Annotated in this window: 53 protein-coding genes (2 of these 53 cut by a window edge); 21 read left to right on the top strand and 32 right to left on the bottom strand. The window is 56.2% G+C overall.

Annotated features, from left to right (window positions below; all coding sequences use genetic code 11):
* The 5 genes from L463_RS16800 to L463_RS16820 form a co-directional block, all read left to right on the top strand.
* Positions 1-802: the 3' portion of an ABC transporter permease subunit gene (locus L463_RS16800; RefSeq protein ID WP_015570206.1), read on the top strand. 194 nt of this gene lie to the left of the window's left edge; only the last 802 of its 996 coding nucleotides appear in the window; its start codon lies off the left edge, out of view; its stop codon occupies positions 800-802.
* A 28-nt stretch (positions 803-830) separates the two neighbouring features.
* A complete protein-coding gene (locus tag L463_RS16805; RefSeq protein ID WP_003860240.1) occupies positions 831-1,772 on the top strand; it encodes an ABC transporter substrate-binding protein in 942 nt (313 codons plus the stop codon).
* Between the two features lie 98 nt (positions 1,773-1,870).
* Positions 1,871-2,557, top strand: a complete 687-nt coding sequence (locus L463_RS16810; RefSeq protein WP_017382640.1) for a D-lyxose/D-mannose isomerase — start codon at positions 1,871-1,873, stop codon at positions 2,555-2,557.
* Positions 2,558-2,567: 10 nt separating this feature from the next.
* Positions 2,568-3,428, top strand: coding sequence for a ketose 1,6-bisphosphate aldolase (locus L463_RS16815; protein WP_032104461.1), 861 nt, complete (start codon positions 2,568-2,570; stop codon positions 3,426-3,428).
* Positions 3,428-4,447, top strand: a complete 1,020-nt coding sequence (locus L463_RS16820; RefSeq protein WP_032104459.1) for a carbohydrate kinase family protein — start codon at positions 3,428-3,430, stop codon at positions 4,445-4,447. The genes L463_RS16815 and L463_RS16820 overlap by 1 nt, the downstream gene beginning before the upstream one ends.
* On the opposite strand, the gene L463_RS16825 is transcribed toward L463_RS16820, so the two are convergent.
* On the bottom strand, positions 4,429-5,160 hold the full coding sequence (locus L463_RS16825; RefSeq protein WP_032673094.1) for a response regulator: 732 nt from the start codon (positions 5,158-5,160) through the stop codon (positions 4,429-4,431). The genes L463_RS16820 and L463_RS16825 overlap by 19 nt on opposite strands.
* A 256-nt stretch (positions 5,161-5,416) precedes the next feature.
* Between L463_RS16825 and fdhF the strand changes: the two genes are divergently transcribed.
* The 3 genes from fdhF (at position 5,417) to L463_RS16845 (ending at position 8,834) form a co-directional block, all read left to right on the top strand.
* Positions 5,417-7,564 carry a formate dehydrogenase subunit alpha gene (gene fdhF, locus L463_RS16835; protein ID WP_080024796.1) on the top strand — a complete coding sequence of 716 codons (2,148 nt, stop codon included), beginning with the start codon at positions 5,417-5,419 and terminating at the stop codon, positions 7,562-7,564.
* Between the two features lie 321 nt (positions 7,565-7,885).
* Positions 7,886-8,038, top strand: a complete 153-nt coding sequence (locus L463_RS16840; protein WP_023295770.1) for a Hok/Gef family protein — start codon at positions 7,886-7,888, stop codon at positions 8,036-8,038.
* A gap of 121 nt (positions 8,039-8,159) precedes the next feature.
* Entirely contained in the window at positions 8,160-8,834 is a 675-nt protein-coding gene (locus tag L463_RS16845) for a tetratricopeptide repeat protein (protein ID WP_015570200.1), read from the top strand.
* 80 nt (positions 8,835-8,914) lie between these two features.
* On the opposite strand, the gene gltP is transcribed toward L463_RS16845, so the two are convergent.
* Entirely contained in the window at positions 8,915-10,228 is a 1,314-nt protein-coding gene (gene gltP / locus L463_RS16850) for a glutamate/aspartate:proton symporter GltP (protein ID WP_015570199.1), read from the bottom strand.
* Positions 10,229-10,651: 423 nt separating this feature from the next.
* Between gltP and acs the strand changes: the two genes are divergently transcribed.
* The 3 genes from acs to actP all read left to right on the top strand — a co-directional run bounded on the left by acs (position 10,652) and on the right by actP (position 14,699).
* On the top strand, positions 10,652-12,610 hold the full coding sequence (gene acs, locus L463_RS16855) for an acetate--CoA ligase (protein ID WP_017382636.1): 1,959 nt from the start codon (positions 10,652-10,654) through the stop codon (positions 12,608-12,610).
* A gap of 128 nt (positions 12,611-12,738) precedes the next feature.
* Positions 12,739-13,053 carry a DUF485 domain-containing protein gene (locus L463_RS16860; RefSeq protein WP_017382635.1) on the top strand — a complete coding sequence of 105 codons (315 nt, stop codon included), beginning with the start codon at positions 12,739-12,741 and terminating at the stop codon, positions 13,051-13,053.
* Entirely contained in the window at positions 13,050-14,699 is a 1,650-nt protein-coding gene (gene actP, locus L463_RS16865) for a cation/acetate symporter ActP (RefSeq protein WP_017382634.1), read from the top strand. The genes L463_RS16860 and actP overlap by 4 nt, the downstream gene beginning before the upstream one ends.
* A 33-nt stretch (positions 14,700-14,732) precedes the next feature.
* Here the strand turns inward: actP and L463_RS16870 are convergent, their stop codons facing one another.
* Positions 14,733-15,422, bottom strand: coding sequence for an LrgB family protein (locus L463_RS16870; RefSeq protein ID WP_015570195.1), 690 nt, complete (start codon positions 15,420-15,422; stop codon positions 14,733-14,735).
* The gene (locus tag L463_RS16875; protein WP_032103693.1) at positions 15,415-15,825 is read right to left on the bottom strand and encodes a CidA/LrgA family protein; all 411 of its coding nucleotides are present in this window, start codon (positions 15,823-15,825) and stop codon (positions 15,415-15,417) included. The genes L463_RS16870 and L463_RS16875 overlap by 8 nt, the downstream gene beginning before the upstream one ends.
* Before the next feature lie 102 nt (positions 15,826-15,927).
* Here L463_RS16875 and L463_RS16880 point away from each other — a divergent pair, with 102 nt between their 5' ends.
* A complete protein-coding gene (locus L463_RS16880) occupies positions 15,928-16,842 on the top strand; it encodes a LysR family transcriptional regulator (protein WP_032103692.1) in 915 nt (304 codons plus the stop codon).
* Positions 16,843-16,878: 36 nt separating this feature from the next.
* Here L463_RS16880 and L463_RS16885 read toward each other — a convergent pair whose 3' ends face one another.
* The 4 genes from L463_RS16885 to soxR form a co-directional block, all read right to left on the bottom strand.
* The gene (locus L463_RS16885) at positions 16,879-18,525 is read right to left on the bottom strand and encodes a Na+/H+ antiporter (protein ID WP_003860270.1); all 1,647 of its coding nucleotides are present in this window, start codon (positions 18,523-18,525) and stop codon (positions 16,879-16,881) included.
* Positions 18,526-18,677: 152 nt separating this feature from the next.
* Positions 18,678-20,027 (bottom strand): guanine/hypoxanthine transporter GhxP, encoded by a 1,350-nt coding sequence (gene ghxP, locus L463_RS16890; RefSeq protein ID WP_006810466.1) that lies wholly within the window; start codon positions 20,025-20,027, stop codon positions 18,678-18,680.
* A gap of 297 nt (positions 20,028-20,324) precedes the next feature.
* Positions 20,325-20,996 (bottom strand): glutathione S-transferase family protein, encoded by a 672-nt coding sequence (locus L463_RS16895; protein WP_032103690.1) that lies wholly within the window; start codon positions 20,994-20,996, stop codon positions 20,325-20,327.
* Positions 20,997-21,352: 356 nt separating this feature from the next.
* Positions 21,353-21,811: a redox-sensitive transcriptional activator SoxR gene (soxR, locus tag L463_RS16900; RefSeq protein ID WP_003860275.1), complete on the bottom strand. Its 459-nt coding sequence runs from the start codon at positions 21,809-21,811 to the stop codon at positions 21,353-21,355.
* Between the two features lie 98 nt (positions 21,812-21,909).
* Between soxR and soxS the strand changes: the two genes are divergently transcribed.
* Complete coding sequence (soxS, locus tag L463_RS16905) at positions 21,910-22,236, top strand: superoxide response transcriptional regulator SoxS (RefSeq protein ID WP_003860277.1); 327 nt, start codon at positions 21,910-21,912, stop codon at positions 22,234-22,236.
* A gap of 6 nt (positions 22,237-22,242) precedes the next feature.
* Here the strand turns inward: soxS and L463_RS16910 are convergent, their stop codons facing one another.
* Both L463_RS16910 and L463_RS16915 read right to left on the bottom strand, forming a co-directional pair.
* The gene (locus L463_RS16910; RefSeq protein ID WP_032103689.1) at positions 22,243-23,808 is read right to left on the bottom strand and encodes an EAL domain-containing protein; all 1,566 of its coding nucleotides are present in this window, start codon (positions 23,806-23,808) and stop codon (positions 22,243-22,245) included.
* A 265-nt stretch (positions 23,809-24,073) separates the two neighbouring features.
* Entirely contained in the window at positions 24,074-25,474 is a 1,401-nt protein-coding gene (locus tag L463_RS16915) for a sensor domain-containing diguanylate cyclase (RefSeq protein WP_032103688.1), read from the bottom strand.
* A gap of 443 nt (positions 25,475-25,917) precedes the next feature.
* Between L463_RS16915 and L463_RS16920 the strand changes: the two genes are divergently transcribed.
* On the top strand, positions 25,918-26,199 hold the full coding sequence (locus tag L463_RS16920; RefSeq protein ID WP_003860282.1) for a YjcB family protein: 282 nt from the start codon (positions 25,918-25,920) through the stop codon (positions 26,197-26,199).
* A gap of 61 nt (positions 26,200-26,260) precedes the next feature.
* Here L463_RS16920 and ssb1 read toward each other — a convergent pair whose 3' ends face one another.
* Positions 26,261-26,791, bottom strand: coding sequence for a single-stranded DNA-binding protein SSB1 (gene ssb1, locus L463_RS16925; protein ID WP_006177466.1), 531 nt, complete (start codon positions 26,789-26,791; stop codon positions 26,261-26,263).
* A 251-nt stretch (positions 26,792-27,042) separates the two neighbouring features.
* Here ssb1 and uvrA point away from each other — a divergent pair, with 251 nt between their 5' ends.
* On the top strand, positions 27,043-29,865 hold the full coding sequence (gene uvrA / locus L463_RS16930; protein ID WP_015570187.1) for an excinuclease ABC subunit UvrA: 2,823 nt from the start codon (positions 27,043-27,045) through the stop codon (positions 29,863-29,865).
* 3 nt (positions 29,866-29,868) lie between these two features.
* Here uvrA and L463_RS16935 read toward each other — a convergent pair whose 3' ends face one another.
* The 6 genes from L463_RS16935 to dnaB all read right to left on the bottom strand — a co-directional run bounded on the left by L463_RS16935 (position 29,869) and on the right by dnaB (position 35,548).
* Positions 29,869-30,222, bottom strand: coding sequence for an MmcQ/YjbR family DNA-binding protein (locus L463_RS16935; RefSeq protein WP_017382628.1), 354 nt, complete (start codon positions 30,220-30,222; stop codon positions 29,869-29,871).
* 2 nt (positions 30,223-30,224) lie between these two features.
* Positions 30,225-30,641, bottom strand: a complete 417-nt coding sequence (locus tag L463_RS16940) for a secondary thiamine-phosphate synthase enzyme YjbQ (protein WP_017382627.1) — start codon at positions 30,639-30,641, stop codon at positions 30,225-30,227.
* Positions 30,642-30,754: 113 nt separating this feature from the next.
* A complete protein-coding gene (gene aphA / locus L463_RS16945) occupies positions 30,755-31,468 on the bottom strand; it encodes an acid phosphatase AphA (protein ID WP_017382626.1) in 714 nt (237 codons plus the stop codon).
* A 268-nt stretch (positions 31,469-31,736) separates the two neighbouring features.
* Complete coding sequence (tyrB, locus tag L463_RS16950) at positions 31,737-32,930, bottom strand: aromatic amino acid transaminase (RefSeq protein WP_017382625.1); 1,194 nt, start codon at positions 32,928-32,930, stop codon at positions 31,737-31,739.
* 109 nt (positions 32,931-33,039) lie between these two features.
* Positions 33,040-34,119: an alanine racemase gene (gene alr / locus L463_RS16955; protein WP_015570183.1), complete on the bottom strand. Its 1,080-nt coding sequence runs from the start codon at positions 34,117-34,119 to the stop codon at positions 33,040-33,042.
* Between the two features lie 16 nt (positions 34,120-34,135).
* Positions 34,136-35,548 (bottom strand): replicative DNA helicase, encoded by a 1,413-nt coding sequence (dnaB, locus tag L463_RS16960; RefSeq protein WP_003860298.1) that lies wholly within the window; start codon positions 35,546-35,548, stop codon positions 34,136-34,138.
* A 60-nt stretch (positions 35,549-35,608) separates the two neighbouring features.
* On the opposite strand from dnaB, the gene L463_RS16965 reads away from it, so the two are divergent.
* Positions 35,609-36,592, top strand: coding sequence for a quinone oxidoreductase (locus tag L463_RS16965; protein WP_015570182.1), 984 nt, complete (start codon positions 35,609-35,611; stop codon positions 36,590-36,592).
* Positions 36,593-36,776: 184 nt separating this feature from the next.
* On the opposite strand, the gene pspG is transcribed toward L463_RS16965, so the two are convergent.
* The 4 genes from pspG to L463_RS16985 form a co-directional block, all read right to left on the bottom strand.
* On the bottom strand, positions 36,777-37,019 hold the full coding sequence (gene pspG / locus L463_RS16970; protein WP_017382623.1) for an envelope stress response protein PspG: 243 nt from the start codon (positions 37,017-37,019) through the stop codon (positions 36,777-36,779).
* A gap of 136 nt (positions 37,020-37,155) precedes the next feature.
* The gene (gene dusA / locus L463_RS16975; RefSeq protein ID WP_032103683.1) at positions 37,156-38,151 is read right to left on the bottom strand and encodes a tRNA dihydrouridine(20/20a) synthase DusA; all 996 of its coding nucleotides are present in this window, start codon (positions 38,149-38,151) and stop codon (positions 37,156-37,158) included.
* A gap of 82 nt (positions 38,152-38,233) precedes the next feature.
* On the bottom strand, positions 38,234-39,520 hold the full coding sequence (gene traF, locus L463_RS16980) for a conjugal transfer protein TraF (protein WP_198923550.1): 1,287 nt from the start codon (positions 39,518-39,520) through the stop codon (positions 38,234-38,236).
* 192 nt (positions 39,521-39,712) lie between these two features.
* Positions 39,713-40,201 carry a cupin domain-containing protein gene (locus tag L463_RS16985; protein WP_032103679.1) on the bottom strand — a complete coding sequence of 163 codons (489 nt, stop codon included), beginning with the start codon at positions 40,199-40,201 and terminating at the stop codon, positions 39,713-39,715.
* Positions 40,202-40,318: 117 nt separating this feature from the next.
* On the opposite strand from L463_RS16985, the gene zur reads away from it, so the two are divergent.
* Positions 40,319-40,831, top strand: coding sequence for a zinc uptake transcriptional repressor Zur (zur, locus tag L463_RS16990; protein WP_032103677.1), 513 nt, complete (start codon positions 40,319-40,321; stop codon positions 40,829-40,831).
* A 47-nt stretch (positions 40,832-40,878) separates the two neighbouring features.
* On the opposite strand, the gene L463_RS16995 is transcribed toward zur, so the two are convergent.
* The 4 genes from L463_RS16995 to L463_RS0122620 form a co-directional block, all read right to left on the bottom strand.
* Positions 40,879-41,088 (bottom strand): CsbD family protein, encoded by a 210-nt coding sequence (locus L463_RS16995; RefSeq protein WP_003860314.1) that lies wholly within the window; start codon positions 41,086-41,088, stop codon positions 40,879-40,881.
* 119 nt (positions 41,089-41,207) lie between these two features.
* Positions 41,208-42,545 carry an MATE family efflux transporter DinF gene (dinF, locus tag L463_RS17000; RefSeq protein WP_032103676.1) on the bottom strand — a complete coding sequence of 446 codons (1,338 nt, stop codon included), beginning with the start codon at positions 42,543-42,545 and terminating at the stop codon, positions 41,208-41,210.
* 63 nt (positions 42,546-42,608) lie between these two features.
* Positions 42,609-43,217: a transcriptional repressor LexA gene (gene lexA / locus L463_RS17005; RefSeq protein WP_003860318.1), complete on the bottom strand. Its 609-nt coding sequence runs from the start codon at positions 43,215-43,217 to the stop codon at positions 42,609-42,611.
* Between the two features lie 108 nt (positions 43,218-43,325).
* Positions 43,326-43,694 carry a diacylglycerol kinase gene (locus tag L463_RS0122620; RefSeq protein WP_017382619.1) on the bottom strand — a complete coding sequence of 123 codons (369 nt, stop codon included), beginning with the start codon at positions 43,692-43,694 and terminating at the stop codon, positions 43,326-43,328.
* 154 nt (positions 43,695-43,848) lie between these two features.
* Between L463_RS0122620 and plsB the strand changes: the two genes are divergently transcribed.
* On the top strand, positions 43,849-46,269 hold the full coding sequence (plsB, locus tag L463_RS17010) for a glycerol-3-phosphate 1-O-acyltransferase PlsB (RefSeq protein ID WP_003860322.1): 2,421 nt from the start codon (positions 43,849-43,851) through the stop codon (positions 46,267-46,269).
* Between the two features lie 92 nt (positions 46,270-46,361).
* Here plsB and ubiA read toward each other — a convergent pair whose 3' ends face one another.
* The 5 genes from ubiA to malK all read right to left on the bottom strand — a co-directional run bounded on the left by ubiA (position 46,362) and on the right by malK (position 51,426).
* A complete protein-coding gene (gene ubiA, locus L463_RS17015) occupies positions 46,362-47,228 on the bottom strand; it encodes a 4-hydroxybenzoate octaprenyltransferase (protein WP_015570176.1) in 867 nt (288 codons plus the stop codon).
* 12 nt (positions 47,229-47,240) lie between these two features.
* Entirely contained in the window at positions 47,241-47,738 is a 498-nt protein-coding gene (gene ubiC, locus L463_RS17020) for a chorismate lyase (protein ID WP_015570175.1), read from the bottom strand.
* Positions 47,739-47,910: 172 nt separating this feature from the next.
* Complete coding sequence (malM, locus tag L463_RS17025; RefSeq protein ID WP_015570172.1) at positions 47,911-48,849, bottom strand: maltose operon protein MalM; 939 nt, start codon at positions 48,847-48,849, stop codon at positions 47,911-47,913.
* 114 nt (positions 48,850-48,963) lie between these two features.
* Positions 48,964-50,274 (bottom strand): maltoporin, encoded by a 1,311-nt coding sequence (locus L463_RS17030; protein WP_026080558.1) that lies wholly within the window; start codon positions 50,272-50,274, stop codon positions 48,964-48,966.
* Positions 50,275-50,316: 42 nt separating this feature from the next.
* The gene (gene malK / locus L463_RS17035; RefSeq protein ID WP_003860329.1) at positions 50,317-51,426 is read right to left on the bottom strand and encodes a maltose/maltodextrin ABC transporter ATP-binding protein MalK; all 1,110 of its coding nucleotides are present in this window, start codon (positions 51,424-51,426) and stop codon (positions 50,317-50,319) included.
* A gap of 371 nt (positions 51,427-51,797) precedes the next feature.
* Here malK and malE point away from each other — a divergent pair, with 371 nt between their 5' ends.
* From malE to malG, 3 genes are all read left to right on the top strand, one after another.
* Positions 51,798-52,988 carry a maltose/maltodextrin ABC transporter substrate-binding protein MalE gene (gene malE / locus L463_RS17040; protein ID WP_017382618.1) on the top strand — a complete coding sequence of 397 codons (1,191 nt, stop codon included), beginning with the start codon at positions 51,798-51,800 and terminating at the stop codon, positions 52,986-52,988.
* Between the two features lie 121 nt (positions 52,989-53,109).
* Entirely contained in the window at positions 53,110-54,654 is a 1,545-nt protein-coding gene (malF, locus tag L463_RS17045) for a maltose ABC transporter permease MalF (protein ID WP_032673093.1), read from the top strand.
* A gap of 14 nt (positions 54,655-54,668) precedes the next feature.
* Complete coding sequence (malG, locus tag L463_RS17050; RefSeq protein WP_003860332.1) at positions 54,669-55,559, top strand: maltose ABC transporter permease MalG; 891 nt, start codon at positions 54,669-54,671, stop codon at positions 55,557-55,559.
* A 97-nt stretch (positions 55,560-55,656) separates the two neighbouring features.
* Here the strand turns inward: malG and psiE are convergent, their stop codons facing one another.
* Together psiE and L463_RS17060 are read right to left on the bottom strand one after the other, a co-directional pair.
* The gene (gene psiE, locus L463_RS17055; RefSeq protein WP_000202963.1) at positions 55,657-56,067 is read right to left on the bottom strand and encodes a phosphate-starvation-inducible protein PsiE; all 411 of its coding nucleotides are present in this window, start codon (positions 56,065-56,067) and stop codon (positions 55,657-55,659) included.
* A gap of 178 nt (positions 56,068-56,245) precedes the next feature.
* Positions 56,246-57,671 carry the 3' portion of a YjbH domain-containing protein gene (locus L463_RS17060; RefSeq protein ID WP_032103673.1) on the bottom strand. Its footprint extends 671 nt past the window's final position, so the window shows 1,426 of its 2,097 coding nt (coding positions 672-2,097); the start codon falls outside the window, past its right edge; its stop codon occupies positions 56,246-56,248.

Genomic DNA, 57,671 nt, shown 5'->3' with positions numbered 1-57,671 from the left:
CGTGCTGGCGGCGGGGATGACCTTCATCATCCTGACCGGCGGGATTGACCTCTCTGTGGGCTCGATTCTGGGCACTACGGCGGTAGCGGCGATGGTGGTCTCGCTTATCCCGGAATTTGCGATGCTCTCCATTCCGGCGGCGCTGATGCTCGGTATGGTGCTGGGGCTGTTCAACGGCGCGCTGGTGGCCTTTGCCGGGCTGCCGCCGTTTATCGTCACCCTCGGCACCTATACGGCACTGCGCGGCGCGGCGTATCTGCTGGCGGACGGCACGACGGTCATTAACTCCAACATTAACTTCGAGTGGATCGGCAACAACTACCTCGGCCCGATTCCGTGGCTGGTGGTGATCGCCCTGGCGGTGATTGTGGTGTGCTGGTTTATTCTGCGTCGCACAACCCTCGGCGTTCACATCTATGCGGTCGGCGGCAATATGCAGGCGGCACGCTTAACCGGCATCAAGGTCTGGCTGGTGCTGCTGTTTGTCTACGGCATGAGCGGCCTGCTCTCGGGATTAGGCGGCGTGATGAGCGCCTCGCGCCTCTACAGCGCCAACGGCAACCTCGGAACGGGGTACGAGCTGGATGCGATTGCGGCGGTGATCCTCGGCGGAACCAGCTTCGTCGGCGGGATCGGCACGATCACCGGCACGCTGGTCGGTGCATTGATCATCGCCACCCTCAACAACGGCATGACGCTGATGGGCGTCTCCTACTTCTGGCAGCTGGTGATCAAAGGGGCGGTGATCATCATAGCGGTGCTGATCGACAAATACCGTACCCGACACCATCAAAGTGCATAACAACAATACCCTACGTGAGGAATACAGCATGAGATTAAAGCCCTTAGTGACCGCGCTCTGTGCTGGCGCGTTGCTGGCCGCAACCCCGTTTGCGCAGGCAAAAGATCTGAAGTCCATCGGCGTGACGGTGGGCGACCTGGCTAACCCGTTCTTCGTGCAGATCACCAAAGGCGCCGAGCTGGAAGCGCGCAAGCTGGCGGGAGATAACGTCAAGGTGACGCTGGTCTCCAGCGGGTACGATCTGGGCCAGCAGGTGTCGCAGATCGATAACTTCATTGCGGCGAAAGTGGACATGATCATCCTCAACGCCGCGGATTCCAAAGGGATCGGCCCGGCGGTAAAACGCGCCAAAGAGGCAGGGATCGTGGTCGTGGCGGTTGACGTGGCGGCGGAAGGGGCTGATGCGACCATCACCTCCGATAACACCCAGGCGGGGGAGATGGCCTGTAAGTACATAACCGACCGCCTGAAAGGTAAAGGCAACGTGGTGATCATCAACGGGCCGCCGGTTTCTGCGGTACAAAACCGCGTGGAGGGCTGCCAGACCGAGTTCAGGCGCCACCCGGATATCAAAGTGCTTTCGGATAATCAGAACGCCAAAGGCAGCCGCGAAGGCGGACTGGAGGTCATGACCTCCCTGCTGGCGGCCAATCCGAAGATCGACGGCGTATTCGCAATTAACGATCCGACGGCGATCGGTGCCGATCTGGCGGCGAAACAGGCTCAACGTAATGAGTTCTTTATCGTTGGCGTGGATGGCAGCCCGGACGGTGAAGAAGCCCTGAAGCGCGAAAACTCCCTGTTTGTGGCGACGCCGGCGCAGGATCCGCAGGTGATGGCGGCGAAGGCGGTGGAGATCGGCTATGACATTCTTCAGGGCAAACCTGCGCCGAAAGAGCCTGTGCTGATCCCGGTGACGATGATCGATAAAAAGAACGTCGGCACGTATAAGGGGTGGACGGTTAAGTAACCCCGGTGCGGCCTGATGCCCTCACCCTAACCCTCTCCCCCTCTCCCTTGAGGGAGAGGGCCGGGGTGAGGGGGTGGCATAAAACGCAAGGAGTCCCCATGAAACGCTCCGACATCAATGAAATCCTCGGCCACACGCGGCAGTTCTTCTCCATGCACGACGTGCATCTCCCGCCGTTTGCCAGCTTTCCGCCAACAAAATGGCAGCAGCTTGACCAGGCCGCCTGGCAGGAGGTGTTCGACCTCAGGCTCGGCTGGGACGTGACGGCGTTTGGCGGCAACCACTTTGCCGCACAGGGGCTGACGCTGTTCACCCTGCGCAACGGCTCCCCCAACGGCGTGCCTTATGAGAAGTGCTATGCCGAAAAAATCATGCACGTCCGCGACGGCCAGGTGACGCCGATGCATTTCCACTGGCGCAAGCGGGAGGACATCATCAACCGCGGCGGCGGGAATCTGATTATTGAGTTATGGAATGCGGGCGCGCATGAGGAGACCGAAAACACCGACGTGATCGTCACGATAGACGGCTGTCGGCAGACGCACGCGCCCGGCAGCCAGCTGCGCCTCACGCCAGGGGAGAGCATCTGCCTGACGCCCGGCCTGTACCACAGTTTCTGGGGTGAACGCGGCTTTGGCGACGTGCTGGTGGGCGAAGTGTCGTCGGTCAATGACGATGAACACGACAACCACTTTTTACAGCCCATCGATCGCTACAACACCATCGAAGAAGACGAACCGGCGGTGCTGGTGCTGTGCAACGAGTACAACCTGTTTCGGATATAAGGAGTGAATGATGCCATTGATTTCTCTTGCCGACGGTCTGGCACACGCCAGAGAACACCGCTACGCCCTGGGCGCGTTCAACGTTCTCGACTCCCATTTTCTGCGCGCGCTGTTTGCCGCCGCGAAGCAGGAACGCTCGCCGTTTATCATCAACATCGCCGAAGTGCATTTTAAGTACGTGTCTCTGGAGTCGCTTGTTGAAGCGGTGAAGTTCGAAGCCGCCCGTCACGATATTCCCGTGGTGCTGAACCTCGACCACGGGCTGCATTTTGAGGCCGTCGTGCGCGCCCTGCGCTTAGGGTTCAGCTCGGTGATGTTCGACGGCTCGACGCTGAGCTATGAGGAAAATATCCGCCAGACCCGGGAAGTGGTGAAGATGTGCCACGCGGTGGGCGTCTCGGTGGAGGCGGAGCTGGGCGCAGTCGGCGGAGATGAAGGCGGCGCACTGTATGGGCATGCGGATGAAGCGTTCTTTACCGACCCACAGCTGGCGCGCGAGTTTGTCGATTTAACCGGTATCGACGCGCTGGCGGTCGCCATTGGCAACGCGCACGGCAAATACAAGGGCGAGCCGAAGCTTGATTTCCCCCGTCTGGACGCCATTCGCCAGCAGACGGGCCTGCCGCTGGTGTTACACGGCGGCTCTGGCATCAGCGATGCCGACTTCCGCCGCGCCATCGAGCTGGGCATTCATAAAATCAACTTATATACCGGCATGTCGCAGGCCGCGCTCGCCGCCGTTGAGCAGCGCATGGCAAACCGCCAGCCGCTGTACGATGAGTTTGCCGAACTGCTGCTGGGCATTGAAGAGGCCATTACCGATACGGTCGCGGAGCAGATGCGCATCTTCGGCAGCGCGGGGCAGGCATAATGGAACGCAAAGGGATTATCGCCGCAGGCAACATGCTGGTGGATCACGTTCATCAGATCGTGCAGTGGCCGGAGCGCGGCTGGCTGGCGGAAATCACCCACAGTGAACGCTCAACCGGCGGTGCGCCGCTCAACGTTCTGCTGACGCTGGCGAAAATGCACGTCGGCCTGCCGTTACAGGCGGTGGGGCTGATTGGAGAAGACAGCGACGGAGACTATATTCTGGCGATGCTCGACCAGTATCACGTCAATCGCCAGCGCGTGCAGCGCACGACGTTCGCCCCAACGTCGATGTCGCAGGTGATGACCGACCCCAGCGGACAGCGCACCTTTTTCCACTCGCCGGGCGCCAACCGCCTGCTGGATCTTCCCGCCTTCGATCGTTTAGACGGATCGCTGAAGATCTTCCATCTCGGCTATCTGCTGCTGCTCGACAGCCTGGACATGCCGGACGAGGAGTTTGGCACCCGCAGCGCGCGGTTACTGGCACAGATGCGCGATCAGGGGTATGAAACCTCGCTCGATCTGGTCTCCCGCAAGGGCGATCCGCGCTATCAGCCGCTGGTGCTCCCTGCCCTGCGCCATCTTGATTATCTGGTGATTAACGAGCTGGAAGCTGGTGAGTTTAGCGGGCTTGAGATCCGCGACAGTCATGGTGCGCTGAACATGGTCCATATCGCCGACGCTGCCGCACAGTTGCTGGCGGCAGGCGTGCGGCAGCGGGTAGTGATCCACTGTCCGGAAGGGGCATGGGGTGAAGCGCCGGGTGAAAAAGGGCAATGGGTTCCTTCGTGGAAGCTGACGCAGGACGAGATTATCGGCAGCGTCGGTGCGGGCGACGCGTTTTGCGCAGGCTTTTTATACGGTTGCCATGAATCGCTGTCGCTTACCGAGAGTATTTATCTGGCGCACGCCTGCGCGCGGGCCAGCCTGCTGGCGGCCAATGCGATTGACGGCGCGAAAACGCTGGCCGAGCTTCAGGCGTTTATTCAGGAGAACGGTCAGGCGGCTTTCTCATGATGGGAAACGTCCGTGGCAAAAACATAGCCCAGACCGCGAATGGTTTTGATCAGCAAAGGCTGGTGCGGATTGACCTCAATTTTTCGCCGTAGCCGCATGATCAACACGTCGATAGTGCGGTCAAAGACCTCGGCGCTTTCGCTGTGGGTCAGCTCCAGCAGCTGTTCACGACTCAGTACCCGGCGGGCGTTTTGCGTTAATGCCAGCAGCAGGCCGTATTCGCCCTGGGTTAACGGCACGGTATTACGCTGCGGATCGCTCAGCTCGCAGCGGGTGGTGTCCAGCGTCCAGCCGTTAAAGGCAATACCTTCAACGCGCGGCGCGGCAGGCTCCGCGTCCAGCGCGCCGGTTCGACGCAGCACCGCCTTAACGCGGGCGACCACCACGCGCGGATTGAACGGTTTTCCGATGTAATCATCGGCGCCCATTTCGAGCCCGACGACCACATCTGATTCACTTCCCAGCCCCGTCAGCATCACCACCGGTAGCGATGGTCGCTGCTTTTGCAGTTGCAGCAAAACCTGTAATCCGTTGATATCCGCCAGCATCATGTCCAGCAGAACCAGCGCAATGCCAGGGTCCTGCTGGACACGGTTCACCGCGTCCTGACCGGTGTGACACGTCAGCACGGTAAAGACGTGCTCGCTGAGCACATCCTGTAGCAGTTCGCAGACTGCGACATCATCATCAACCACCAGAATCGCCGGTTTCATCGCATGCTTCCGTCAGGGAATTATGTTAAGTCTGAACCATTCTGCCGCTGGCTCCAGCCGAATTGTTTTTTACGTGACGGAATTCCAATCCATGTCACATCCCCTGCCCTTTCGACACGTCAATTTTGACGATTGGCTGTCTTTCGTCAGGGTTTTGCCCCGCAAAGGGCCGTAAAGTCAGGAAATACCCATAGTAAAAACATGGCATAGAAGCTGCATATTGGGCAGGTAAGAACTGTTTAACTGGAGCAAAGTGATGAAAAAAGTCGTCACGGTTTGCCCTTATTGTGCCTCAGGTTGCAAGATCCACCTGGTGGTCGATAACGGCAAAATCGTCCGGGCGGAAGCGGCGCAGGGTAAAACCAATCAGGGCACGCTGTGCCTGAAAGGGTACTACGGCTGGGATTTTATTAACGATACCCAAATCCTCACGCCGCGCCTGAAAACCCCTATGATCCGCCGCGAGCGCGGCGGCAAGCTGGAAGCCGTCTCCTGGAATGAAGCGCTGGATTACGTCGCCACGCGCCTCAGCGCCATCAAGGCCAAGTATGGCCCGGATGCGATTCAGACCACCGGCTCCTCACGCGGAACCGGGAATGAAACCAACTATGTGATGCAAAAATTCGCGCGCGCCGTTATTGGTACCAATAACGTCGACTGCTGCGCTCGCGTCTGACACGGCCCATCGGTTGCAGGTCTGCACCAGTCGGTCGGTAACGGCGCAATGAGTAATGCCATCAATGAGATAGATAACACCGATCTGGTGTTCATCTTCGGCTATAACCCGGCGGATTCTCACCCTATCGTCGCGAATCACGTTATTCGCGCCAAACAGAACGGGGCGAAAATCATCGTCTGCGATCCGCGTAAAATTGAAACCGCGCGCATTGCGGATATGCACATCGCACTGAAAAACGGCTCGAACATCGCGCTGTTGAATGCGATGGGGCACGTCATTATTGAGGAGAACCTCTACGACCAGGCGTTTGTCGCGAGCCGTACGGAAGGGTTTGAAGAGTATCGCAAGATTGTCGAAGGCTATACGCCGGAGTCAGTAGAGGCGATAACCGGCGTCAGCGCGCAGGAGATCCGCCAGGCGGCGCGGATGTACGCCGGAGCGAAAACCGCCGCCATCCTGTGGGGCATGGGCGTGACCCAGTTCTACCAGGGTGTGGAAACCGTGCGCTCGCTCACCAGCCTCGCCATGCTGACCGGCAATCTGGGTAAAGCGCATGTGGGCGTGAACCCGGTGCGTGGTCAGAATAACGTGCAGGGTGCGTGTGATATGGGCGCGCTGCCGGACACCTATCCGGGCTACCAGTACGTGAAGTTCCCGGAAAACCGCGAGAAGTTTGCGAAGGCCTGGGGCGTGGAAAGTCTGCCGGCACACACCGGATACCGCATCAGCGAGCTGCCGCACCGCGCGGCTCACGGTGAAGTACGTGCGGCCTACATCATGGGTGAAGATCCGCTCCAGACCGACGCCGAACTGTCCGCGGTGCGCAAAGGCTTTGAGGATCTGGAGCTGGTGATTGTTCAGGATATCTTTATGACCAAAACCGCGGCAGCGGCGGATGTGATTCTGCCGTCGACCTCCTGGGGCGAGCATGAAGGTGTCTATACGGCAGCAGACCGCGGCTTCCAGCGCTTCTTCAAGGCCGTCGAGCCGAAGTGGGATCTGAAAACGGACTGGCAGATCATCAGCGAAATCGCCACCCGCATGGGCTACCCGATGCACTACAACAACACCCAGGAGATCTGGGACGAGTTGCGGCATCTGTGTCCGGACTTTTATGGGGCAACCTATGAAAAAATGGGTGAGCTGGGCTACATCCAGTGGCCGTGCCGGGATGAGTCAGAATCCGATCAGGGGACGTCATACCTCTTTAAAGAGAAGTTCGACACCCCGAACGGGCTGGCGCAGTTCTTCACCTGCGACTGGGTCGCGCCGATCGATAAGCTCACCGACGAGTATCCGATGGTGCTCTCCACCGTGCGTGAAGTGGGCCACTACTCCTGCCGTTCCATGACCGGCAACTGCGCCGCGCTGGCGGCGCTGGCGGATGAACCGGGCTACGCGCAGATCAACACCGCCGACGCCGAACGGCTCGGTATTGAAGATGAAGCGCTGGTGTGGGTGAACTCGCGTAAAGGCCGCATCATTACCCGCGCGCAGGTCAGCGACCGTCCGAACAAAGGCGCGGTCTATATGACCTACCAGTGGTGGATTGGCGCCTGTAACGAGCTGGTGACGGAGAACTTAAGCCCGATAACCAAAACGCCGGAGTATAAATACTGCGCCGTAAACGTGGAGCCAATAGCGGATCAACACGCTGCGGAACAGTATGTGATCGACGAATATAACAAGCTGAAAGCCCGCCTGCGCGAAAGCGCAATGGGATGAAGCCGTTAATTAATCGCTGACTAAATGGGGTGAGATATTCACCCCATTATTATTTCTGGCACCGCTATTAATTACATCTATATATATTTCTGAAGACGTCTCGCAGAAAAAATGTAATTTGCGCGAAAATTAATTACATCTTTGCATTTTAATTCAGCGAGATAAGATATGCGGCGGGTGCTTAAGACTTTCTGTCTTGAGCATTGTTGAGGGACAGAAAGTGGAAAGCCCCGGGAAATTTGCATTTACCCGAGGCTACCCCTCAACAACCAACAGGTTGAGAGTAGCCTCTTATTCTTTTTTTCACAAGGAGTAAAAGGCATGACGCCATTAAAAACTACGTTAGGCATCGTCTTTATTATTTGCCTGACGATAGTGATCTTTACCTTTATTACTCGCGATAAGCTCTGCGAGTTTTCAATAAAGAGTGAACATCAGGAGGTGGCGGCGAAATTAGCCTGTAACGCAGGCTAACCTCTTCGGGCGGAACGCGTGTTCCGCCCGGCTTGTGGGATGCTGAGGTCTTAACGCACCCGTTTTTTTCTTCTGTCACCGCGATTATACTGCGCGGCGTGTACCCAGATGATAAGAATCCATGAAAACCCTTTTTCTGATGTTGTTATTTTTAACCGCGTTTGCCCATGCCGATGAGATAGGCAGCCAGTATAAAAAGCAGGCTGAAGCGGGCGATGCGCGCGCGCAGTATTATCTTGCCGATACCTGGTTCAGTTCCGGCGACAGCGCGCAGGCGGCGCTGTGGGCGGAAAAAGCGGCAAAAGGCGGTGATGTCGACGCCATGGCGCTGCTGTCGCAAATCCACTTTTCGCAGGGCGACTATGCTCAGGCCAAAGCCCTGGCCCAGCAGGCAAACATTGCGGGCAGCAAACGCGGCGCGATCATGCTGGCGCGGGTGCTGGTGAACACGCAGGCGGGCAAAACCGACTACCCGCAGGCCATCGCACTGCTGCAATCGGCGACCGAAGACATCGATAGCGACTCGGCGGTAGACGCGCAACAGCTGCTGGGGCTGATCTATGCCAACGGCGTTGAAGTCCCTCAGGATGACGTGCAGGCCGCGTCGTGGTTCAAGCGGAGTTCGGCTCTGTCCCGGACGGGCTATGCGGAGTACTGGGCAGGAATGCTGTTCAGGCAGGGTGAGAAAGGCTTTATCACACCGAATAAGCAGAAAGCGCTTTACTGGTTAAACCTGAGCTGTACCGAAGGGTTTGATACCGGGTGTGAAGAGTTTGATGCGTTGAGCGGGGAGTAACGTGCCGGGTGGCGGCTTCGCCTTACCCGGCCTACAAAACCCGTAGGCCCGGTAAGCGCAGCGCCACCGGGCTTAGAATGTTACTGGTCAGCCGTTTTATCAAAACGACCCAGCACCTCGCGTTCATACGCCAGCGCTTTTTTACGGTCGAACTTGTGTTCCCACTTGGAGATTACCAGCACCGCCAGCGCATTACCCACCACGTTCAGCGCAGTACGCGCCATGTCTAGGATACGGTCCACACCGGCAATAAACGCCAGGCCTTCCAGCGGAATACCGACGCTGCCCAGCGTCGCCAGCAGCACCACGAAGGAGACGCCCGGCACGCCTGCGATGCCTTTTGAAGTCACCATCAGCGTCAGAACCAGCACGATCTCCTGCCACAGCGACAGGTCAATGCCGTACAGCTGCGCGATAAAGATTGCCGCAATACTCTGATACAGCGTCGAACCATCCAGGTTAAAGGAGTAGCCCGTTGGCACCACGAAGCTGGTAATGGACGCCGGCGCACCGTAGGCCTCCATCTTCTCAATGATACGCGGCAGCACGCTCTCGGAGCTTGCCGTGGAGTAGGCCAGAATCAGCTCATCCTTCAGGATGCGGATCAGGATCCAGATGCTGAGCCCGCACAGGCGCGCCACAATGCCCAGCACCACCAGCGCGAAGAACAGAATCGCGAAGTGCACCAGAATCACCAGCTTCGCCAGCGGCCACAGGGAGGCAAAGCCGAAGTTCGCTACGGTCACCGCAATCAGCGCGAATACCCCGACCGGCGCATAACGCATCACCATGTGGGTGACTTTGAACATGGTTTCGGAGACAGATCGGAACACGGTGACCAGCGGTTCACGGTGCGTCGCGGGCAGGGAAGAAAGCCCCAGACCAAAGAGTACCGAGAAGAAGATGATCGGCAGCATCTCGCCCTTCGCCATGGACGCGATAATGTTGGTCGGCACCAGCGAGAGAATAGTCCCCATCAGTCCATGCGAATGGCTCTGCACATCGGCGGTTGTGCTTTGGTATTTCGAAATATCCACCGTCGCCAGCTGCGACATATCGATCCCGGCACCAGGCTGGAACACATTCGCCAGGGTGATGCCAAGAACGATGGCAACCGTGGTGATCACTTCGAAATAGAGAATAGTTTTAACGCCGATGCGGCCTAACTGTTTCGCATCACCGACACCCGCGATACCGACCACCAGCGTCGAGATCACAATCGGCACAACAATCATCTTGATCAGATGAATAAAGATATCGCCCGCAGGTGAGAGAAGGTTCGCAATCAGCCACTCGCGGCTGTCGCTATGATAATGGAGGTAACTGCCCAGCAAGATGCCCAGCACAAGGGCCAGCAGGATCTGCCAGGCCAGGCTGACTTTCAAATTTTTCATAGAAACTGACTTCCTCAATGAAATCTCCGTACCATCAAAACTGCATGAATATGGAGACATACTGAAAGGGTATGAATTGTGTTGCGTTGGTTTATGGGATTTTTTAACGCGCCGTATGAGTATCATTTGCACGGCATGCTGCGCAAGCCTTAAAGAACAAGGCATTTCACTGCAAAAAGTGTCATTGACGGCAATTTATAGCAATTCGCATAAATAACCTTTTGTTATACAAAATATTTTCACTTCTAAAAAGTGAATAATTCTTCAGGTGAATTATTTTCCTTCAAAGTTTCATTCGCTCAATTTTCATACTCTTCAGACATTGCGTGATCTGTCGCCCAAATACTAAACAAAGCTTGTAAAGCCCCTACTATTAACGTTTTTGCGACATATTATTAACATCTTACAAGGAGAAAAAAAGCCATGAGCCAAATACACAAACACGACATTCCCGCAAACATTGCGGACCGTTGCCTGATAAGCCCGGAGCAATACCAGGAGAAATACCAGCAGTCCGTTTCCAGCCCTGACGCGTTCTGGGGTGAGCAGGGCCACATCCTCGACTGGATCAAACCTTATCAGAAGGTAAAGAACACCTCTTTCGCGCCGGGCAACGTCTCCATTAAATGGTATGAAGACGGCACGCTGAACCTGGCGGCGAACTGCCTGGACCGCCATCTTGCTGAACGCGGCAACGAAACGGCCATCATCTGGGAAGGCGACGATGCCTCTCAGAGTAAACATATCACCTATAACGAACTTCATCGCGACGTGTGCCGCTTTGCCAACGTGCTGCTGGCCCAGGGCATTAAAAAAGGCGATGTGGTGGCGATCTATATGCCAATGGTGCCGGAAGCCGCCGTGGCTATGCTGGCCTGCGCGCGCATCGGTGCGATCCACTCCGTTATCTTCGGCGGTTTCTCGCCGGAGGCGGTTGCCGGGCGTATTGTCGACTCAAATTCGAAGCTGGTGATCACCGCTGACGAGGGCGTGCGCGCCGGGCGCGGTATTCCGCTGAAGAAAAACGTTGATGAAGCGCTGAAAAACCCGAACGTAAAATCCATCAACAACGTCATTGTCCTCAAGCGCACGGGCGGCAAAATCGACTGGCACGAGGGGCGCGACCTGTGGTGGAGCGATCTGATTGAAAACGCGAGCGACCAGCATCAGCCGGAAGAAATGAACGCGGAAGATCCGCTGTTTATCCTGTATACCTCCGGCTCCACCGGTAAGCCGAAAGGCGTGCTGCATACCACCGGCGGTTATCTGGTCTATGCGGCCACCACCTTTAAATACGTTTTCGACTATCATCCGGGCGACATCTACTGGTGTACCGCCGACGTGGGCTGGGTCACCGGTCACAGCTACCTGCTGTACGGCCCGCTGGCCTGCGGCGCAACGACGCTGATGTTTGAAGGCGTACCGAACTGGCCGACCCCGGCGCGTATGTGCCAGGTGGTTGATAAGCATCAGGTCAACATTCTCTATACCGCGCCAACGGCGATCCGTGCGCTAATGGCGGAAGGCGATAAAGCCATCGAAGGGACCGACCGCTCTTCCCTGCGTATCCTCGGCTCCGTGGGCGAGCCGATCAACCCCGAAGCCTGGGAGTGGTACTGGAAGAAGATCGGCAACGAGAAGTGCCCGGTGATGGATACCTGGTGGCAGACCGAAACCGGCGGCTTCATGATCACCCCGATGCCGGGCGCCACGCAGCTGAAAGCCGGTTCGGCCACCCGTCCGTTCTTCGGCGTGCAGCCTGCGCTGGTGGATAACGAAGGCAATCCGCAGGAAGGCGCTACCGAGGGCAACCTGGTGATCGTCGATTCCTGGCCTGGCCAGGCGCGTACCCTGTTCGGCGACCATGAGCGCTTCGAGCAGACCTACTTCTCGACCTTCAAAAACATGTACTTCAGCGGCGACGGCGCGCGCCGGGATGAAGACGGTTATTACTGGATCACCGGACGCGTGGACGACGTGTTGAACGTTTCCGGCCACCGTCTGGGTACGGCGGAAATTGAATCTGCGCTGGTGTCGCATCCGAAAATTGCCGAAGCGGCGGTTGTCGGCATTCCTCACAACATCAAAGGCCAGGCGATCTACGCCTACGTCACCCTGAACCACGGCGAAGAGCCGTCGCCAGAGCTGTATACCGAGGTGCGCAACTGGGTGCGTAAAGAGATCGGCCCGCTTGCCACGCCGGACGTGCTGCACTGGACCGACTCGCTGCCGAAAACCCGTTCCGGCAAGATTATGCGCCGTATCCTGCGCAAAATCGCGGCGGGCGACACCAGTAACCTCGGTGATACCTCAACGCTGGCCGATCCTGGCGTGGTGGACAAACTGCTCGAAGAGAAGCAGGCCATCGCAATGCCTTCCTAGTGTTTTCTCCCTCTCCCCGTGGGAGAGGGCCGGGGTGAGGGCATCAGACCGCACCTTCCTCCCCTCACCCTCTCCCCACAGGGGAGAGGGGATAAAAACAAACCAACCTTACTTCTGGAGACTCTGTGATGAATAACGATATTTGTCAGCAGATAGAGAATAGTGCGCACTACAGGGAGCTCGTCGAAAAACGGCAACGGTTTGCCTTCATCCTTTCCATCATCATGCTGATTATCTACGTCGGCTTTATTCTGCTGATCGCCTTTGCGCCGCACTGGCTGGGCACCCCGCTGCATGAGGGTACCAGCGTCACGCGCGGTATTCCGATTGGGATTGGCGTGATCATCATTTCGTTTGTGCTCACGGGTGTGTACGTCTGGCGTGCGAACGGTGAATTCGATCGTCTTAACAGAGAAGTTCTGCGCGAGGTAAAAGCATCATGAAGCGAGTCCTGACGGCGCTAGCCGCCACACTTCCCTTTGCTGCCCATGCGGCAGATGCCCTTACCGGCGAGGTTCAGCGCCAGCCAACCAACTGGCAGGCGATTATCATGTTCCTGATTTTCGTGGTGCTGACGCTGTACATCACCTACTGGGCGTCGAAACGCGTACGCTCCCGTAACGATTACTACACCGCGGGCGGCAATATTACCGGCTTCCAGAACGGGCTGGCGATCGCGGGGGACTTTATGTCCGCCGCCTCGTTCCTTGGGATCTCCGCGCTGGTGTATACCTCAGGGTATGACGGCCTGATCTACTCCCTCGGGTTCCTGGTGGGCTGGCCAATCATTCTGTTCCTGATTGCCGAGCGCCTGCGTAACCTGGGGCGCTATACCTTTGCTGACGTCGCCTCCTATCGCCTGAAGCAGGGGCCGATTCGTACCCTCTCCGCCTGCGGTTCGCTGGTGGTGGTGGCACTCTATCTGATCGCCCAGATGGTCGGCGCGGGCAAACTGATCGAGCTGCTGTTCGGCCTGAACTACCACGTCGCGGTGGTGCTGGTCGGCGTGCTGATGGTGATGTACGTCCTGTTCGGCGGCATGCTGGCCACCACCTGGGTACAGATCATCAAAGCGGTACTACTGCTGTTCGGCGCCAGCTTTATGGCCTTTATGGTGATGAAGCACGTCGGGTTCAGCTTCAATAATCTGTTTACCGAAGCGATGGCGGTCCACCCGAAAGGGGAAGCGATCATGAGCCCGGGCGGGCTGGTGAAAGATCCGATATCCGCGCTCTCGCTCGGTCTCGGCCTGATGTTCGGTACCGCTGGCCTGCCGCATATCCTGATGCGTTTCTTCACGGTGTCAGATGCGCGTGAAGCGCGTAAAAGCGTGTTCTACGCCACCGGGTTTATGGGCTACTTCTACATTCTGACCTTTATCATCGGCTTCGGCGCAATCATGCTGGTGGGGGCAAACCCGGCGTTTAAAGACGCGGCGGGCGCGCTTATCGGCGGTAACAACATGGCGGCGGTGCATCTGGCCGACGCGGTGGGCGGCAACCTGTTCCTCGGCTTTATCTCTGCCGTGGCCTTTGCCACCATCCTCGCGGTGGTTGCAGGGCTGACGCTGGCCGGTGCGTCTGCGGTATCGCATGACCTCTACGCCAACGTCTTCCGCAAAGGCGCGAGCGAGCGCGATGAGCTGAAAGTCTCCAAAATCACCGTGCTGGTGCTGGGCGTCGTCGCCATCCTGCTGGGGATTTTGTTCGAGAAACAGAACATCGCCTTTATGGTCGGGCTGGCCTTCTCGATTGCGGCAAGCTGTAACTTCCCGATCATTCTGCTCTCCATGTACTGGTCAAAACTGACCACCCGTGGGGCGATGATTGGCGGCTGGCTGGGCCTGCTGACGGCGGTGATTCTGATGATCCTCGGCCCGACCATCTGGGTGCAGATCCTCGGTCACGAAAGCGCTATCTTCCCGTATGAATACCCGGCGCTGTTCTCCATTGCCGTGGCGTTTATCGGGATCTGGATCTTCTCTGCCACCGATAATTCACCGGAGGGTAACCTGGAGCGTGAAAAATTCCGCGCCCAGTTTATCCGCTCGCAAACCGGCCTGGGCGTTGAGCAGGGCCGCGCGCACTAAGCCTTTTCTCCCCGGTCGCTCTGGCCGGGGAGCTTAAAACATCACCCACGCCACCAGCGGCGCAATCAGCACCATCGTGACGCCCGAAAGCATCATCACCAGGCTCGCGACCACGCCCTCCTGCTGTCCCAGCTCATACGAACGTGCCGTCCCCGCCCCGTGCGACGCCGCGCCAAACCCCGCGCCTTTCGCCATCCCTTCGCGAATGGAAAGCCGCAGAAACAGCACATCCCCCACTGCCATGCCGAAGACGCCCGTCACCACCACAAACAGCGCCACCAGATCCGGCTGGCCACCGAGCGGTTTGGCGGCTGCCAGCGCAAACGGCGTGGTCACCGAACGCACCGCCAGGCTGCGCTGGATTTCATCCGACAGGGTAAACAACCGCGCCAGCCAGACCGAACTGCACACCGCCACCACCGTCGCGGTGACGACACCCGCGCTGAGCGACATCCAGTGGCGTCTGATAATGGCGAGGTTGTCATAAACGGGTACGGCGAAGGCGATGGTCGCCGGGCCGAGCAGCCACAGCAGCCAGTGGGATTCGCCAATGTAGTTCTGCCAGGAGATATGGCCGAAGACCAGCATCAGCACCAGCAGGATCGGCGTAAAGACCAGCGGCATCAGCGGCAGCGCGCGAAAGCGGCGATACAGGCGCTTGTTGGCAAAGTAGATGACGACTGTCGCAATCAGGCACAGCACGCTTATCTGAAAGTTAGTCATGCGTCTGCCTGCTGATTTCAAAGCGATACACTTTATCCACCACCCAGGCGGTGGCGCCCAGCACCATCAGCGTGCTCAGGGCGATAACCGCAAAGATGCGCCAGCCGTCGACCATCAGCAGCTGGGCATAGTTCACCACCGCCACCACGGCCGGCACAAAGAACAACAGCATCTCCGCCAGCAGCCAGCGTGCGCCGGCCCGCACCCAGCTAAGGGGCAACGCGCGACAGAGGATCAGCGTCAGCATCAGCACCATCCCCACCAGGTTGGCGGGTAAAGGCAGATGCAGCCAGTCGACAAGATATTCCGCGAAAACAAACAGTCCCGCGTAAAGCAGTACCTGAACCGGTACCTGGAGTCGTTGCACAACGGCAGGCGTAACACGGCTTAACGCCACGGCCATGGGGGTTTTCCTCAGAAATGAGACGAGGCGCCAGTATAGTGAGCGTACGGTATCGACTGAAATGAATTAAAATCATCGAAGGTATAGTTTCGAGGAATAATCATGGACATAAGAACGCTGCGCTATTTTGTCGAGGTGGTTCGCCAGCAAAGTTTTACCCGCGCAGCGGAGAAGTTATTCGTAACCCAGCCAACCATCAGCAAGATGCTGAAAAACCTCGAAGATGAGCTGAACTGTACCCTGCTGATCCGCGACGGACGCAAGCTACTGCTGACCGATACCGGTCGCGTGGTGTTCGAGCGCGGGCTGGCAATTCTGGCGGAGTTCCGCCAGCTGGAGGCCGAGCTTGGGGACATCAACCATCTGACAAAAGGGCTGCTGCGGCTCGGTATTCCGCCGATGGTCGGCATGATGATGGCCGGTCCGATAAGTCTGTTTCGTCAGCGCTATCCCGGCGTGGAGCTAAAAATTTCTGAATTTGGCGGCCTGACCGTGCAGCAGGCGGTGATGAACGGTGAACTGGACGTGGCCATGACGGCCCTTCCCGTGGAGGAGGAGAGCGGCCTGGCGACGCTGCCTCTGTTCAGTCACCCGCTGTGCGTGCTGGTGCCGCGCTCCGGCGACTGGCTGAAGATTGAGTCAGTAAAACCCGAGCTGCTCGGCGAACACCCGCTGCTGATTTACAACGAAGATTTCGCCTTAAGCCGCCAGCTGATGGCGCTGTTTAACCAGCATAACGTGAAGCCGCGCATTGCGGTGCGCAGCGGCCAGTGGGATTTTCTGGCGGCGATGGTACAGGCGGGCGTGGGGATTGCCATTCTGCCGCAGCCGATCTGCGAGCGGCTGGATAAAAATACGCTGCGCTGGATCCCGCTGGAGAGCGACCTGCACTGGCAGCTGGGGATGATCTGGCGTGAAGGGGTCTATCTGTCGCACAGCGCGCAGGCGTGGTTGCAATGCTGTGAGGGGTTTTGGGTACCCTCTCCCACAGGGAGAGGGTACCGATCGAGCACGTAGGCCCGGTAAGCGCAGCGCCACCGGGCAATTACAGCGCTACTGATTCTCAATCAACAACGCTTCCAGCAGATCCAGATCGTGCAGCAGCTTTTGCAGCGTCTCGTTGCTGATCTGCCGCGTGGCGCGCAGGTGATACAGCTCGGCACGCTCGGAGCGCAGCGCCGCCAGGCGGAAACGGCGTTCGAGGTTCTCTTCCTGCAACGAACTTTCCACGTCGTTACGTCCGTCAGCACGGCGACGCAAATTACCGATCACGCGTGAACTGACTTCCTTCAGCAGCTGGTTATCAATGTTCTCTTCGGCATCGGCGGCCAGACGCTCCTCCATCTTCTCGATGGCGACAATCGCCACTTCCGCCGTCGCCGCACGGGCAATCCGCTCTTCTTTGTGCTGTTGCGAGGAGTCCCCTGCGTCAATATGTTGCAGCAGAATCGGCAGCATAATCACGCCGACAAACAGGGAGAAGAGGATCACGCCCGCCGCCAGGAACACCAGCTCGTAGCGCGCCGGGAAGACGTCACCCGTCGGCAGCAGCAGAGGAATGGAGAGCACACCAGCAAGGGTGATCGCCCCGCGCACGCCCGCGAAAGAGGCAATCAGCAGCTCGCGCGTGGTCCACGAGCCGAACTCCATCGGCTTTTTGGTCAGGAAGCGAACGCTGAATTTCTTCATCGTCCACAGCCAGCCGAAACGCACCAGCATCAGCGCAAGGTAGATGAGCACGATATCGGTAAACAGCATCCAGACTTCAACGTTTGGATCCGCTTCGGCTGCAATCAGCGAGGATTCCATAATGCCCGGCAGTTGCAGACCCAACAGCAGGAACACCATGCCGTTAAACACAAACTCGAGCATGGCCCAGGTACTGTTCGCACGCAGGCGCATCGCCAGCGGCGCGCGGCGCATAACGCCGGAGCGGGTGATGGTCATCCCCGCGGCTACCGCCGCCAGAATACCCGACACGCCGATGTGTTCGGCAATCAGGTAAGAGGCAAACGGCAGCAGGAACAGCAGGACGATCTGCGTAGCGGGTTCGTCGCCACCCCAGCGGCTGAGGAAGCGCAGCGAGCGTCCGTACAGCCAGCTCACCACAAAGCCCGCGAGGATACCGCCAATCGCCACCTTGAAGAATTCCAGGGTAGCACCGCCGACGGTAAAGACCATGGTGCCCATGGCAACCGCCACGGCAAACTTCAGGGCGACCAGGCCAGAGGCGTCGTTCATCAGCGCCTCGCCCTGCAAAATGCCCATGATTTTCTTTGGAATGCGCCCTTCGCCCACAATGCCGGACAGCGCCACGGCGTCGGTAGGCGACAGCACGGCGGCCAGCGCAAAGGCGGGTATGAGCGGGATCCCCGGTACGGCCCAGTAGATCAGAAAACCAATCCCGACCACGGTGACCACCACCAGCGCCAGCGCCAGGCCGAAGATCTCTCGCCCGTGCTCCAGAAATTCGCGCGTCGGCGTTTTCCAGCCATCGGCAAACAGCAGCGGCGGGATGAACAGCACGAGGAACAGTTCCGGATCGAACTCCACGTGCAGACCGAACGTCGGCCACGCCAGCAGCGCACCGATAGCTATTTGCATTAAAGGCAGGGGGACCTGGAAGGGCAGTACGCGTGTAACCACCCCGGATAATGAGACCACAAGGGTCATGATGAGTATTGTGAAGAAAATTTCCATGCGTTCCCTGTTTGCTGTGTTTCTTATATGCCAAACCTGAGGCGTCGTGCCTCTTATTCTATCCTCTCCAGAGTAACGTAAAAGGCAACAGGATGAGTCCTGAAAATAAAAACGGGCGGCCTGAGCCACCCGTTTTCGCATAAAAAGTCAATTCAGATGGCCCAGCCGCCCGCGTAGAACGCCACCAGCGCAACGGCGATGACCACGGTACCGATGTTCAGCTTACGCCACTCACCGGAGACCAGACGCCCAATCACCAGCGAGGCGAAACCGATCATAATGCCGGTCACGATGTTACAGGTCAGCACGATGAATACCGCAGTGATCAGGCCTGACATGGCATCAACAAAATCCGCGAAGTCGATTTTCGCCACGTTGCTCAGCATCAGCAGGCCGACGTACATCAGCGCAGGTGCGGTCGCGTAAGCCGGCACCAGATAAGAGAGCGGAGAGAGGAACAGGATCAGCAGGAACAGCACGCCAACGGTGATGGCCGTCAGGCCGGTTTTACCGCCTGCCGCCGTACCCGCTGCGGACTCAATGTACACCGCCGCAGGCGCCGCACCTACCAGGCCAGAGAAAACGCTGCTCAGGGAGTCGGTGGTCAGCGCTTTGCCGCCGTCAATAATCTGTCCGTCTTTATCCAGCAGGTTAGCCTGACCGGCCACCGCGCGGATGGTGCCCGTGGCATCAAACACCGCGGTCATTACCAGCGCCAGCACGCTTGGCAGGATCACCGGGTTCAGCGCGCCCACAATATCCAGGCTGCCAATCAGGGAGTTGCCTTTGTCATCACTCAGCGACGGCATGGCGAAAATCCCGGAGAAATGAACGGTCGGGTCGAAGATCAGGCCGACGATGGACACGCCGATAATGGTCAGCAGAATGCCGCCCGGCACTTTCAGTTTTTCCAGGCCAATGATCACCGCCAGACCCACCAGCGACATGATCACCGGGAAGCTCGCGAAGTTACCCAGCGCAACCGGCAGGCCGTCCAGCGGGTTCTTGATGACCAGACCCACGCCGTTGGCAGCGATCAGCAGCAGGAACAGGCCAATACCGATGCCGGTGCCGTGCGCCACGCCCTGCGGCAGGTTGCGCAAAATCCAGCTACGAATGCCGGTTGCTGAAATTACGGTGAACAGCACGCCCATCAGGAACACGGCGCCGAGCGCTACCGGGACGCTGATATGCTGGCCCAGCACCAGGCTGAAGGCGGTAAACGCGGTCAGGGAGATGGCGCACCCGATCGCCAGCGGCAGGTTCGCCCACAGGCCCATCACAATCGAACCCACACCCGCAACCAGGCAGGTGGCAACGAAGACCGCCGCTGGCGGGAAGCCCGCTTTGCCGAGCATGCCTGGCACCACGATGACGGAGTACACCATCGCCAGAAACGTGGTCAGACCGGCAACAACTTCCTGGCGCACGGTGCTGCCGCGAGCAGAAATTTTAAACATGGCGTCAAGTGAACCGCCGGTACGCGCAGATGGCGTAGACATAGAAAACATCCCCTGAAAATTTTTATTGAAAGTCCGTAAGCGTGGTGGAGACTCCACTGCCAGCGAAACGTCAAATCCTTGTGCTGCGTTTGCGACGAAAGGGGCGTCACAAAAAAAGCAAACGTTTAGCTCCGCGCTTACAAAACGGGTGGTCAAATGTAGGCAAACGATTATCTAGCCTAATACCCGCCCTTTTCAACTGAACTTTCTCGTTTTTCGCTAAAATTGCCTCATGACGATGAAGAATTAAGCAGAGGATGCGCAAACGTTATCGTCCATGCGCAATTTCGTTACATTTCATCCCTCGCCGGGGATTGTCAGCGGGCCGCCTTTCGCAAGCGTTGTCTGCCAGCCCGGACGTGCCTCCACTCTCTGTTTCCACGCCTCTGTGTGGTCGAGATTGTCGATGCCGCCTCTCGCCAGCAGGGCGAAGAGGGGAAAACTCATCTGGATATCAGCCATGGTCAGCGTGTCGCCGGCAAACCAGCTGTTTTCGGCAAGATGATCGTTAATAAAGCGCGCATGCGTTTCCAGCTGGCGGTTGAGATACGCTTTTTGCACCCCCTGCCCCAGCGCCTTACCCAGCGTGCGCAGGCCAAACGGGACGGGTGGTTTGCCGAGGCTGTTAAACACCAGCTTCATTAACAGTAGCGGCATCAAAGACCCTTCGGCGTAATGCAGCCAGAAGCGATACTGCACTTTATGGGCGGGATCTAACGGTTTGAATCGTGACGCCGAATCGTACGTTTCCTGAAGATATTCCAGAATCGCGCCTGATTCGGCCAGCACCAGCCCGTTATCTTCCAGTACCGGGGATTTCCCCAGCGGATGCACTTTTTTGAGCGAATCAGGTGCAAGCATGGATTTTTCGCGCTGGTAGCGCACAATCTCATACGTCAGACCCAGCTCTTCCAGCGCCCAGAGGACGCGATGTGAACGAGACTGATTAAGGTGGTGGACCGTTAGCATGATGTTCTCCGGTGATTCATACTTTTTAACTATAGAAAACTGAACAACTTCACGAAAAAAATTTGGCTAAAATCTCACCGTCTCCGGTGGCAAAAACGGCGGCCGGGCATAGAATTAAAGTGTCAGTACAAACCGGAACCTCCTCCACAAGCTCGACACGAGGGGTACTGATGTCGGGGGAAACCCTCCCGTGAGCCAGCGGGATAGAGAGAAAGACAAAGACCGGAAAAAACTAAAGCGCCCTTAGTGGCGCTTTAGTTCTTTATGCTTGTTGCCGGGTGGCGGCTGCGCCTTACCCGACCTGCAAAACCGAGAGCGTAGGCCGGGTAAGCGAAGCGCCATCCGGCAAACACCTCTCAATCCTCCTCCAGCAACCGCGCCCCTGTTCCCTGCTCGCCCAGCCTGTCACCCGGGTTACGTAGCGGACAATCGCTGCGTGATAAACACCCGCAACCAATGCAGCCGTCCAGCTCATCGCGCAGGGCCACCAGCGTGTGAATACGACGATCCAGCTCTTCTCGCCACTGGGACGACAGCTGCTTCCACTCCTTCGCGCTCAGCGAGTGCCCTTCCGGCAATACGCCGAACGCGTCACCGATGGTGGCCAGAGGAATGCCGATACGTTGCGCAATTTTGATGATCGCCACGTAGCGGAGCACATCGCGGGTGTAGCGCCGTTGGTTTCCGGCGTTACGGATACTTTTTATTAACCCTTTGCTTTCATAGAAGTGGAGTGCCGACACCGCCACACCGCTTCGCTTAGCCACTTCACCGGGGGTTAACAGCGCTTTGATGCGCGGTAATCTCTTTTCCATAAAACCTCTTTACCTCAAGTTAACTTGAGGAATTATACTCCCCCGCAGAGAAAACGACGAATCAACCAGGACAGATGTCTCCACAGAGGGGTAACCTTATGTCGCATCAGCAAATTATTCAGACACTTATTGAATGGATTGATGAACATATCGACCAGCCGTTGAACATTGATGTGGTCGCTAAGAAGTCGGGCTATTCGAAATGGTATTTACAGAGAATGTTCCGCACCGTAATGCATCAAACGCTGGGTGATTACATTCGCCAGCGCAGGCTCCTGCTGGCGGCGCAGGCGTTACGCTCCACGCAGCGGCCCATTTTTGATATCGCAATGGATCTGGGCTATGTGTCGCAGCAGACCTTTTCCCGCGTCTTCCGCCGCGAGTTTGACCGTACGCCGAGCGACTACCGTCATCAGCTCAATTAATGCGTGTTAACGCAAGGGTTGCTGCTGCCAGGCCATAAATGCCTGGGGCGGCATCGCTTTCGCGAAGTGCCATCCCTGACAATACTGCACGCCACGCTTCAGCAACCAGCTCACCTGCTCCCCCGTCTCGACCCCTTCCGCAATGGTTTTCAGCCGCAGGCTTTGCGCCATCTCAATGATGTGCTCGGCAATCAGGTGGCTGGTGCTGTTGGTGGTTAAGGTATCGATAAAGGATTTGTCGATTTTCAGGATATCGACGTTCAGCGAATAGAGGTTATGCAGGTTAGAGTAGCCGGTTCCGAAATCATCAATCGCCACTTCATACCCCGCCTGGCGAAACGCCTGAATGACCGGCGTGGTTTTCGGCACGTCAATAAACCCCCGCTCCGTCACCTCAATTTTGATTTGCTGCGCGCGAACCGAGTAAAAGCGGGCTTTGTCGGAGATCAGGGCGATAAGACGCGAAGAGTGAAAATCCGACGCCGACAGGTTAATCGAGACATACAGATCGGGATGAGCGGCAAGAAAATGGCCCAGATCGCTGAACACCTCCTCCACGACGTAATCCGTAATGCGCTCAATCATCCCCTCTTTTTCTGCCAGGGGAATAAATTCCGCCGGGCTCATAACCTGACCGTTGAATCCAGGCCAGCGCAACAACGCCTCTGCCCCCACGCACTGGTTATTTTTAATATCAATAATGGGCTGATAATGGACGCACAGCTGGCGTTTATTCAGCGCCCGGTGCAGAAGTCGGCCAGGCGAATTGAATTCACGGTGTGTACGCGACCACACCAGCAGAATAATAATGCTGCAAATTATCCCCAGCGGTAGCGTCAGGGTAGCCTGATGATAAAGCGTTTTATAAAAACGGGCGCTGGAGGTTGAAACGATGGCCGCAATCGGCCGCTGCCCGGATTTCACGATCGTATAAAAACGGTCACCTTTCTGAAAAGTCGTTTCCTGATGTCGAAGCATCGAATGCAATAAAGAAATATTGGCTTTCTGGCTTACAGAAAAGAATGCATTGCTGACGGTGTCATACACCCCCCACGACAGGGAACGATCGTCTGACATCACCTCACTGTACGAAAGCGGGTTGACCACTGCGACATAATTTCCGCGCTGCATATATATCATTTTATAACCATCAAAAAATGGCGTATCGCGAAAATAATAGATAGCAACGTCGGGTTTACGTGTGTAATTGGCAGCGGGAATGGTGTAAGGATGATCCGGCGTAAAAAGGGTCGAGCAGAGAAACGCCTGGCCTTCAGCATAAATTAAATCGGCAACAAAAAGACGACCGCGGGAAACGTTCAACATATATTGACGATGCTCCGGCGTACACACTTTTCCCTGATATTTTTCCGCGTCTTCCCGGGCCAGATCAACCTGTTGAATAACCCGTTCAGTTTTGTTTAAAGCAAGTTCAGCAAACGTGCGCAGCTGGGCGCTGATTTCCGACACGGCTCTAAGCTGGGCAAACCATAGCGCAAGCATCACCGGCAGCATAACTACCATGATAATCCCGACCACTTTGAGCATGTTGCGCAGCGCGCTACGATTCATTTCCCGCTCTGTATCCCTGCATGTTGTACGCCTGTAGCAATGAAGACCGGCTGCTTTGATAAACAGGTGATTACGTTGCATGAATCATGGGAAGTTAGCAACTGACTTTTGGTATTAAAAATCCTAAAATTCGTGATGCCGATAATATTTTCCCGTAAGCCAAACTAAAAGTATTCATTTCGTTTCTGATAAGGAAAATAATTACCCGCGACAGGTGTGGAAAATTCGCTGGCTGAAATAGCCTGCTCTTTGTTCTTATGCTGATTTATAAATAATCAGACGCCAGGACCGTTTTTCCTCTTCCCGTACGCTTGGCGTCATATAATGCCTTATCGGCACGCATCAGTATGGCAGAAGTATCCCGTTGCCCCTGACAGACTTCAACCACCCCGGCGCTGAAAGAGAGTACCAGCGTTTTATCGCCCACACGCAGCGGTTTTGAGATCAGCGCGGCACGCAGCCGGGAAGAGAGCAACGTAGCGGCCATACCATCCGTGTGCGCCAGCAGAAGAACAAACTCTTCGCCCCCCACCCGTCCCAGCGCCGACCCGGCCGGGCTCACCTCGCGAATACGGTCGCAAAAGTGGATCAATGCCGCATCGCCAACCTGATGTCCCCACCGATCGTTGATCTGCTTGAAATAATCGAGATCGAACATCAGGAGACAGAAGTGGCTACTGACATCCTGCGGCGAACTGGCTGCCAGCGCTATTTTGAGACGCTGTAAGATTGTCGAGCGATTCAGACAGCCCGTCAGATCGTCCGTGGTGGCTTTGACGGTCAGCTGCTGTTCTGCTTTTTTACGTTCGGTGATATCCAGGCCAATGTTGAGAATGGAGTTATCCGGCAAAAGGATGTTTGACCAGAGAATGGTTAACTGCGTCCCGTCTTTACGCACCGGGTGCCATTCGTACATATCCTTAAGTGGTGCGAAACGAACCGACTCCTGCACGCGCTGTCGCTCCTCAGGATCCGGGTAAAACAGGGCCAGCGGATCGGGATGCTCGCCGATTTCAGTCATACTCCAGCCAAAGACTTTTTCGCATTCGGCATTCCACAATACACACCGGTTATGCCTGTCAAAGGCGTTCATTAATACCGGAGCACGCTCAAATAAGGTTTTATATTGCGTGACGACGCGCTGCATTTCCTGCGCCGTTTTTTCCCGCACGATGATGTCATCAAAATAATCTTTTAGCTTCTCAACCAATACCACCACGATATTTTTCAATATCGGCAACGAGGTCAGTTTTTCATTAAAAGCCAAAAAGAAATAACCACTGCACTGTCTGCCATGCGCTGAGAATTTACACAGCACGCCGCTTTGCAGCCGCGCATAGCCTGGGTGCTGAGGGGAAAATACCGCCCGGCCAATATGCTCTTTCCAGTAGATCACCCGCCAGGCGCGGTGATGCCGCTGCAACAGGGTGCTGGCAAGAAAATCCGCCACGTTAAAGGCGTGACACGTCACGTCGCCGGCACAAACCACGCGCGGCCCGTCTGCGGATTCGACACTGACCCATGAGAGATTTGCCCCCAGTGCGCTGTTGATAATTTCCAGCATTTCAACCGGCGAACACTGCGCGTTGAGTTGCGGCATCAGCTTCGCCAGGGCATGCAGCGCCTGCATGCTGTCGTTAATAATCTCGCGTCTTTTTTCTTTCATTATCTTTTCGCAGGTCATTAATCGAGAGAGCAACCGCAATAATTCATATCTGAATAAAAGAATAAGACCACGAAATCAAAGAGCATGCCGAGTGTAAAACAAAGAATACAAAATCCAAAAAAGTCAATTAATTCAATGCGATGAATTATTTTTGCGGGTACATTTATTGTTCCACACAAGCATAATCCATAGATATACTGCTGTAAACGCTATACAGCCGATGGCGTTTTGCAAAGGTTTTACTATCTGGATGAAATAAAAATAAAAATTCCGACCAGACGTCGTTCTGAGCGACGACGATATATTTTCCCCGGCAATAATCCCACTTTTACCTCACGCGGATACTGGCGAATAAAACAGCAAATGTGATATAGTTCACACATCTTATGTAACGAGAAACATTGTTTCATTCCAGTTCGTCTGTTTTGTCGAGGATGGGTTTTATGGCAACCATTACCACCAGCATGGTGCTCCTGCGCTGGCCGTTGTTGAGCGCGGTTTTGATGTTCCTGGCCAGCACGTTAAACATTCAGTTTCGAAAGTCCGACTACGCAGGTCTTGCTGTGATTAGCACCCTGTTAGGGTTGGGCGCCGCATGCTGGTTCGCGACAGGTTTGCTTGGCATTACGCTGGTAGACATTGCCGCCGTCTGGGAAAACATTAAAGTGGTGATGGTTGAAGCCATGAGCCACACTCCGCCAGACTGGCCGATGGTGATTACCTGATAGCCTGTTATAAAAAAACCCAGACACTGTCTGGGTTTTTTGTTTTTCACGCGTCTGGATATCAGAACGGGATATCGTCGTCGAAATCCATTGGCGGTTCGTTAGACGGTGCCGGAGCAGACTGCTGCTGCGGACGGGACTGCGCGCCACCGCTGAACTGGTTGCCGCCCTGAGGCTGCTGAGGCTGACCCCAACCACCCTGCTGCTGATTCTGACCGCCACCTGCCGGTGCGCCACCGCCCTGACGGCCACCCAGCATTTGCATGGTGCCGCCCACATTCACCACCACTTCCGTGGTGTACTTCTCAGCGCCGGATTGGTCGGTCCATTTGCGGGTACGCAGCTGGCCTTCGATATAGACCTGAGAACCTTTACGCAGATACTCACCGGCCACTTCGGCCAGTTTGCCAAACAGCACAACGCGGTGCCATTCGGTCTGCTCTTTCATTTCTCCGGTCGCTTTATCACGCCAGGATTCGGAAGTAGCCAGCGTAATGTTGGCAACTGCGCCACCACTCGGCATGTAGCGTACTTCCGGGTCCTGGCCCAGATTACCGACGAGAATCACCTTGTTTACGCCTCTGCTGGCCATGTTCGTGTCTCCTGAATACGTTTCTTAATAGTGTAAACGCGCGAGTGTACCATTTCCATGCTGCACTTTGATAGTTGCGTAGCACGTTCCAGAGTTCTCCCGCGAACTCGACATTGTTACACAGTGAATCAGAAAATGCATTCCAATACTGTATATTCAAACAGGTCATTTTGTGTCATAATTAGCCGTTTCTGACAGCCGTTTGTCCTTCAAACAAATCAGGCAATCCGTGTTCCAACCGGGAAAGGTGAATGGATAAGATCGAAGTTCGGGGCGCCCGCACCCATAATCTCAAGAATATCAACCTCATAATCCCTCGCGACAAACTCATCGTCGTGACCGGGCTTTCGGGGTCTGGCAAATCCTCACTGGCTTTCGACACTTTGTATGCCGAAGGACAGCGTCGTTACGTTGAATCGCTCTCGGCGTACGCGCGTCAGTTCCTGTCGCTGATGGAAAAACCGGATGTCGATCATATTGAAGGGTTATCACCTGCTATCTCTATTGAGCAGAAGTCTACCTCGCATAACCCGCGTTCAACGGTCGGTACAATTACTGAAATTCACGACTACCTGCGTCTGCTGTATGCGCGCGTGGGCGAGCCGCGCTGCCCGGACCACGACGTCCCGCTGGCGGCCCAGACCGTCAGCCAGATGGTGGATAACGTACTGTCGCAGCCGGAAGGCAAACGCCTGATGCTGCTGGCGCCGATCATTAAAGAGCGTAAGGGCGAGCACACCAAAACGCTGGAGAACCTGGCAAGCCAGGGCTATATCCGCGCCCGTATCGACGGCGAAGTGTGTGACCTGTCCGATCCGCCAAAGCTGGAGCTGCAAAAGAAACACACCATCGAAGTGGTGATTGACCGCTTTAAGGTACGTGAAGATCTGGCGACGCGTCTGGCGGAGTCCTTTGAAACGGCGCTGGAACTCTCTGGCGGCACGGCCGTGGTCTCCGATATGGACGACCCGAAAGCGGAAGAGCTGCTCTTCTCCGCCAACTTTGCCTGCCCGATTTGCGGCTACAGCATGCGCGAGCTGGAACCGCGCCTGTTCTCGTTCAACAACCCGGCGGGCGCGTGCCCGACCTGTGACGGCCTGGGCGTTCAGCAGTATTTCGACCCGGACCGTGTGATCCAAAACCCGGAACTGTCGCTGGCGGGTGGCGCTATTCGCGGCTGGGATAAGCGTAATTTTTACTACTTCCAGATGCTGAAATCGCTGGCTGAGCACTATAAGTTCGACGTTGAAGCCCCGTGGGCCAGCCTGAGCGCGAACGTACATAAAGTGATCCTGTTCGGTTCCGGCAAAGAGAATATTGAGTTCAAGTACATGAACGATCGCGGTGACACTTCCGTGCGTCGCCACCCGTTCGAAGGGGTGTTGCACAACATGGAGCGCCGCTACAAAGAGACCGAATCCAGCGCGGTGCGTGAGGAGCTGGCGAAGTTCATCAGCAACCGCTCCTGCGCCACCTGCGAGGGTACACGTCTGCGTCGCGAAGCGCGTCACGTGTTTGTCGAAAACACGGCGCTGCCGACCATCTCAGACATGAGCATCGGCCACGCGATGGACTTCTTCAACAACCTGAAGCTCTCCGGTCAGCGCGCGAAAATCGCTGAAAAAGTGCTGAAAGAGATCGGCGATCGCCTCAAGTTCCTCGTGAACGTCGGTCTGAACTACCTGACGCTTTCCCGCTCGGCTGAAACGCTGTCCGGCGGTGAAGCCCAGCGTATCCGTCTGGCGAGCCAGATTGGCGCGGGCTTAGTCGGCGTGATGTACGTGCTGGATGAGCCGTCTATCGGCCTGCACCAGCGCGACAACGAACGCCTGCTCGGCACGCTGGTTCACCTGCGTAACCTCGGCAACACGGTAATCGTGGTCGAGCACGACGAAGATGCGATCCGCGCCGCGGACCACGTGATCGACATCGGCCCGGGCGCAGGCGTACACGGCGGCCAGGTGGTCGCGGAAGGGACGCTGAAAGACATCATGGCGGTGCCCGAGTCGCTGACCGGCCAGTACATGAGCGGCAAGCGCAAAATTGAAGTGCCGAAACAGCGCGTGGCGGCGAACCCAGAAAAAGTGCTGAAGCTGACCGGCGCGCGCGGCAACAACCTGAAGGACGTGACCCTGACGCTGCCTGTCGGGCTGTTTACCTGCATCACCGGCGTGTCCGGTTCCGGTAAATCGACGCTGATCAACGATACGCTGTTCCCGATTGCGCAGACGGCGCTGAACGGCGCGACGCTGGCCGAGCCTGCGCCATACCGCGACATTCAGGGGCTGGAGCATTTCGACAAGGTTATCGACATCGATCAGAGCCCGATTGGCCGTACGCCGCGTTCCAACCCGGCGACCTATACCGGCGTCTTTACGCCCGTACGTGAACTCTTTGCCGGCGTGCCGGAAGCGCGTTCACGCGGCTATACGCCAGGCCGTTTCAGCTTTAACGTGCGCGGCGGCCGCTGTGAAGCGTGCCAGGGCGACGGCGTAATCAAGGTTGAGATGCACTTCCTGCCGGATATCTACGTGCCGTGCGACCAGTGCAAAGGTAAGCGTTATAACCGCGAAACGCTGGAGATTAAGTACAAAGGCAAGACCATCCACGAAGTGCTGGATATGACCATCGAAGAGGCGCGCGAGTTCTTTGACGCCGTCCCTGCGCTGGCGCGTAAGCTGCAAACCCTCATGGATGTGGGTCTGACCTATATTCGTCTGGGGCAGTCAGCGACAACGCTGTCCGGCGGTGAAGCGCAGCGCGTGAAGCTGGCGCGTGAGCTGTCCAAACGCGGTACCGGTCAGACGTTGTATATTCTGGATGAGCCGACCACCGGCCTGCACTTTGCGGATATCCAGCAGCTGCTGGACGTGCTGCACCAGCTGCGCGATCAGGGCAACACCATCGTGGTGATTGAGCACAACCTGGACGTGATTAAAACCGCTGACTGGATTGTCGATCTCGGCCCGGAAGGCGGCAGCGGCGGCGGTGAAATCCTCGTCTCCGGTACGCCAGAGACCGTTGCAGAGTGCGAAGCCTCGCACACCGCGCGCTTCCTCAAACCGTTGCTGTAATCGTCACACGGAGAGCTGCTGTCGGATCGTTTCCGGCAGCAGTTCTACCGCCTGTAGATACGACGCATCCACCAGGTAGTAAATTTGCGAATCTGGCAGCGAGCCGTCGAGAAACACCGTACTCCAGTGCGCTTTATTCAGATGCTTACTTGGCCTGACATCATCGTGCTGCTGGCGCAGTAAGTCGGCCAGTTCCGGACTGGTTTTCAGTGATGCCGCAGGCCGCGCATCCACCTCTTTCACCATCGCGAACAGCACATCCCCCACTTTGATCTGCGTGGCTTTCCAGTCGCTGTGAACGCTTTGTTCCGCACCCGGCTTGCTCATGCAGTACTGAAGTATCTCCGAAATTGTCATCTTTATTCCCCTTGTAGCGTTGCGATAATTTTACGCGAACCACCGTGAATGCGATGTTCTCCCAGCCAGATCCCCTGCCACGTTCCCAGCTGTAGCCGTCCGTTGTGGACCGGCAGCATCAGCGAGACGCCCAGCAGGGAGGATTTAATATGCGAAGGCATATCGTCCGCCCCCTCATAGTCATGCTCATAAGGCGCGTTATCCGGGACGCTCTTCAGAAAATGGTGCTCCATGTCGGACCGGACGGTGGGATCGCAATTTTCATTAAGCGTGAGAGAGGCGGACGTGTGCTGAAGCAGCAGATGCAGTAAACCCGTTTTGACGCGCGACAGGTCGCGGATTTGCCCGATGACTTCGTCCGTCACAAGGTGAAATCCGCGTGGTTTTGCGCTTAAGGTCAGGGTCTGTTGATACCACATGTGCTGCTCCATTATGAAATGGTGAATCTTTCTAAGTGTGCAGCAAGAAAGCGAAAGGTAAAACCCGCGCAGCGAGATTTGCTTAAAAAAGCATTCACCCCGCCGTTAATACATCAGTATTCAGAGTTAACAATCACCTCTTCACCAAATTTTCCGGCCATCGGCAACGGTCGGTAGGTGGAGTTCGAGGCGCGTAACACCCTGATGCCTCTGGCTCCCACGTCTTGCGCCGCGGTGATGTCATTATCTGAATCCCCGTAGAACACTTTGATATTTTTCTTTTCCAGCCACTGGGTTTTGGTGTTTTGCCCTTCCTGGTCCCCGGCAAAAATGACCGGGTTCATGCTGGCCGCCGGGATCAGGAAATCATCCTGTAGCGTTTTCGAGACGGTTTCGGTTTTGGTCTGGCTACGTCCGGTCACGAAGTAAATGCTGTCGCCGCGCTTTACGTGCATGGCGATCAGCGCGCGGGCAACCTCTTTCGGGATACTGAACTCATCCCAGCCGTTGTTCATCTTTTCCCAGAATTCCGGGTTTTTCAGATAGGCTTCGCTGTCCGGGGAGTACGTTTTTTTACCGCGCCAGAAACCGGGGCTGGAGAAGAGAACGGTATCGTCAATATCGAAGCCCACGGCTATCGGCGGGCGACCCGTCAGGCTATTTTCGATTTGTGCCACTGAAACCCAGTGAATGGGAGCCTGTTCGGCAAGAATGGCGGCGGTAGTGCCGGTGTAAAGCGGCGTGGGTGCAGAAGCCCGTGCAACAACGGCGCTATTAAGCGAGAACAATAAGCAGGCGGCGCTGAGCGCCAGTGTGATCTTGCGCATATTTTCCCCTGAATATTCAGTTTGTTATCTTTTTATTTTGAGCGGATGGTCAAAAAACTATCCGACCATAACCCCAGCGGTAGGGGAAGGAAAGGAGTTTTTACTTATGGAGCTGAATAAAAAGAAGACGATCACAAAGCGCAGAAGAAACGTGTAGGTCCGGGAAGCGAAGCGCCACCGGGCAATGACTGGCACCGGCGCGAACAAAAAAGCCGGGTGGCGGCTACGCCTTACCCGGCCTACATACAGTATGCAAGTAAGTGAATGCTTACATTACGGATGCAAACGCCTGCGCCACGCGCTGGACGTTGCTGGCATTCAGACCCGCCACGCACATACGGCCGCTGGCGATCAGGTAGACACCGAACTCTTCGCGCAGGCGATCGACCTGCGCTGCGCTCAGTCCGGTGTAGCTGAACATCCCGCGTTGCTTGAGAAGATAATCAAAGTTATGCCCAGGCACGGCCTCTTTCAGGACGTTAACCAGCTCCTGACGCATCGACAGGATGCGCTTACGCATCGCTTCCACTTCCGCAAGCCAGGACGCTTTCAGCGTTTCGTCACCGAGAACTGTCGCCACCACCTGCGCACCAAAGTTCGGCGGGCTGGAGTAGATCCGGCGGACCGTCGCTTTCAGCTGACCGAGTACGCGTCCCGCGGCTTCGGCGTCTTCACACACCACGGACAGGCCGCCAACGCGCTCGCCGTACAGGGAGAAGATTTTTGAGAACGAGTTGCTGACCAGAGCGGGAAGCCCCGCGCTGGCAATCGCGCGAATGGCGTAGGCGTCTTCCTCCATGCCCGCGCCAAAGCCCTGATAGGCGATGTCGAGGAACGGGATCAGGTTACGCGCCTTCAGTATCTCGATCACCGCATCCCACTGGGCATTGGTGAGGTCCGCACCGGTCGGGTTATGGCAGCACGGATGCAGCAATACGATACTGCGCTCCGGCAGGGTGTTCAGTTTTTCCAGCAGCGCATCAACGCGCACGCCGTTGGTTTCGCTGTCGAACCACGGATAGGTCGCCACCTTAAAGCCCGCGCCCTCGAAGATCGCAACGTGGTTTTCCCACGTCGGGTCGCTGACCCACACGCCGGAATCCGGGAAGTACTTTTTCAGGAAATCTGCGCCTACCTTCAGCGCACCCGAGCCACCCAGCGTCTGGATAGTCGCCACGCGCTTTTGCGCGAGCACCGCGTGGTCCGCACCAAACAGCAACGGCGCGATAGTGTTGCGGTAGGTGTTTAATCCTTCCATCGGCAGATAAAGCGAAGCACCGTGCGGGGTTGCGTTCAGACGCGCTTCAGCTTCGGCAACGGCTTTCAACTGAGGAATGATGCCGTCTTCGTTGTAGTAAAGACCAATGCTGAGGTTCACTTTGTCGCTGCGAGGATCTTCTTTGAAACGCTCCATCAAGGAGAGGATAGGGTCGCCGGCGTAGGCGTCTACTTTCTGAAACACGCGATGTTCTCCGGATTATTATGAGGCAGGGCATTCAACAATAAACCGGAAGCGGAAGAAGATCGAGGGGATGTTAACAGAAGCGGGATGCATCGCATCCCGCTCATGCTTAGTCGACGTATTTCATTGCGACCCTTGAAGTAAGGCGCGTGATAAGTTCGTAAGCACTCACTTTTGTTATTTCAGCAATACGCTCTACCGGCAGGCCTTCACCCCACATCACCGCATCGTCCCCCGCTTTATCCTGCGCGTCGGGCCCAAGATCAACACAAATCATGTCCATCGCCACGCGACCGACAATCTTGACTTCGCGTCCATTGACCAGCACCGGCGTCCCAGTTGGCGCGGCGCGGGGATAGCCGTCGCCGTAGCCCATCGCCACCACGCCAAGACGCGTGTCGTGCTCGCTGGTCCAGGTGCCGCCGTAACCCACCGGCTCTCCCGCTTTGTGCTCACGCACGGCAATCAGCTTTGAAACCAGCGACATAACCGGCTTAAAGCCAAAGTCCGGACCCCAGGGTTTGTTCTCCAGCGGCGAAACGCCATAAAGAATGATGCCCGGACGCGCCCAGTCGAAGTGCGACTGCGGCCATAGCAGGATCCCGCCGGACGCCGCAATGGAGCGCATCCCCGGTTTGCCTTCGCAGAAGGTGTTGAAGATATCAAGCTGCTGTTCCGTTGCGCCGCATTCAGGCTCATCGGCGCGGGCAAAGTGGCTGACGATATTCACTGGCTGACGCACATTTTTGCACTGACTCAGACGCTGATAAAACGCCTCCGCGCTTTCCGGCCGCACGCCCAGACGGTGCATGCCCGTGTCGAGCTTCATCCAGACGGTGACCGGCTCGCTCAGTTCAGCCGTTTCCAGCGCGGCCAGCTGTTCTTCGTTATGCACCGCCGTGTGCAGGTGCTGATCGGCAATGGTCGGCAGGTCCGAGGCTTCAAAAAAGCCTTCCAGGAGCAGTATCGGTTGCGTAATTCCACCTGCGCGCAGGCGGAGAGCTTCTTCGAGACGGGCGACGCCAAAAGCGTCGGCATCGGGGAGCGTTCGCGCGGTCTCAAGAAGACCGTGTCCGTAAGCGTTCGCTTTCACGACTGCAACGAGCTTACTGGCGGGCGCCAGTTCTCGCAGACGTTGCAGGTTGTGTCGCAGAGCGCGGCGGTTAATAACAACAGTTGCCGCTTGCATTTGAATTCCTTAGAAATTACTCATCATCATATTGAGGACCGGCATAGTTGTCGAAACGCGACCACTGGCCGTTAAAGGTCAGACGTACCGTACCGATGGGGCCGTTACGTTGCTTACCAATAATAATTTCGGCGATCCCTTTCAGATCGCTGTTCTCGTGATAAACCTCATCACGGTAGATGAACATGATTAAGTCGGCATCCTGCTCGATGGAGCCGGATTCACGCAGGTCGGAGTTGACCGGGCGCTTGTCTGCACGTTGTTCCAGAGAGCGGTTAAGCTGCGATAGCGCCACCACCGGCACGTGCAGCTCTTTGGCTAACGCCTTGAGCGAGCGGGAAATCTCGGCAATCTCCAGCGTACGGTTGTCGGAAAGCGACGGAACGCGCATCAGCTGAAGGTAGTCGATCATGATGAGGCCGATACCACCGTGTTCACGGGCGATACGGCGCGCGCGGGAGCGCACTTCCGTCGGCGTCAGGCCGGAGGAGTCATCGATATAGATGTTCCGTTTTTCCAGCAAAATCCCCATGGTGCCCGAGATGCGCGCCCAGTCCTCATCGTCCAGCTGGCCGGTACGGATGCGGGTCTGATCCACGCGCGACAGGGACGCCAGAGAACGCATCATGATCTGTTCAGAGGGCATCTCAAGACTGAAGATAAGCACCGGCTTATCCTGCAACATCGCCGCGTTTTCGACGAGGTTCATCGCAAATGTCGTTTTACCCATCGACGGACGCGCCGCGACGATAATCAAATCCGATGGCTGAAGACCTGCCGTTTTCTTGTTGAGATCGTCATAACCGGTGTTCACCCCCGTCACGCCATCGTGCGGCTGCTGGAAAAGCTGCTCAATACGCGCAACCGTGGCGTCGAGCACGTCGGCGATATTTTTTGGGCCTTCGTCTTTGTTCGCACGGCTTTCGGCGATTTTAAAGACGCGGGATTCCGCCAGGTCGAGCAGATCTTCGCTGGTGCGCCCCTGGGGATCGAAACCGGCCTCGGCGATCTCATTCGCCACCGAGATCATCTCGCGGACAACGGCACGTTCACGAACGATATCAGCGTAAGCGCTGATGTTCGCGGCACTTGGCGTGTTTTTTGACAGTTCTGCCAGATAGGCAAATCCGCCGACGCTGTCGAGCTGTCCCAGACGCTCCAGCGATTCTGCGAGCGTAATCAGGTCGATAGGGCTGCCCGACTCCTGCAAACGCGCCATTTCCGTAAAGATGTGGCGGTGCGGGCGGGTATAGAAGTCTTCCGCGACAACGCGCTCGGCGACGTCGTCCCAGCGTTCGTTATCCAGCATTAAACCGCCCAACACCGACTGTTCCGCTTCAATCGAGTGCGGCGGGACTTTTAACCCGGCGACCTGATAATCACGCTCACGAGGTTCAGTCTGTTTGTTGAAGGGTTTGTTTCCTGCCATAGTGAATGGAGTTACCGAGATAAAGAGTGGGTCGAAAGATTACCACATTCTGGAGGAAGCATGGCAACACGTATTGAATTTCACAAGCATGGTGGCCCTGACGTACTCAAAGCGGTGGAATTTACCCCCGCTGCGCCTGGCGAGAACGAAATCCAGGTGGAAAACAAAGCGATCGGCATTAACTACATCGATACCTATATTCGCGGCGGCCTCTATCCGCCTCCGTCGATGCCGAGCGGACTGGGCACCGAGGCGGCCGGTATCGTCAGCAAAGTGGGCAGCGCGGTGAAGCACATTAAGGAAGGCGATCGCGTGGTGTACGCGCAGTCGGCGCTGGGCGCTTACAGCTCCATCCATAACGTTCCGGCCGAGAAAGCGGCGCTTCTGCCAAATGCGATCAGCTTCGAGCAGGCTGCCGCCTCATTCCTGAAAGGGCTGACGGTCTATTATCTGCTGCGCAAAACCTACGAAATTAAGCCTGACGAGCAATTCCTGTTTCACGCAGCCGCAGGTGGCGTGGGGCTGATTGCCTGCCAGTGGGCGAAAGCCCTGGGCGCGAAGCTGATCGGCACCACAGGCAGCGCGCAAAAAGCGCAGCGCGCGCTGGACGCGGGCGCATGGCAGGTGATCAACTACCGGGAAGAGAGCATCGTTGAGCGGCTGAAAGAGATCACTGGCGGCAAAAAGGTCCGCGTGGTGTATGACTCGGTGGGGAAAGACACCTGGGAATCTTCGCTGGACTGCCTGCAACGTCGCGGGCTGATGGTGAGCTTCGGAAACGCCTCCGGGGCAGTCACCGGCGTCAACCTGGGCATTCTGAATCAGAAAGGGTCGCTATATGTCACTCGCCCTTCCCTGCAAGGTTACATCACCAACCGGGAAGAACTTGAGGAAGCCAGCAACGAGCTGTTCTCGCTGATCGCCAGTGGGGTAATTAAAGTGGATGTGGCAGAGGCGCAGAAATATCCGCTGACCGATGCGCAGCGCGCGCATGAGGTGCTGGAGAGCCGGGCAACGCAGGGATCAAGTCTGTTAATTCCCTGAGCCATAAAAAGAAATTGGGCTTCCCGTGGGAAGCCCTTTCTTTTTTTAGTTCGGCTGTATGTAGGGTACAGCTCGATGAATTCTTTAGCGGCAGCCATAGTGACAGATTCGATAAGTAAATCCTATTCTGTTCTAAGGATTGCTGCCGGAAAAGTTGCAGGTATGTGACGTACACCTCAATACCTTAGTAACGGAAGCGGTTATTACGCTGATAAGTGGGCAGTTTTGGTGATTTAATCGCCCGTATCGCCCATACCACCGCAATCGCCAGAAGTAACCACGGCAAGAGTTTAATCGTCAGGGCAAATAAACCGCCAACAAACATCACCACCGTGGCCACGACGAGCGCGGCCAGGATACCGAGCAGCGATACGCCCGTGACCATCAGCATGATAAAGAAGCCAATCACAAAAAGTAGTTCCAGCATGGTGCTCTCCCACGAGTTCCCGAATGATGCTGCGATCGTTACAAGAAACATGCCAAAAATAAGTCTTTGTTCTGAAAGCAAAACGCCCCGCAATGTGTTGCAGGGCGTGGCGTATTTGACCATCTTTTAGCGAAATTTAACGTTTATCCGCAACCAGACGCAGCGCGTGTTCCAGGACCTCAATATCCGCACCGGCCTTATGCGCGTTCTCGCTGAGATAACGACGCCACTGGCGCGCGCCAGGAATGCCCTGGAACAGGCCAAGCATATGGCGGGTAATGTGGCCCAGATACGTACCATGACTCAGCTCGCGCTCAATGTACGGATACATGGCGCGCACTACTGCCACGGGATCGGTGTCAGCACCGTCAACGCCAAAGATTTCCCGGTCAACCGTCGCCAGAATGCCCGGATTCTGATACGCCTCGCGTCCGACCATCACGCCATCCATATGTTCGAGATGCGCTTTGGCCTCGTCCAGCGACGTAATACCGCCGTTGATCGACATGGTCAGGTGCGGGAAGTCGCGTTTTAGCTGGTACACGCGCGGGTAGTCCAGCGGCGGGATCTCGCGGTTTTCTTTCGGGCTGAGGCCAGAGAGCCAGGCTTTACGGGCGTGGATGATAAACATCTCGCATTCACCCTTCCCTGATACGGTGTTGATGAAATCACACAGGAACTCGTAGCTGTCCTGGTCGTCTATGCCGATACGAGTTTTGACCGTGACCGGGATAGAGACGACGTCGCGCATCGCTTTGATACAGTCCGCCACCAGATGTGCATTACCCATCAGACACGCGCCGAACATACCGTTTTGCACACGGTCGGACGGGCAACCGACGTTGAGGTTAATCTCGTCATAGCCGCGTTCTTCAGCCATCTTCGCGCACTGCGCCAGCGCAGCCGGATCGCTGCCACCCAGTTGCAGCGCAACCGGATGCTCCTCTTCGCTGTACGCCAGATAATCGCCCTTGCCGTGAATAATTGCGCCGGTAGTGACCATTTCGGTGTACAGCAGCGTATGGCGGGAGAGCTGGCGCAGGAAATAGCGGCAGTGTCTGTCCGTCCAGTCGAGCATTGGCGCAATGGAGAAACGGTGTGCAGGGAAAGCGGTCTGGAATTCTGACGACATGGCGAAGTTTTAAGCATCTGGTGGAAAAGGGGCGCTACTATAGCACAAAGAAAAGCCGGAGGCGCAGCGCCTCCGGTGTACTTTAGAACGTCATGCTCAACTGTGCCCCTGCGCCCCAGGTCTCGTCTTCGCCATAAAGCCCCATCAGGTCAACGTGGACGGAGTTGAACGGCGCGAAACCGACACCGCCGGTAAAGACGTTGCTGTCGTTCCCTTTCATATCCGCACGATAACCGGCGCGTACTGCCAGCCAGCTCAGTGGCGTGACTTCGGCACCAACGCCAACGTACTGGGAGGCGTCTTCGCTTTTAAAGCCCTTGGTTTCGGTCAGATCGCCGTCTGCGGTCAGCGTGACCAGATCGTTGTGCCAGGCGGCCCCGGCAGTGACCAGCGGACGGATCTGATAAGTGTCTTTATAACTCACCACCTCTCCCGTACGCCCGTTGCGAATGCGGATATCTTTGGTATCGATATCGCGCGACATCAGGTTTTGCCCGCTCACGCCGACCGTCCAGTTTTCACCGAAATCAGCAGCAATACCGGCATCGACGTTGAAGCCAGTGTCGTCGGTACGGTAGCGGCTGTCGTTCCACTTATTACTGTCGTAATCGTAGATTGAGGTGGTGTAGTTATAGAGCCAGGTTTTTTGCAACTTCGGCGTGACGCCAACGGAAACCGGAACGCCGCCAAGATCGAACTGACGGGCCACCGCAATACCGTAGTCGGACACAATCGCCGCCCGACCAGACGCCGTAGAGTTAAGGTTTTTGGTGATCTGATCGGTACCGTTTAGCGCGGCATCCAGCGCCACACCGGCAGCCACCGCATCGCTTCGTTGTATACCGCGCAGATAATCAATGTCCTGCTGATCGATTGAAGAGCTGACCCGGCCATGGGCATAGCCTTTTGCCATAAAGGCCACGGAAAGAATATCGTTAGGGATACTGACGGCAATCCCCGCCCCTGCGGTGGCGTGTGCGGTCTTGCCTTTCAGGTAGTCCAGTTCATCAGCGAGATCTTTCGCTGCGCCCTGGAACTGATTGATCGAACCTAATGGATTGGTGATAACTTCAATGGGGGTCAGACTATCAACCACATCCTTGTAATGATTGATTTTGTCGTTAATGGTATCAATCTCGTCCTGAAGATTGTCTTCATCGGTCACCTGCACGCCAACGGACGGCAAAATAACCGTCACATCATCCTCGGGCTTAGATTTTGCCAGTAACGCGGGGTTGATTAACGCCCCGCTGCCATAGCTCCCTGCCGCGACACCCGTTCCGCCCATTGCGTCGCTACGCGCTTCCGTCCAGGTATTGGCTGCTCCCGCCTGATTTGCCATAAAAAAGGAGACAGCGATGCTAACCATCGAAAATTTAAAATGTTTTTTCACAGTGTGCTCGTAAATAGTTTGTTATTAGTTAACCCTGTCTGTTATCACCCAAACAGGAACGAACTATTGCTGTGAATAAGTGCAAAAAGACCCGCTATTTCCTTAAGTTAAATTCCATCCCGGCCTGTTGTAATATGTGACGACCATCAATATTTATAGAAGAGGAAATTATTTTCGCCCAGGTTTTCCATCGTGCGGCCCAAAAAACTGAGGCGGATGGTCGACCCAGCGGTCTTCGCGCGTCGCGGCATACACCGGATTGAGCGGATAGTAGATGCGGTTATGTTTTTTATTGGCCTCACCCACCACCAGTAAGCGCACCTCTTCATCGGTATTGTTGATAAAGGTATGACACACGCCCGTCCCGGCTGGAAATCCCACGCTGTCTCCGGGTTTGAGCTTCCATAAATAGCCATTGATCCAGGCCTCAGGGTAACCCTCCAGAACGTAAACAAACTCCTCTTCGTCGCTTTCCGCATGCGGATAAGACGTACGGCGTCCGGGTGGCAGCCGTTCATGGTGAATACCAATGCGGCCGAGACCCAGCCTGCGGGCCAGCGGCGCGCCAACAGAAAAACGTTCGTTACTGTCAGGATACGTTGCGTCATCGGCGCCTTCCACGTCCCGCCAGTGCCGAATACAGTCAGGTCTTTTCATTTTGCGATCTCCTGATTTGCGATGCGTCAGGTATAGCACAGCCTGGCGGATCTCGGTGTTTTTAGCAGAACATGATAAAGTGAATGTTTTCACCCCTTACCATATCCGAGGTGCCCGATGGACAAGTCCACAAAAGAGCTGTTAGCGCAAGCTGAAAAGCTGTGCGCGCAACGCAATGTGCGCCTGACCCCGCAGCGCCTTGAGGTACTGCGTCTGATGAGCCTGCAACAGGGCGCCATCAGCGCCTACGATCTGCTCGATCTGCTGCGTGAAAGCGAGCCGCAGGCAAAACCGCCGACCGTTTATCGGGCGCTGGATTTTCTGCTGGAGCAAGGGTTTGTGCATAAAGTGGAATCAACAAACAGCTATGTGCTGTGCCATCTTTTTGACCAGCCAACTCACACGTCCGCCATGTTTATCTGCGATCGCTGTGGTGTGGTGAAGGAAGAGTGTGCGGAAGGTGTGGAAGATATTATGCATACGCTGGCAGCCAGAATGGGCTTTGCGCTGCGCCATAACGTGATTGAAGCCCACGGCTTATGTTCTGCCTGCGTGGAGGTGGAGTCATGCAGCCATCAGGATGCCTGTCAGCACGATCACTCTATCCTGGTGAAGAAAAAGCCGCGTTAAAGCCAAAGAAAAAGGCGGCTCAGGGCCGCCCTTGGGGATAGTGCCGGTTACCAGCGGTAGTCGTTACGGGTTTCCCAGTCTTTGACTTCATTTTCCGCCTGATCTTTTTCGTAACCGTAGCGCTCCTGGATTTTGCCTACCAGCTGATCGCGCTTACCTTCAATGACGGTCATATCGTCATCTGTCAGCTTACCCCACTGTTCTTTCGCTTTACCTTTGAATTGCTTCCAGTTGCCGCCGATTTCGTCTTTATTCATAATCGTGTCCTCGTGTTAAGCGTCTATGAGTATCGTCCGCTTCGTTCTTTTCTGCTGGACGTGATTATTATTGTAGTTAAGGATTCGGCAGTTGTTTTTATATTCGGAATCTTTAACCGTTACGATATATCGTGCGGGGCTGGAAACCAGGTATTGTTTCGCCAGTGACGATGCCAGATAACGGCCAGCGAAAGGCCACGCAGTGAGAGAAACACCGCCAGCGCCAGCCACAGGCCATGATTGCCGAGATACGGCAGGGTTAGCAGCGTCAGGCCGAACCCCGCCGCCGCGACGGCCATGCTGTTGCGCATCTCCGCCCCTCGCGTCGCACCAATAAACATGCCGTCCAGCAAATAGCACCACACGCCCACCACCGGTAATACTACCTGCCAGAGGATGTAGCGATCTGCCAGCTCACGTAGCGCGGGCAACGAGGTGAGTAACGCGACAATATGCCCACCAAAACAGGCGTATACCAGAGCAAAGACCAGCGCCACCAGGCCCGCCTGACGACAGGCAGCACTCCAGACTTCACGTAACTGGCCGCTTTCACGCGCGCCATAGGCCTGCCCTGAATGCGCCTCCACGGCGTAAGCAAAACCATCCAGCGCGTAAGCGGTAAAGGTCAGTAATGTCATAAGCACTGCGTTGACGGCAACGATCTCAGGCCCAAGACGCGCACCAAAAACGGTTAATGCACCAAAGCAGAGTTGCAGCAGAAGCGAACGGAGCATGATGTCGCGATTAAGCGCCAGCAGCTTTCGAATGTTGCCGCGCCAGGCCGATTTCAGCAGATCCAGGGTGATACCGCGCATCGCCAGCACGCGCCAGACCATCCCCAAACCGATCAGCAGCGTACCGTACTCGGCAATCGCCGTGGCCAGCGCCGCGCCCCGGACGTTCATGTGCAGCCCCATCACCAGCCAGAGATCGAGCACAATGTTAAGCAGGTTGCCCACCACCAGCAGGATCACCGGCGCGCGGGCGTACTGCACGCCCAGCAGCCAGCCCAGCAGGACCAGGTTTGCCAGTGAAGCGGGCGCGCTGAGCCAGCGAATTTCGAGGAACCGCCGGGCCTGTTCCAGTACGGCATCGCTGCCGCCTACAATATGGAGCGCAAGATCAATCAGCGGCGTACGCAACAGAACGATTAACGCGCCGGCACCGAATGCCAGAATGAGCGGCTGAACCAGCGCACGCGCCAGACGCAGGGGATCTTTTGCACCATACGCCTGGGCCGTCAGGCCTGTCGTACTCATGCGCAGAAAAAGCAGCAGCATAAAGAGGAAGCTGGTCGCCGTTGCGCCGATCGCGACGCCGCCAAGATAAATCGGCGAATCGAGATGCCCGATAACCGCCGTATCCACCAGCCCCAGCAGAGGAACGGTAATATTGGAAAAAATCATCGGTAGCGCAAGACGCCACAACGCCTTATCGGCAGAAGTTAGCAATGCCATGGAAATTACCGGAATCAGAAAACAGGCCAGGCTGTAGAGGAACTACAGCCTGTCAGGAAGAGATTACAGCCATTCACCGTTGCGGATAACGCCGACCGCCAGCCCTTCAATAGAGAAGCTCTGCTCGCGGAGATCTACCACAATCGGGGAGAATTCATTGTTTTCAGGCAGAAGCTGCACGGTATTGCCTTGTTTTTTCAGGCGCTTAACCGTCACTTCATCATCAATGCGCGCCACCACGACTTGCCCGTTACGCACATCCTGCGTTTTGTGTACCGCCAGCAGATCGCCATCCAGAATACCGATATCTTTCATGGACATTCCGCTAACGCGCAGCAGGAAATCGGCGCTCGGCTTGAACATGCCTGGGTCAACCTGATAGTGCCCTTCGATGTGCTGCTGCGCCAGCAGAGGTTCACCTGCGGCAACGCGGCCCACCAGTGGAATACCGCTCTCTTCTTCCACAAGCAGACGAATGCCGCGTGAGGCGCCGGAAACAATCTCAATCACGCCCTTACGCGCCAGCGCTTTAAGGTGCTCTTCGGCAGCATTAGGAGAACGGAAGCCCAGACGCTGCGCAATTTCTGCACGCGTGGGTGGCATACCCGTCTGGCCGATATGATCCCGAATGAGATCAAACACCTCTTGCTGCCTGGTCGTTAACGCTTTCATACCGCCCCCTGGGTGTATATACAGTTATGCTGTGAGTATATACAGTCAAAGGCGATTTTGGAACCAAAAACTGCACAAAAAACCAGGGACTTAATTATTCCTCGAGGCTCATCGGAAATGCGACCAAAGCAGCGTGACCCAGGTGATCGCCGCAGTGATAATCGCCAGCAGTACGGCAGCGGAACCCATGTCTTTCGCCCGGCCAGACAGTTCATGGAATTCCGACCCGATTCGATCAACTACGGCCTCAATAGCGCTATTCAGAATTTCCACTATCATCACCAGAAGGACAGATCCGATGAGCAGTACGCGGGTGATAGCATCAACATCAAGGAAGCAGGCGATGACAACGGCAACGATTGCGGCAACCGCTTCCTGGCGGAAAGCGGCTTCATTAACCCATGCCGCGCGGAAACCTTTCCATGAATAACCGGCAGCTTTAATGATTCGAGTTAACCCAGTGGTATTATTGGCCATTAAAAGAACCTTTTATGATAAATAGCGTCTGTAACTAAAGCCGCAGCGCGTTTTGCTGCAACCTGAAGTATGACGGGTAACAACAGAAATTTTGCGCGCTTTCTGTTATCCTTGCGCCGCAATTGCATTATTAACCAGAGGCTTTACATCGTTTATGTCCGGCTGGCCACGAATTTACTACAAATTACTTAATTTACCATTAAGCGTCCTGGTAAAAAGTAAGTCTATCCCAGCAGAACCTGCGCTGGAATTAGGGCTCGATACGTCGCGCCCTATTATGTACGTTTTGCCTTATAACTCGAAGGCAGACCTGCTGACGCTTCGCGCTCAATGTCTGGCGCACGATTTACCTGACCCGCTTGAACCGCTGGAAGTCGACGGTACGCTGCTGCCGCGCTACGTGTTCATCCATGGCGGGCCGCGCGTGTTCACCTATTACACGCCGAAAGAAGAGTCCATTAAGCTGTTCCATGATTACCTCGATCTGCACCGCAGCAACCCCGATCTGGACGTGCAGATGGTGCCGGTGTCGGTGATGTTTGGCCGTCGTCCGGGGCGCGAAAAAGGGGAAGAGAACCCGCCGCTGCGTATGCTCAACGGCATTCAGAAGTTCTTCGCCGTCTCCTGGCTGGGACGCGACAGCTTTGTCCGCTTCTCACCTTCCGTTTCACTGCGCCGCATGGCGGATGAACACGGCACTGACAAAATCATTGCGCAAAAGCTGGCGCGCGTTGCGCGTATGCACTTTGCACGTCAGCGTCTGGCGGCCGTTGGACCACGTCTCCCGGCACGTCAGGATCTGTTCAACAAGCTGCTGGCTTCCAAAGCGATTGCCCGTGCCGTAGAAGACGAAGCGCGCAGCAAGAAAATTTCGCACGAGAAAGCGCAGCAGAACGCGATAGCGCTGATGGAAGAGATCGCCGCGAATTTCTCCTACGAGATGATTCGCCTCTCTGACCGTATCCTTGGCTTCACGTGGAACCGCCTCTATCAGGGGATTAACGTCCACAACGCCGAGCGCGTACGTCAGTTAGCGCACGACGGCCACGAGATTGTCTATGTGCCCTGCCACCGCAGCCACATGGACTACCTGTTGCTCTCTTACGTGCTCTATCACCAGGGTCTGGTGCCGCCGCATATTGCTGCCGGTATCAACCTGAACTTCTGGCCAGCAGGCCCGATTTTCCGCCGTCTGGGTGCGTTCTTTATTCGTCGTACCTTCAAGGGTAACAAGCTTTACTCCACCGTCTTCAGGGAGTATCTGGGCGAGCTGTTCAGCCGCGGTTATTCCGTGGAGTACTTTGTTGAAGGCGGTCGCTCGCGTACCGGTCGTCTGCTCGATCCGAAGACCGGCACGCTGTCGATGACCATTCAGGCCATGCTGCGTGGCGGTACGCGTCCTATCACGCTGGTGCCTATTTACATCGGTTATGAACACGTGATGGAAGTGGGCACCTACGCGAAAGAGCTGCGCGGTGCGACCAAAGAGAAAGAGAGTCTGCCGCAGATGCTGCGTGGGCTGAGTAAACTGCGCAACCTCGGCCAGGGCTACGTGAACTTTGGTGAGCCCCTGCCGTTGATGACATATCTGAACCATCATGTTCCGGAGTGGCGCGAGTCTATCGATCCTATCGAAGCGGTACGTCCGGCCTGGCTGACGCCAACGGTCAACGGCATTGCATCCGAGCTGATGGTACGCATCAACAATGCTGGTGCGGCAAACGCCATGAACCTGTGTTGTACTGCGCTTCTGGCCTCCCGCCAGCGTTCACTGACCCGCGAACAGCTGACCGAGCAGATTGACTGCTACCTGGATATCATGCGCAACGTGCCGTATTCCGTTGATTCGACCGTGCCGTCTGCCACCGCCAGCGAGCTGATCGATCACGCGTTGCAGATGAACAAGTTCGAAGTCGAGAAAGATACGATTGGTGACATCATCATTCTGCCGCGCGAGCAGGCCGTGCTGATGACCTACTACCGCAATAACATCACGCACATGCTGATGCTGCCGTCGCTGATGGCGGCCATTATTACCCAGCACCGCCGGATTTCGCGTCAGGAGCTGCTGCGCCATATTCAGGCCATCTACCCAATGCTGAAAGCGGAGCTGTTCCTGCGCTGGAGTAAGGATGAACTGGCGGCAGAGCTCGATAAAATGACGGCAGAGATGCATCGTCAGGGGCTGATTACCATCAGTGATGATGAACTGCATATCAATCCGTCACGTTCCCGTACCTTGCAGCTTCTGGCTTCCGGTGCGCGTGAGACGTTGCAGCGCTACGCCATTACCTTCTGGTTGCTGAGTGCAAATCCGTCCATCAACCGCGGTACGCTGGAAAAAGAGAGCCGGACGCTGGCCCAGCGCCTTTCCGTTCTGCATGGCATTAACGCCCCGGAATTCTTCGACAAAGCGGTATTCAGCTCCCTGGTGCTGACGCTGCGCGACGAAGGGTACATTAGCGATACGGGCGATGCCGAGCCGGAAGAGACGATGAAGGTTTACCAGATGCTGGCAGAGCTGATTACCGCGGATGTGCGTTTGACGATTGAGAGTTCGACGCAGGGCGAATGATGCTAAAGCCGGGTGGCGCTAACGCTTACCCGGCCTACATGTTCCGCTAAATCGTAGGCCGGGTAAGGCGAAGCCGCCACCCGGCTTTTTTATCACCAGTAACTCATCGCCAGGCCCAGAAACAGCACCAGCCCGACGTAGTTATTATTCAGAAACGCTTTAAAGCAGGCTTCACGCTCGCGCTTCGCGATCAGCTTCTGCTGATACGCAAACAGCAGCCCCGCCACCAGTACGGACCAGTAAAACTCCCAGTTCAGCCCGTTCAGGCGACCAATCGCCACCATCAGCGCCAGCACCGCCACCTGCAATATGCCGATGATAAGTTTGTCGTGACGACCAAACAGGATCGCCGTCGATTTGATGCCAATCTTGAGATCGTCATCGCGATCGACCATCGCGTATTGGGTATCGTACGCAACGGCCCAGAGAATATTCGCCAGGAACATCAGCCAGCAGCTGAGCGGAACGGACTCGCTGACCGCGGCAAACGCCATGGGAATCGACCAGCCAAATGCCGCACCCAATACCACCTGCGGCAGATGGGTGTATCGCTTCATGAACGGGTAAACCCAGGCCAGCGCCAGAGCAGCAACGGACAGCAGAATGGTCATGGTGTTAAGGGTTAACACCAGCATGAATGAGAGCAGCACCAGCACCACGAACAGAATGCGCGCCTCTTTCCCGGTCACCTGACCGCTCGGCAGAGGACGATTCGCGGTGCGCTTAACATGTCCATCAAATTTCCGGTCAGCATAGTCGTTAACCACACAGCCCGCAGCGCGCATCAGCCAGACGCCCGCCACAAACACCGCCAGGATCCACAGCGGCGGCACGCCCGGCGTGGCAACCCACAGCGCCCATAAGGTCGGCCACAGCAGCAGTAGCGCGCCAATGGGTTTATCAGTACGCATCAGGCGGTGATAGGCCAGCAGCTTATTCTGCGTCAGACTCCACTCCATTTTTTCTCCCTCTTAGTACAACGGCGATGCAGGCAAAAAGAGTTCCGTCAGTATTAACGGCTTGCCACTCAAACGAAGGCGGGAACGGCGCCCCCACAAATCGGCATCGCAACCAATTTCAATAAAATCACGGGTCAGTTCAGACGAGGTGAACAGATAGCGCCCCAGGGGCGTTTTGCCGAGGCGTTGCAATGCCAGCTCCGGCCCGGAAAGTGTAGACTCAGGAACCACCGTCCGCCCGGCAAGCCACGGCTCGCCATCGGCACACAGTAAAATTTCACGCAGCCAGTAGCGTTCTTCCTGCGGCAGCAGCGGCAGCTCGCTGGCAATCTCCGCAGGCGAGACAAACCCTTCCTGAATCATCGTCACCGTGACCGTTTTACCCTGTTGCTCAAAACGTTTTGTCATGGAATCTTCCAGCAGCAGCCAGTCCAGTTGCTCCGGGTCAAGCGCGGGTATTTGGTCGAAATAGCGTAGCGCACGCAGCTGCGTTAGCGCGGGGTGTGACATGCCAGACTCTCCGATACATAACGTAAAGGCATTGTATCGCAGATTGGCAAAATGAGGACGGACAAACCAAATTTAGCGATCACTATCGCAACAATGGTGCAACTTAGCCAAAAAAAGTGCGCCCGTGAAGGCGCACTAAACGACTAACAAAATCAGCACTGTGGGGAGACGGTTACCCCTTGCCTTTTACACTGCTGATAAAGGTGGAACGGGCAGTGGTTGAACCTAAACGCTCGGCTTCATCAAGCAGTTTCAGCGCTTTATCGACATCGCCGTTTTTAACCGCCTGCTTGATGGCGTTGTTAAAGTAAGTTTCAGTATCGTTAAGCACCGGCTCGGCTTTTTTCGCCGGGGCCGGAGCTGCGGCCGGTGCTGCGGCAGGCGCGGCATACACAGGCGCGGCAGTATTACCCACCGTTACCGGACCCGGGCCAGATGAGCCAAACAGCGGGCCTACGAGTACGCTGGAGGCGCTGTTGGTGGAGACTTTCAGCTTGATCAGACCATCGGTGGTATGACGGGCAAGCGGGTCCGGAATATCCGGAACAGAGTTCCCCGTGCCTTTCGCATAGGCTTTTGCCGGGTCAACAAGCTTCGTGGTTTGCTGCAAATCTTTTTCAGTCGTGAACACCAGAACATAAATCTTCTGCTGACCCAGGGCTGGTGTCAGGCGCATAACGCCTTCCAGCCGATCGGCGCTCATGACGCCAGGCTCCTGATAGCTGAAATAGTCGCTTGGGAAGAACGCGGATGGCGTCATGTTCTGATCGAGGATCAGCACGTTAGGCGCGAAGACGCTGGTCTGTTTATTGACTTCACTGGTCAATGTCAGGGTCAGCTCGCCGATATTCGCCGGCACGCTGAAAGCCGCAACCGGACCGCTGATACCCGGCACGTTCAGTGACTGGCCCCCCGCTGAAAGCTGGGTAGTTTGTGTTTTCGATTGATCAACTGGCGTCCACACCAGTTGCTGAAGTGCCGCAGCCGGAATAGCTGGCGCAGCGCTGGTATTTTGAGGAACAAAATTCACATCTGCAAAGGTGACCGCAGGCGCACAGGCCAACAGCCCCGCAGAGAGGCACAGCGCGACGAGACTTTTCTTCATTTTCATTGTTATTACCTCTGATAGCGTGAGCACTGCGGTGGCCAGGCAATAGCGCGCAGCACCCTAAGGAGAGAGGGGCTTGCGCCCCTCTTTTCAGGTCATTACGTCAGGCTTGACGAATTACCACCAGATTTCCATCTGGGCGCCGAAGGTCCACTCATCGTTGTCGCCACGGCTGAAGGTTTTCGCGGAGGTGTCGCTATACGCTACGCCAGAGGTGTAACCTGCACCTGAGTCGTTGTTTGCATAGCCCCATTTCTCATCCCACTTCGCGTAGGTTGCGAAGACGCGGATAGCCGGACGGGACCAGATGCTGTCGCCTGCCTGCCATTGCTGTGCCAGGGTGATTTTGTACTGGCTGTTTTTGTCGTCAGTTTTCTGAGATTTGACGTTGTCGTAGCCCACTTCCAGCAAGGTGCTCATGATCGGCGTCCATTTGAACATTGGACGAACACCCACGGTCCACCACTCGGTACCGTTGTTGTTGTCACGATCGATGTTCTGGTACATACCGACGTACATCAGGTCCCAACGGTCTGCCAGGGTGATTGCACCGTGATCCAGCACGCGCCACATAGAGCCGTCGTTATCGATGCTGCCGCCCTGTGGAATACCTTTACCGTTAGAGGTCATGGAGTCCGTACCGTATTGCAGCACGAACTTGTTGAAGCCTTTCATCATGCTCTGGGTGTGTTCAGCGGTGAACAGCCAGCCATCTTTAGAGGCGCCAGGTTGCAGATAGTAGTCGTCAGGAATGTTGGTATGACCATAGTCAACGCCTAGCTCCAGCGTACCGCCCGGGTTGGTTTCCAGACCGGCTAAACGCACGTCGAAGACGTCGTTTGGTACTACGTTGTCATAAATACGGTCACCGTTCGCATCACGATCGGCGAAGGTCGCAGAACCGCCGGACTCAGAAGAACGGGTCGCTGCAAGAGAGAGTTTACCAAAGCCCAGATCGATGTTTTCAATACCGGCACCAGGACCAGAGATATCCCAGTAGTAGAAGTCGATCATGTGTACGTCATGACGCTGATAGAAGCGTTTACCGGCCCAGATGGTAGAGCCTGGCAGCCATTCAATCAGGTTTTTACCCTGCACGTTAGCTTCACGGAAGGCCGGGCTGGTGGATTCCCAGTCATTCTGTTGAGAAACGGAGTACGCTACGTTGGTGTCGAAATAGAAGCTCTTGTCGCCTTCTTTCCACACTTCCTGGCCCAGTTTCAGTTCGGCGTAGGTTTCACATTCGTTACCGAGACGGTATTTACTTTGTGCGCCTGTTGCCTGGAAACATTGTTGTTCACCGCCACTTCCGGTCCAGCCAATGCCGGAACGAGCATAACCTTTAAAGTCTACGGCGCCCGCCTGGGCAGACAGGATGCCTGCCGCAATGGCGACAGCCAGAGGGACTTTGCGCAGAGTAATCATTATTCTATCTCCTGAGATCATTGCTTTTCTTTGTAATTGGAATGCTTAAACGCCTGGCTCTTTGTGCAACCGACGACATGCAGTGCCATCCTCACGGAACAGATGGCAGCGCTCTGGCGGCAAACCGATAGCGAATGTGGCACCCTCTTCTACCAACACCACGTCATTCTGGCGGTAGACCAGGTTCTGACGGATGGCGGGGATCTGGATATGAATCTGTGTTTCATGACCAAGCTGTTCGACGACCTGAACTTCACCTTCCAGCGTCACATCAGCGATGTGGCTCGGCAGTAAATGCTCAGGGCGGATACCGAGGGACATGTTGGCCCCCACCTGTACGTTAGCGCTGTCGACCGGCAGCCAGACTTGCTGACGGTTTGGCAGCTCCACCTGTACCTGTTCGATTGCCGTCGCGGTCACTTTTACGGGCAGGAAGTTCATCTTTGGCGAGCCAATGAAGCCCGCAACAAAGCGGTCTGCCGGGTAGTGATACAGCTCCAGCGGCTTGCCCACCTGCGCCACGCGACCGGCGTCCAGCACCACGATTTTGTCGGCCAGCGTCATCGCTTCGACCTGATCGTGGGTGACGTAAATCATCGTGCGTCCAAGGCGTTTGTGCAGACGGGAGATTTCGATACGCATCTGGACGCGCAGGGCGGCATCCAGGTTAGAAAGCGGTTCATCGAGCAGGAACACGCGCGGCTCGGCCACCAGCGTACGGCCGATCGCCACACGCTGACGCTGACCACCGGAGAGCGCCTTCGGTTTACGCTCCAGCAAATGTGCCAGCTGGAGCACTTCCGCCACCTGGGTGACGCGCTGGTTAATGGTCTCTTTTTTCGCGCCGGCCAGCTTCAGGCCAAAGGACATGTTCTCGGCAACGGAAAGATGCGGATAAAGGGCATAAGACTGGAACACCATGCCCACGCCGCGTTCAGCTGGCGGGATGTCGTTCATTCGGGTATCACCAATAAATAAATCGCCACTGGTGATGGTTTCAAGACCGGCAATCATACGCAGCAGAGTCGATTTACCACAGCCTGATGGACCCACGAACACCACAAACTCACCTTCGTGGATGTCCAGATTGATGTCTTTTGACACCACTACGTCGCCCCAGGCTTTCGTTACATTACGCAGCTGTACGCTCGCCATGCCCTTCTCCCTTCGTTACAACCTGTCACCGACAGAAACATTCAAGATAAGTTCACTATGCGTGTTCCATTACTTTCGTGAATCCTCCACCCCCCGGCTTTTTTATGGGGGAGGAGGCGGGAGGATGAGAGAGCAGGCTCTGCGACCGCAGCGGAGGGGCTGAGGCGAAAATCGTGAAGCGGCCTGCAAAATTCAGTGGGTTTTTATGTGCGCCAGCACTCATAACTTAAATTTATGTTACAGGGATCACACAAACAGGGGGTGGGGCGTAGGGACTGGGAGGATGGAAAGAGGATGTCAAATAAGGAGACTGAGTCACGTTGAACCACCTTATGTATCCACGAGCACATCACCAATAAAGGATGGCAGATATGAAGATCAAGACTGGCGCACGCGTTTTCGCATTGTCCGCCCTCGCAGCAATGATGATTTCCGCACCGGCTCTCGCCAAAATTGAAGAAGGTAAGCTGGTTATCTGGATTAACGGCGACAAGGGCTATAACGGTCTGGCCGAAGTGGGCAAAAAATTCGAGAAAGACACCGGTATCAAAGTCACCGTAGAACACCCGGACAAACTGGAAGAGAAGTTCCCGCAGGTTGCGGCAACTGGCGATGGTCCGGACATTATCTTCTGGGCGCATGACCGTTTCGGGGGCTACGCGCAGTCTGGCCTGCTGGCAGAAGTTACGCCAGACAAAGCCTTCCAGGACAAACTGTTCCCGTTCACCTGGGACGCCGTTCGCTATAACGGCAAGCTGATCGCTTACCCAATCGCGGTTGAAGCGCTGTCTCTGATTTACAACAAAGACCTGGTGCCAAACCCGCCGAAGACCTGGGAAGAGATCCCTGCTCTGGATAAAGAGCTGAAGGCGAAAGGTAAATCCGCTCTGATGTTCAACCTGCAAGAGCCGTACTTCACCTGGCCGCTGATTGCTGCCGACGGCGGTTACGCGTTCAAGTTTGAAAACGGCAAATATGACGTGAAAGACGTGGGCGTGGACAACGCAGGTGCGAAAGCGGGTCTGACCTTCCTGGTTGACCTCATCAAGAACAAACACATGAACGCGGATACTGACTACTCCATCGCGGAAGCGGCGTTCAACAAAGGCGAAACCGCGATGACTATCAACGGTCCGTGGGCCTGGACCAACATCGACAAGAGCAAAATCAACTACGGCGTGACCCTGCTACCAACCTTCAACGGCAAACCGTCTAAACCGTTCGTGGGCGTGCTGAGCGCAGGCATCAACGCCGCCAGCCCGAACAAAGAGCTGGCGAAAGAGTTCCTCGAAAACTACCTGCTGACCGATCAGGGTCTGGATGAAGTGAACAAGGACAAGCCGCTGGGCGCCGTTGCGCTGAAATCCTTCCAGGATCAGCTGGCGAAAGATCCGCGTATTGCGGCCACCATGGATAACGCCCAGAAAGGCGAAATCATGCCGAACATCCCACAGATGGCTGCGTTTTGGTACGCCACCCGTACCGCGGTCATCAACGCTGCAAGCGGTCGCCAGACTGTCGATGCCGCACTGAAAGATGCTCAGGGCCGTATTACTAAGTAAGTCTGAAAAACGGCGGGTGGCGCGTGCGCTTACCCGCCCTACGACTACGGCACGATCCGTAGGTCAGGTAAGCGCAGCGCCACCTGACGATAAGTTTCCACCGTTGTAGAGGAAGAACCCCATGGATGTCATTAAAAAGAAACACTGGTGGCAAAGCGACGCACTGAAGTGGTCAGTGATAGGTCTGCTGTGTCTGCTGGTGGGTTACCTTGTTGTTTTAATGTACGTGCAAGGGGAATACCTGTTTGCCATCATGACGCTGATTTTAAGCTCGGTTGGCCTGTATATTTTCGCCAACCGTAAAGCGTACGCCTGGCGCTATGTCTACCCGGGCGTTGCCGGGATGGGGCTGTTTGTCCTCTTTCCGCTGATCTGCACCATCGCGATTGCCTTTACCAACTACAGCAGCACCAACCAGCTCGCGCAGGAGCGTGCCACCCAGGTGCTTCTGGATCGTTCTTACCAGGCGGGTAAAACCTTTAACTTCGGCCTGTATCCCACGGGTGACGAGTGGAAGTTAGCGCTCACTGACGGTGAGAGCGGCAAAACCTATCTTTCCGACGCGTTCAAATTTGGCGGCGAGCAGAAGCTGGCCTTAAAAGAGGCTGCGGCCCTGCCGGAAGGTGAACGTGCGAACCTGCGTATCATTACCCAGAATCGTCAGGCGCTGACCCAGCTCACCGCCGTGCTGCCCGATGACAGCAAAGTAACCATGAGCTCGCTGCGCCAGTTCTCCGGCACGCAGCCGCTTTATACTCTGGCGGATGACGGCACGCTGACCAACAACCAGAGCGGCGTGAAGTACCGTCCGAACAACGATATCGGTTTCTATCAGTCGGTGAATGCCGACGGCAGCTGGGGCGACGACAAACTCAGCCCGGGCTATACCGTCACCATCGGCTGGGACAACTTCACCCGCGTATTTACCGACGAAGGCATCCAGAAACCGTTCTTCGCCATCTTCGTCTGGACGGTGGTCTTCTCGGTGCTGACCGTGATCCTGACCGTGGCCGTGGGCATGGTGCTGGCCTCCCTCGTGCAGTGGGAGTCCCTGAAAGGCAAAGCGATTTACCGCGTGCTGCTGATTCTGCCCTACGCCGTGCCGTCGTTTATCTCGATTCTGATTTTCAAAGGGCTATTTAACCAGAGCTTCGGTGAAATCAACATGATGCTGAGCGCGCTGTTCGGTATCAAACCGGCCTGGTTCAGCGACCCAACCACCGCCCGCTCGATGATTATCATCGTGAACACCTGGCTCGGTTATCCGTACATGATGATCCTGTGCATGGGGCTGCTGAAGGCTATCCCGGACGACCTGTACGAAGCCTCGGCGATGGACGGCGCGGGTCCGTTCCAGAACTTCTTCAAAATTACCCTGCCGCTGCTCATTAAGCCGCTGACGCCGCTGATGATCGCCAGCTTCGCCTTTAACTTTAACAACTTTGTGCTGATTCAGCTGTTGACCAACGGTGGCCCGGACCGTCTCGGCACCACCACGCCGGCAGGCTATACCGACCTGCTCGTGAGCTACACCTACCGCATCGCCTTCGAGGGCGGCGGCGGTCAGGACTTCGGCCTGGCGGCGGCGATTGCCACCCTGATCTTCCTGCTGGTGGGCGCCCTGGCGATTGTGAACCTGAAAGCCACACGTATGAAATTTGACTAAGGAGGGCACTGAACATGGCAATGGTACAACCCAAATCTCAGAAACTGCGCCTCCTCGCGACGCACTTAGGCCTGCTGATTTTCATCGCGGCGATCATGTTCCCGCTGCTGATGGTTATCGCCATCTCCCTGCGCTCGGGGAACTTCGCCACCGGGAGCCTGATCCCGGACGAAATCTCCTGGGAGCACTGGAAGCTCGCGCTGGGCTTCAGCGTGGAACATGCGGATGGCCGCGTCACGCCGCCGCCGTTCCCGGTGCTGCTGTGGCTATGGAACTCGGTGAAGGTGGCGACCATCACTGCGATCGGCATCGTAACGCTCTCCACCACCTGCGCTTACGCCTTCGCCCGTATGCGTTTCCCGGGCAAAGCGACGCTGCTGAAAGGGATGCTGATTTTCCAGATGTTCCCGGCCGTGCTGTCGCTGGTGGCGTTGTATGCCCTGTTTGACCGTCTTGGGCAGTATGTGCCGTTCATCGGCCTGAACACTCACGGCGGCGTGATCTTCGCCTATCTTGGCGGCATCGCCCTTCATGTGTGGACTATCAAGGGCTATTTCGAAACCATCGACGGCTCGCTGGAAGAAGCGGCGGCGCTGGATGGGGCGACACCGTGGCAGGCGTTCCGTCTGGTGCTGCTGCCGCTGTCGGTGCCGATTCTGGCGGTGGTGTTTATCCTGTCGTTTATCGCCGCCATCACCGAAGTCCCGGTCGCCTCACTGCTACTGCGCGATGTGAACAGCTACACCCTTGCCGTCGGTATGCAGCAGTACCTCAACCCGCAAAACTACCTGTGGGGCGACTTTGCCGCGGCGGCCGTCCTCTCTGCCATCCCGATTACCGTGGTGTTCCTGCTGGCCCAGCGCTGGCTGGTCAACGGCCTGACGGCGGGCGGTGTGAAAGGTTAAGTTTCATTTGTTATGCCACTGCAACCCTCAACTTTAGACGTATTGTATTGAACCAACTTGTGACTGTTATTCGGCGGCCTCCGGGCCGCCATTTTTTTTATTCGCGTTTCAGCCGCTTCGAGTTGCACAGCCAGAGGGTGATCACCAGCAGCAGGATCGCCGCCGAGTAGATCAGCACGTCGAGCGGGGATTTATGATCGACGATGATCAGCCGCACAATGGCGGTGATGCCAATGTAGACAAAATAGCGCAGCGGGAAGTGAAAGCCGGACTGAAAGTACTTCACAATCAGGGCGATAAATTCAAAGTAGAGAAAGTAGACCACCAGGCCTTCCACCAGCGCGTATTTGCTGGTTTGCTCAGGGGCGAACAGCACATCCGCCAGATGCACCGTCTCTTTACCCAGAAAAACGACCAGGATCAGGCCAAGGCTCAGCAGACCGAGGTTCAGCACGGTCTGGAGTATCGTTGAGATAAACTCAACGCGCGGACGAGTCAGGGATGTCATACAGCACCTCATTCTCCAAGGCGAGGTTCCTGTATAACGCAAAAATGTGACGGGGATCTATATTTTTTGTTTATGTTTTGTCCAGATGAACATTCTTGCCGGGCGGCACTGCGTTTGCCCGGCCTACAAAAACACTCTCGTAGGCCCGGTAAGCGCAGCGCCACCGGGCAAATAAGCATCAGCGGAAGTTAATGTTCTTATCGCTGGTCATATCATACAGCTGGAATTTACGTCCAAGCTGCTGACCGCCGTCGCGCGTCAGCGGCGTCCAGCCCACTGCCGCACGGCTGCGGGTTGGGCCTGATGAGAACAGATCCAGCGGAATCGACACGTACACCCCTTTGGTGAAGTCCCCTTCCCCGTACTCGTCTGGCGAAACGTTGGTGATGGTGGCATAGCCGCCCACCACCACGCCGCTGTCGAAGTGTTTGGAGATATCCAGCGTGCCGCCCTTATCACCCGCCAGATACTGGCCGACGCTGGCTTTCACCAGCACGTCCTGCGCGAACGACGGCGTCCAGTAGGCGGTCAGGTGGCCGGTTTTGACGCTGTAGTCGGTGAATTTCATCATGTCCTGCGCGCTGCGCCAGTCACGCTGTTTCACGTAGTTAGCATCAATCCCAAACGCCCAGTTGCTGTCGACAGGACGATAAAGCACTTCTGCCCCGGCGCCGCCGAACATGGTTTCCAGATAGCCACCGTAAACCTGGCCGTAGAAGCCGTTGCCGAAGTACTGGAAGTAGTTGGCCTGGAGGTTATTCACGTAGATATCGTTCTGCACATATTCGCGAACGCGGGTACGCACGCGCGGCAGTTTTGAATCGTTCGGCGGGTTGGTGTAGTTAAATTTGTCGTAGTTGTTGGCAATGTTGCCGAACAGACTACCAGTGGTCAACAGGTGGTCGGTCACCCACAGATCCGCCGTCGCCATCGCCCCCAGCTGATACATGTAGAAGTTTTCCGGCCCACCCACGGACTGGTTCAGCACCGGATCGATATGGAAATCGAAGCGGGATTTATCGATATACCAGCCCTGCTCGGTGCTCTCTGGCACCACCGGCTCAACGCGTTTTTGTACCAGCTCGGTTTCATGTCCCAGCGGTTCGCCTTCAAGATGACGCTTAAGGCTGGCAACATCGGTTTCGGTTGTGACCTGCGGCAGGTTGAGGCGGTTCTCCGTCACGCGGATCGTGCGGATCCCCTCCGGCAGATCGTTCATGACGATCCGGTTGGCGCGCTCGATCCCTTCGCGGGAGTCGCGGTATTTTACCTGCTCGCCGGTGACGTACAGCGTATCGCCTTTGGTCTGGATCTTTGGATCCGCCAGGCCCGCGTTATATTTCAGCAGCGTCAGCTGGTTCGCTACCACGGAGTGCTGAATGATCGCATCCTGCGGCTCCGGCTGATATTTTGGCCGCGGGTTATCATTGTAGTGCGGCCGCATGTCGTTAAAGTTAGTGCGCAGGGTAAAGCCAAACATCAGGGTATTACCGCGCTCATAGCTGAGGTTAACGTCGGCCCAGTCGGTGACGCGGTAAATGGCGCCGACGTTAAACTTGCTCTTTTGCTCAATTTTCCCGGCGAAGTCCTGCGAGTAGTCGTTT

The organism is Enterobacter sp. BIDMC 27, assembly GCF_000534415.1.
Classification (GTDB): Bacteria; Pseudomonadota; Gammaproteobacteria; order Enterobacterales; family Enterobacteriaceae; genus Enterobacter; species Enterobacter hormaechei_C.
This window is presented reverse-complemented; position numbering and strand designations above follow the sequence as displayed.

Bases quoted from the DNA above. Each gene is read 5' to 3' on its own strand.
- malE (WP_017382618.1), top strand. From the start codon at position 51,798: ATGAAGATCAAGACTGGCGCACGCGTTTTCGCATTGTCCGCCCTCGCA.
- uvrA (WP_015570187.1), top strand. From the start codon at position 27,043: ATGGATAAGATCGAAGTTCGGGGCGCCCGCACCCATAATCTCAAGAAT.
- ubiA (WP_015570176.1), bottom strand. From the start codon at position 47,228: ATGGAGTGGAGTCTGACGCAGAATAAGCTGCTGGCCTATCACCGCCTG.
- L463_RS0122620 (WP_017382619.1), bottom strand. From the start codon at position 43,694: ATGGCCAATAATACCACTGGGTTAACTCGAATCATTAAAGCTGCCGGT.
- L463_RS16825 (WP_032673094.1), bottom strand. From the start codon at position 5,160: ATGAAACCGGCGATTCTGGTGGTTGATGATGATGTCGCAGTCTGCGAA.
- dnaB (WP_003860298.1), bottom strand. From the start codon at position 35,548: ATGGCAGGAAACAAACCCTTCAACAAACAGACTGAACCTCGTGAGCGT.
- L463_RS16995 (WP_003860314.1), bottom strand. From the start codon at position 41,088: ATGAATAAAGACGAAATCGGCGGCAACTGGAAGCAATTCAAAGGTAAA.
- gltP (WP_015570199.1), bottom strand. From the start codon at position 10,228: ATGAAAAATTTGAAAGTCAGCCTGGCCTGGCAGATCCTGCTGGCCCTT.
- L463_RS16815 (WP_032104461.1), top strand. From the start codon at position 2,568: ATGCCATTGATTTCTCTTGCCGACGGTCTGGCACACGCCAGAGAACAC.
- L463_RS16810 (WP_017382640.1), top strand. From the start codon at position 1,871: ATGAAACGCTCCGACATCAATGAAATCCTCGGCCACACGCGGCAGTTC.
- malK (WP_003860329.1), bottom strand. From the start codon at position 51,426: ATGGCGAGCGTACAGCTGCGTAATGTAACGAAAGCCTGGGGCGACGTA.
- L463_RS16920 (WP_003860282.1), top strand. From the start codon at position 25,918: ATGGCAACCATTACCACCAGCATGGTGCTCCTGCGCTGGCCGTTGTTG.
- lexA (WP_003860318.1), bottom strand. From the start codon at position 43,217: ATGAAAGCGTTAACGACCAGGCAGCAAGAGGTGTTTGATCTCATTCGG.
- L463_RS16860 (WP_017382635.1), top strand. From the start codon at position 12,739: ATGAATAACGATATTTGTCAGCAGATAGAGAATAGTGCGCACTACAGG.
- L463_RS16875 (WP_032103693.1), bottom strand. From the start codon at position 15,825: ATGGCCGTGGCGTTAAGCCGTGTTACGCCTGCCGTTGTGCAACGACTC.
- ubiC (WP_015570175.1), bottom strand. From the start codon at position 47,738: ATGTCACACCCCGCGCTAACGCAGCTGCGTGCGCTACGCTATTTCGAC.
- L463_RS16915 (WP_032103688.1), bottom strand. From the start codon at position 25,474: ATGAAAGAAAAAAGACGCGAGATTATTAACGACAGCATGCAGGCGCTG.
- acs (WP_017382636.1), top strand. From the start codon at position 10,652: ATGAGCCAAATACACAAACACGACATTCCCGCAAACATTGCGGACCGT.
- L463_RS16910 (WP_032103689.1), bottom strand. From the start codon at position 23,808: ATGAATCGTAGCGCGCTGCGCAACATGCTCAAAGTGGTCGGGATTATC.
- L463_RS16840 (WP_023295770.1), top strand. From the start codon at position 7,886: ATGACGCCATTAAAAACTACGTTAGGCATCGTCTTTATTATTTGCCTG.
- L463_RS16940 (WP_017382627.1), bottom strand. From the start codon at position 30,641: ATGTGGTATCAACAGACCCTGACCTTAAGCGCAAAACCACGCGGATTT.
- aphA (WP_017382626.1), bottom strand. From the start codon at position 31,468: ATGCGCAAGATCACACTGGCGCTCAGCGCCGCCTGCTTATTGTTCTCG.
- malM (WP_015570172.1), bottom strand. From the start codon at position 48,849: ATGAAAATGAAGAAAAGTCTCGTCGCGCTGTGCCTCTCTGCGGGGCTG.
- L463_RS16870 (WP_015570195.1), bottom strand. From the start codon at position 15,422: ATGACTAACTTTCAGATAAGCGTGCTGTGCCTGATTGCGACAGTCGTC.
- alr (WP_015570183.1), bottom strand. From the start codon at position 34,119: ATGCAAGCGGCAACTGTTGTTATTAACCGCCGCGCTCTGCGACACAAC.
- L463_RS16805 (WP_003860240.1), top strand. From the start codon at position 831: ATGAGATTAAAGCCCTTAGTGACCGCGCTCTGTGCTGGCGCGTTGCTG.
- L463_RS16965 (WP_015570182.1), top strand. From the start codon at position 35,609: ATGGCAACACGTATTGAATTTCACAAGCATGGTGGCCCTGACGTACTC.
- plsB (WP_003860322.1), top strand. From the start codon at position 43,849: ATGTCCGGCTGGCCACGAATTTACTACAAATTACTTAATTTACCATTA.
- ssb1 (WP_006177466.1), bottom strand. From the start codon at position 26,791: ATGGCCAGCAGAGGCGTAAACAAGGTGATTCTCGTCGGTAATCTGGGC.
- malF (WP_032673093.1), top strand. From the start codon at position 53,110: ATGGATGTCATTAAAAAGAAACACTGGTGGCAAAGCGACGCACTGAAG.
- malG (WP_003860332.1), top strand. From the start codon at position 54,669: ATGGCAATGGTACAACCCAAATCTCAGAAACTGCGCCTCCTCGCGACG.
- actP (WP_017382634.1), top strand. From the start codon at position 13,050: ATGAAGCGAGTCCTGACGGCGCTAGCCGCCACACTTCCCTTTGCTGCC.
- L463_RS16935 (WP_017382628.1), bottom strand. From the start codon at position 30,222: ATGACAATTTCGGAGATACTTCAGTACTGCATGAGCAAGCCGGGTGCG.
- soxR (WP_003860275.1), bottom strand. From the start codon at position 21,811: ATGGAAAAGAGATTACCGCGCATCAAAGCGCTGTTAACCCCCGGTGAA.
- L463_RS16880 (WP_032103692.1), top strand. From the start codon at position 15,928: ATGGACATAAGAACGCTGCGCTATTTTGTCGAGGTGGTTCGCCAGCAA.
- ghxP (WP_006810466.1), bottom strand. From the start codon at position 20,027: ATGTCTACGCCATCTGCGCGTACCGGCGGTTCACTTGACGCCATGTTT.
- L463_RS16985 (WP_032103679.1), bottom strand. From the start codon at position 40,201: ATGAAAAGACCTGACTGTATTCGGCACTGGCGGGACGTGGAAGGCGCC.
- soxS (WP_003860277.1), top strand. From the start codon at position 21,910: ATGTCGCATCAGCAAATTATTCAGACACTTATTGAATGGATTGATGAA.
- pspG (WP_017382623.1), bottom strand. From the start codon at position 37,019: ATGCTGGAACTACTTTTTGTGATTGGCTTCTTTATCATGCTGATGGTC.
- zur (WP_032103677.1), top strand. From the start codon at position 40,319: ATGGACAAGTCCACAAAAGAGCTGTTAGCGCAAGCTGAAAAGCTGTGC.
- L463_RS16895 (WP_032103690.1), bottom strand. From the start codon at position 20,996: ATGCTAACGGTCCACCACCTTAATCAGTCTCGTTCACATCGCGTCCTC.
- dinF (WP_032103676.1), bottom strand. From the start codon at position 42,545: ATGGCATTGCTAACTTCTGCCGATAAGGCGTTGTGGCGTCTTGCGCTA.
- dusA (WP_032103683.1), bottom strand. From the start codon at position 38,151: ATGTCGTCAGAATTCCAGACCGCTTTCCCTGCACACCGTTTCTCCATT.
- L463_RS16820 (WP_032104459.1), top strand. From the start codon at position 3,428: ATGGAACGCAAAGGGATTATCGCCGCAGGCAACATGCTGGTGGATCAC.
- L463_RS16845 (WP_015570200.1), top strand. From the start codon at position 8,160: ATGAAAACCCTTTTTCTGATGTTGTTATTTTTAACCGCGTTTGCCCAT.
- L463_RS16885 (WP_003860270.1), bottom strand. From the start codon at position 18,525: ATGGAAATTTTCTTCACAATACTCATCATGACCCTTGTGGTCTCATTA.
- psiE (WP_000202963.1), bottom strand. From the start codon at position 56,067: ATGACATCCCTGACTCGTCCGCGCGTTGAGTTTATCTCAACGATACTC.
- traF (WP_198923550.1), bottom strand. From the start codon at position 39,520: ATGGTTAGCATCGCTGTCTCCTTTTTTATGGCAAATCAGGCGGGAGCA.